Consider the following 57671-nt stretch of genomic DNA (forward strand, 5'->3'; position numbering starts at 1 on the left):
GGTTTGGCCGTTTTTGGAACCAGGAAATGGGCTATTGTTACGATGTAATTGACGGGCCAGATGCCGATGGACTAGATGGCAGCTTGCGTCCCAACCAGCTCTTTGCCATTTCGCTGCCCCACAGTCCGCTAACGCCAGAGCAGCAGCGTTCTGCTTTGGATGCGTGTGGTCGCCACTTGGTGACAGCACACGGCTTACGCAGCCTCTCATCTGATGACGAAGCGTATATTGGGCATTATGGCGGGGACCGCTACAAGCGAGATGGCGCTTATCATCAAGGTACGGTGTGGGGATGGCTGATTGGTGCATTTGTAAGTGCCCATCTGCGCGTGTACAGCGATAAAAAAGATGCCCGATCTTATCTGGCATTTTTGTTAAACCACCAGATCAAGGCACATACCGTGGGCAGTTTAAGCGAAATTTTTGACGGGGATGCGCCTTATACGCCTCGCGGCTGTTCAGCCCAGGCTTGGAGCGTGGCCGAAGTTTTACGCACCTGGCAAGAAACCAGCTAGTTTCAGCACAGTCCGGTAATTCTGCTAAATCATTGTAATGATATTGTTTCTAAAAGCGTCTGACCGGATGGAGGTTCGATTATGAAATTAGCAATGGTTGGATTAGGCAAAATGGGCGGTAACATGGCTCGCCGTTTAATTGTAGGTGGTCATGAAGTCGTTGGGTTTAATCTGCATTCAGATGTTACTGACCAACTCGCAGCAGAATTCGGGCTGATTCCGGCTTACTCATTGGCAGAGGTTGTAGAAAATTTAGAGGCTCCCCGCGTGGTGTGGGTCATGGTGCCGGCAGGTAAACCCACTGAAAGTGTCATCACCGAACTAAGCAAATTACTCAGCGAAGGCGATCTGGTCGTGGATGGCGGCAACAGCAACTACAAAGAGACGCTCCGTCGTGGAACGATGCTTGCCAAAAAAGGCATCCGCCTTGTAGATGTGGGAACCAGCGGCGGCGTGTGGGGCTTAAAGGAAGGGTACAGCATGATGGTTGGTGGGTCAGAAACGGCCGTTGCCACCCTCACCCCAATCCTCAAAACTCTGGCTCCCAGCGCAGACAAAGGCTGGGGACATGTTGGCCCCAGTGGGGCTGGTCATTTTGTGAAGATGGTGCACAACGGCATTGAATATGGCCTGATGCAAGCGTATGCCGAAGGGTTTGAAATTATGAAGGCCAAAGAAGATTTTGGCCTCGATTTGCACCAAATCTCGGAAATATGGCGTTCTGGCAGCGTCGTACGCTCTTGGCTACTGGATTTAACGGCAAATGCATTGTCAGAAGATGCCAATTTGAGCAATATTGAAGGGTATGTACCCGATAGCGGCGAAGGGCGCTGGACGGTGCAGGAAGCGATTGATTTGGACATTCCCGCGCCCATCATTACGCATTCGCTGTTTGCCCGCTTTGTCAGCCGCCAGGATGAAAGTTTTGGGGCCAAGCTGCTGGCAGCCATGCGAAATCAGTTCGGCGGGCACGCTGTCGTCAAAGTAGATAATTAAAATTAGCCACAGAGCACACAGAGGGAAAAGAGAAAATACCCCTCATAGACCTCTGTGGCAAAATAAAACAGGCAGACGCAATGTTTGAAAATAAACCAAAATTTGGCCCAGAGCAGTTTCCCGCAGGCACAAACATTATTCGGCAGGGGGATGCGCCGGACAAGTTTTACATCATCACGCGGGGGCGCGTGGCGGTGCTGTTGCAACCGCCGGATGGCCTGGATGCGGTGCTGGATTATTTGGGGCCGGGTGATTTTTTTGGGGAAGTGGGGCTGCTGCGGCAAAGTCGGCGGATGGCCACGGTGCGGGCAGAAACGGCCGTTGACGTTATGACGATGGATTATGCAACCTTCAAAACGTGGATTGATGGTTCTTCACTTATTGCCCAGGAAATCAAGGCGTTGGCGGCTGAACGTACCCGCGATACTGGCCCTTTGGAACCAGCCCCGGCACCAAACATCCCCCCAATGCCAGATGATTTTGTAAAAACGGCCGTTGAATCTGCTGAACAGTATGAAGCAGAGGCGGTGATTGTGCGGCAGGGGGAGCAGCCAGATCGCTTTTACATCATCACCGAAGGGTTCGTGTCTGTGACTCATGAAGATGAAACTGGCAAGCAGCATCAAGTAGCTTACCTGACGGCTGGGGATTACTTTGGTGAAATTGGCCTGTTGGAAGGAAGTCAACGAATTGCGACGGTAACGGCCGTTACCCATGTAAAAGTTGTCTCCTTCGACCGCGACACTTTCCGCCGCTGGATGCGCCAATCTCCCAGCAGCCAGGATGACATTGCTCAAACGGCCGCTCGCCGCCGCAAGAATACGGGTCGGTTGTCATTGCCTGGGCAGGAAGAAACATGAAAGCCTGTCGTAGTTGCGAGCTAATTGCTCGACGAGATAGCAACAATGCGCCGTTATGGGATAATATTTTTAGAACAGAATATTGGGATGTCGTCCATCACCTTGACACAGAACTGGTAGGCTGGCTAGTGTTGGTTACACGGCGACACATCCCATCTGTAGCTGAATTGAGTGCAGCAGAAGCATCTGAATTAGGCCAGCTATTGCGAACTGTTTCCCTGGCTCTGAAGCAAGTTACTGGTTGTCTGAAAACATACGTGCTTCAATTTGCTGAACATCCTCGGCATCCGCATGTGCATTTTCACATTACGCCCCGCATGAAAGCTCAGCCAGACAACCGGCGAGGGCCGCAAATTATGGCATACGCTGGCGTTAATGAGGACAATCGGGTTGATGAAGCAACAATGAACGAAATCGGAGCGCAAGTGCGGCAATTTTTGTTATCTATAAATGACAAGAACTAAACGCGAAATCATGAGTGCAGACATTACAGAACTGAAGCGGCAAGCCGCCGAAAAAGCGGTTGAGTTCGTCCAGTCAGGAATGGTGGTGGGTTTAGGAACGGGTAGTACGGCCGTCCACGCCGTGCGTGCCGTCGGGCGGCTGCTAAAAAGTGGCGAACTGCAAAACATCGTCGCCATCCCCACCTCTGAGGCCACGGCCTGTGAAGCTGAGTCGCTGCAAATTCCGCTGGTTACGTTTGACGAGCATCCGAAAGTTGACATAACGATTGACGGAGCCGATGAAATCGCGCCGAATTTAGACGTGATTAAGGGGTTGGGTGGAGCATTGCTACGCGAAAAGATTGTAGCGGCAGCGTCCAGACGGTTTGTCATCGTGGCTGACCACACCAAGCGCGTACCCCAATTGGGCAGCAAAGCCCCTGTGCCGGTGGAAGTGATTTCCTTTGCCGAGCAGCCAGTATCTGACTATTTGGAATCGTTGGGGGCACGGGTGGTCAAGCGAATGGATGAAGATGGGGAACGGCCGTTCCGCACCGACGAAAACAACATCATCCTCGACTGCTATCTTTCCCCCATTGTCAATCCACAACAAATAGCTGCCGCTATCCGCCAACAGCCCGGCGTGGTGGAACATGGGCTCTTTCTCAACATGGCTACCGATGCCGTCCTGGCCACGCCCGATGGCATTGAACATCTAACTCATGAGTAACCAATCCACAACGCCTCTGTAATAAATCTGTAAGCAGTTTTCGCTAAGGTAAAACCGTCTAAGTGGGTAAGTGACAAAGTTTTCATTTCTCACTTTTCAATAAATTCTTTCCGTTTCAGGAGAAATTATGCTTAGAAAACTTTCTTTTGGTGCTTTGGTTGGCTTACTTTTAACGGCGGCGGTAACGGCCGTTCATTATTTGGCAGCCCAACTTGTCGGCACGGCCTTCATTCCCTTCGACTTTTTCAACTGGATGACTCGCGTGCTGCCCGGCGATCTCATCACCTTTGGCATTGATATGATGATTGACACGATGCTGGCGTTGGGTTTGAGCGTGGTTGATTTGGCTAAAACGGCCGAACGCGTCTCTGCTGTGCTGCAATTTGTGGGCATGACGGTGGTGTTAGGCGCAATCATTTTTGCAATTTGGCATTTGCTCAAGCTGCGCCGTCCCCGCTTGGCGGGTCTGATTGTGGGTGCAATTGTGGGGCTGCCGCTGCTTACTATTAGCCAATCTGTGGCACAGCTAGATGTACCGCCATTGATAAATGGGCTGTGGCTATTTGGCAGCTTTTTGGTTTGGGGTTGGCTGTTGGGTGTGGCTTACGGCCGTCTCTTCCCCGCCGAATCCGCAGCAGAACCCGAACCTGAAGCAGTTCCCGTCAATGATGTGCAGGTGATTGACCGACGTCGCTTTTTGATTCAGCTTGGGGCGAGTACGGCCGTACTCACCGTCGCTGGCACAGGCATTGGTGCCACGCTAGCCCGCGCCGAACGCGCCCGTCTTTCCGCAGGCGGTGCTAGGATCGGCTCTGGCGACATCATCTTCCCCAATGCCAACGACCCCATTATCCCCGCTCCCGGCACTCGGCTGGAATACACGCCCGTCTCCGAACATTACCAAGTTTTCCTGCAAACCGAACCCACTATTATCGAAGAAGAAGATTGGCAACTACCTATCACCGGGCTAGTAGATAATCCGCGTATCTTTACGCTGCAACAGTTCCGCGACGAGTTTGAATCGTTTGATCAGTTCGTGACGCTCACCTGCATTTCTGGGCGGGTGGGGACGGGTCTCATCAGCACCACCAAATGGACGGGCGTTAGTGTCCAAGACGTGCTAGAAGCAGTTGGTGTGCAGCCAGAAGCCAAATATCTCTATATCACCTCCGGCGACGGCTTTTACGAGACGGTTGATTTGGAGCTGATTCGCAACGACCGCCGCATCATGTTTTGCTACGCCTGGGACGACAAGCTGCTGCCCAAAGATCACGGCTTCCCGCTCCGCATCTGGATTCCTGACCGATACGGCATGAAGCAGCCCAAATGGATTGTAGGCATTGAAGTGACAGACGAGTACCAACCTGGCTACTGGGTAGAGCGCAATTGGAGCAAAGAAGCCATCGTCAGAACCACTTCTGTTATTGATACGGTGGCCGTAGACAGCGTAGGCGCGGTTGGTGGCCAGCAGGTTATCCCGGTAGGCGGCATTGCCTACTCCGGGGCACGCGGCATTGGCGGCGTGGAGGTGCGCGTCAACGGCGGCGATTGGCAACCCGCCCAGCTACGCGCCCCGCTTTCAGAAACCACCTGGGTCATTTGGCGGTACGATTGGCCGTTCACCGAAGGCAATCACCTGTTTGAGGTGCGCTGCACCGAGGCAGACGGCACGCCCCAAATTGAAGAAAGCAACCCGAATCGCCCCGATGGCTCAACTGGCATTCACAGCTTTGAAGCTTCTGTGTAACTGAAAAAGGATGGTTCTTTGGGATTTCCTGCGGTAGGGGCGTACCCCCGTGTGCGCCCAGAGTGGGCAGACACGGGGGTCTGCCCCTACACATGGTGTCGATCCTCCGAAATTCTGAAGACCCAAAAGGATTTAACATAATCATGACTAGAGAAGGCAAGATAATTATAGGCGTAGTGGGGGCTGCCATGCTGTTTTTTGTGGGCTGGTATCTAGCCGGGCCGCTATTTATCACCAACAGCGTGGATGAAGCATTTCCCTTTGAAATTCCAGACGCCACGACCTTAGCCAATATGGACTCGGCAGAGATGGCAGACCTGGAAGATGAGTTTATGGCCACCGTACCCAACGAAGCCACCATTGAGCAACTGTCTGATGAAGATAGGGCGTTAGTGGAAGCACAGGTGATGGAAGCGGCTGCTACGGTCATGGCCGACAAGGAAATGGACGACGCCATGCCTGCTGCTGAGTGGGTAATCGCTGCCTCCGGTACATTTTTGGGGGCTGATAGTTTTCATGAGGGTGAGGGAACGGCCGTTATCTTCCAACAAGGCGAGCAACGTGTGCTGCGCTTTGAGGATTTCCGCGTCACCAACGGCCCGGATTTACACGTCATTCTCAGCAAAAATGCCGATCCTATCGGCAGTGGCATTGGTGAAGATTACCTCGATCTGGGTCAACTGAAAGGCAACGTAGGCAACCAAAATTACGAACTGTCCGCCGATTTAGACTTGAGCGAATACCAGAGCGTGGTCATTTACTGCATGCCGTTCCACGTCCTGTTTTCGGCAGCCAGCCTGAACGGCTAACGCCACAACAAAACGACATCATCCTGTATAATTAAATGGCTTCTGGCAATTGCCGGAAGCCATTTTCTATTAACCGGAGATATTATGGGCGTAAGCTCAACACCATGAATGAAAACCGTATTGCGTATTCCGTATTCCGTCATTTTCTACGCAATACGCAATACGCTCTATTTTCGTGCCTAAAGCGAAACCCTATTCTGTTTGCCACCCTTTTGGTCATGCTGGGTGCTGGCTGGCTCTATTGGCCCACCCTGCGGCTGCCGCTCATCTACGACACGCTGCTGCACATTCGCATTGCGGGCGGGCTAGATTTTGCTTCCGTTTGGCTACCCACCGAAGCGTTTGGCTTTTACCGCCCAATGACCTTTTTCCCGATGCTACTCATTGAGGCATTGTTTGGCGACTATCCGGCATGGCTGCTGCATGGCAACAATGTGGTGCAACATGCGCTCAATGCGGGCTTGCTGGCCTGGTTAAGCTGGCGGCTGTGGCCCGATTGGCGACGCGCCTTTGCCGCTGGTGCAATTTTTGCCACCTTTCCTTTTGCGTACCAGGCGGTGACGGTATACGGCCACAATGTGCATCCGGCAATGACGGGATTGGTGCTGTTGGGGTTGCATTGTTATCTGGCGGCTCTTAAAACAAAAGGAACACAGAGGTACACGGAGGAGCCACAGAGAAGCACGGAGAAAAATAAATGGTGGGTACTCACGGCCGTTTTATTTGGTTTGATGGTGCTGACGCACGAAACGGCCGTCCTCTTCGGCGGATTTGCGGCTCTGGTACACATTTGTACCCAGCCAGAATTGCTCACCCAACCGCGCCAACTATTGCGCCAACTGCCGCAGCAGCCATGGCGTTGGTTTTTGCTGGCGGGGCTGGCCTATTTGGTTATCTACCAATTTTTGCCGATTAGCCGTGCGCCCCAGGCGGCAGAAGTGGGGCAGAATTTGTGGCTGAACGGTCTGTATTTGCTGCAAGCGGCCGTTTTTCCCATCGCCTGGTTTGCCCATTTGCTCCCGAACGTGAGTGGCGAACTAATCACGTTGGCTGGCACGGGGCTGGTTTTGACAGCGGCTGGCTGTCTAGCGTGGCGCAAACCCACCTGGCGCGCCCCGCTGCTGCTGGCCGGAGGTTGGTGGGCGGCCACCAGTTTGCTCCTGGCCGTCACCCTGCCCACCGACTATTTGCTGCGTGGGCCGCGCCTGCTTTATTTGGGCAGCGCGGGGGTGGCGCTGCTGTGGGCAAACTTGTTAGCGGGCGTGTGGTCTACCCTCACCCCAGCCCTCTCCCTCAAGGGAGAGGGAGCCAGTCCCCTCCCCCTCGCAGGGGGAGGGCTAGGGAGGGGGTTGTTGTGGACGGCCGTTCTCGCCTTCATCCTCCTCACCAGCACCCAGTTTGTCCGCACCAAGCTCACCCAATATGAGCAACTCACCCAACCAGTAGCCGTCATGCAAAAAAACATTGCCCCAGACAGCGAAATTGTTCTCATCAATTTGCCGCAGTGGCTAGACATGCCGCCCAAAACCTACGCTATCGGCGTAGAGTTCGTCACCATGTTGGGTGATTATTTGTTTGCAGAAGAGTTGGTTAGCTTCAATCTGTCCAGCCAACATCTGGTGTGGGCTGTAAACTTGCCAGAGCTGCAAAACAGCCAGGCTTATGCCTACGGTGTTCACGCACAGCATGAATGGTTAACCGGATTCAACAACCAAGCTCGCCATTATTTTATTACCAACTACTTACCTAATGGCCCCCAAACTGCATACACAGGCTATGTCCTGCCACAGCAGGCACAACCACCCATTTCCCCGCCTAATCCAATCGCCCACCTTGGAATGTACCAACTGACTGCCGTTGAAGCTGCTTATTGCGCTAACCATGTGACAATTTCGCTACGCTGGCTGGCAGATGGTGAAGCGATTCCAGAGACGACCTCTGTGTTTGTGCAGGTTTTGGGAGCAGACGGCCGTCTCCTCGCCCAATCAGACGGCCCGCCGTTGGGTATTCGTCCCAGCCTGCTGGCAGCCACACTAGATTGGGCCATATTTGATTTGCGCGAAATTCCGCTAGAGGAAGGGCAAACGCCCCATACCTTGCTGGTAGGCGTCTATGATTTTGCCACTGGCGAACGCAGCCCCGCCACCGACAACTTCGGCCAGCCCTTGCCTGATAATGCTTGGCGTGAACCCATCAATTACTGTTCCAAAACAGAGTAGATAGTTGCACTACATGGTACAATTTTAGAAACTCACTTTTGGCCAACGGAGACAACTATTTTGGAGCAAATTCAAGCCCGTTTAAGCAATTGGTTGAAGGGTGGCGAAGGGTCAGAAAGCGACGGCAAATTTGGTACCTTCCCCGGCGTGTTTACGCCTACTGTTTTAACCATCCTCGGTGCAATTATGTATTTGCGTCTCGGGCAGGTAGTGGGGAATACGGGTCTGCTGGGAGCCATTCTCATCATTTTGCTGGCGCATGTTATTACCGTTTCTACCGGATTGGCTGTCTCATCGGTAGTAACCAACACGCGGGTTGGGGCTGGGGGCGCGTTTGCCATCATTTCGCAATCGTTGGGGCTGGAAGTGGGGGGCAGCGTGGGCATCCCCTTGTTTATTGCCCAGGGTATTTCGGTGGCTCTCTACGTGCTGGCCTTTGCCGAGGCATGGTTGGCCATATTTTCAAACCATTCCATGTTCCTCGTTTCTGTTATCACCTTTGCCATTGTATTTGGCATAGCGTACGTGAGTGCCCAGTTTGCAGCGCGGATTCAGTACCTCATTTTGGGCATTGTGAGCTTTTCGCTATTTTCGGTGCTGCTGGCGAGTTTTCCTGTTGCGGGGCGGGCGGGGTTGACGGAAACGGCCGTTCTCTGGGGCCCATTTACAGAGTGGAGTTTCTGGGAAGCCTTTGCCATCTTCTTCCCAGCCGTCACGGGGATCATGGTGGGCATTAGCCTTAGTGGATCGCTCAAAGACCCCCGCCGCAGCATTCCCCTGGGCACGATGAGCGCCATCGGCCTGACGCTGGTAGTGTACCTGCTGCTAGCCTACTGGCTGGCACACGCCGCCCCCGCCGACGAACTTAGACGGAACAGCACCGTGATGGTTGACCAAGCATTTTGGGGCTGGGCGATTCTAGCTGGCATGCTGGGGGCAACATTTTCTTCTGCACTTGGCTCATTGGTGGCTGCTCCCCGCGTTATGCAAGCTTTGGCACTGCACAGCATCTTACCTCTCAGCGAGATTTTGGCGCAGGAAACAGACCAAGGCGAACCGAGACCCGCCCTGTACGCTACCAGCGCGATTGGATTGATTACGCTGTTGATCGCCCTGGCTAGCGGTGGGCTAAACGCGGTTGCTAGCATCATTACCATGTTCTTTTTAATTACCTATGGTATGCTCAACTTGGTCGTTTTGATTGAACAGATGTTGAGTACCGTGAGCTTTCGGCCTACGTTTCGCGTACCGCGCATTGTGCCGTTTACTGGTCTCGTCGGCTGTGTTTTTGTGATGCTTCTCATCAACCCGGTGTTTAGCCTGGTGGCTATGGTGGTGGTTGTGCTGGTGTATGGCTACCTGCTGCGGCGGAATTTAGAATATTTGCCTAGCGACGTGCGAAGCGGCATGTTTTTATCGCTAGCAGAGTGGGCAACAACGCGGGTTAGCCGCCTGCCTCCGGCCGTTAAGCGAACTTGGAAACCGTCGGTATTGGCGCCCATAGAGCAAACACAGGAGCTAACGGGCAGCTACCGCTTTTTGCGGGCGTTGGCCGCACCACAGGGGGCTATTCATGCGCTTGGCATCTACCCTGAAGGAGATGATTCAGGGCTGAGAGGGCTAGCAGACCTGACGGATTCGTTTGCCGACGAGGGCATTTTTGCCCGCACCACGCTGCTGGAAGAGTCTGATCTGGTGAACGGGGTTCGCTCAGCGACGCAGATTTTACGCAATACCTTTTTTCGGCCTAATTTGCTGTTTTTGAATTTGCGCGAAGAATCTAATTTGGATATTTTGCAGCAGTTGGTGGACAAAACGGCCGCTTACAACATGGGTATCGTTTTGCTAGCACGCCATCCGGTGCGGGCTTTGGGGCGACAGCATTTGGTTAACGTCTGGATTTCGCACCGGGGCGATGATTGGCAGATTGATTTGCGCTGGAGCAACTCCGATTTAGCCCTGCTGCTAGCGTACCAGCTAACCAAAAATTGGTCTGGTAAAATAAATTTGTGCATGGCAGTAGCCTCAGAAGATGAACTGTCTGTTGCAAATGAATTTTTACACGAGCTAATCGATCTGGCCAGATTGCCCAAGAACAGTGGTGTAACTGTGGTGCAAGCCCCGTTTGCTGATGCCCTGCACCAAGTTCCTCGTGCGGATCTGGCAATTTTTGGGCTACCTAATCCGGCACAGCTTACGTTTTGCCAGGAAATTGTGGCAGCGGTAGATGGTTCTTGCCTGTTTGTACGCGACTCTGGTGAGGAAAGTGCTTTGGCTTGATTTCGTAGAGCGTAGTGCGTAGAAAGCATTCTGTTTTTTACGCATTACGCACTACGCTCTATTTTTAGAAGGAGCTAAGAATGAGTGAAAAGATTGATATTAACGTGGCCGATGCCGAGACATTGGCGATGATTTCTGGCATTGGGCCAGCGTTAGCGCAACGAATCATTGAATACCGAGAAACAGTCCATCCCTTTGAAGAGGTGATTGAGCTAGCGGCCGTTCCGGGCATTTCAGAAAAGATGGTGCGTAGCTTTGAGGATTTGGTAACGGTACAACCGGATTTGCAGGAAACAGCCGTTCCCCCAACCCTAGATGCACCCGAAGAACACCTACTGCTGGACGCGCCCGAAGCGATGGAAATGCTCGATGCACCGCCCCAGCCAGACGGTTTGCTGGCGGCTGAAGTTCCAGTCCCGGCCGAGCCAGAAAACGTACCCTCGGCTGTTGAAGAGGATAGCGTTGATGAATCGGAAGCTGTAGATGAGGCCGAGGACGCTGCGGAACCCGTCATCGTTGAAGAAGTTGTTGAGGCTAAAGAGTTTGCCGAGGTGGAAGAGCCAGACGAAACGGAACCATTGCTAGAGGCGAGAGACATTATTGAGGATGCCAGTGAGCCAAGTGTCATCGTAGAAGAAGTTGTGGAAGGAACGGAAGATGAACTGGAAACGGCCGTTGCGCCGCCCCCAACCCCCGAAATTGAAAACTTACCCTTAGCAGACCCAGACGGCGAAGCGATACCCGAACCGGACTTGATGCGCGCCATGCCGCCTACACAAAACGATAATTGGGAAGCCAGCGCACAGCGGCGCGGCTGCATCACTACCTTGCTTGGGGCAACCTTTGGCGCAATTTTAGGAGCCGTACTCACGCTGGCTGTCTTGGCTGCGCTCAACCAGGGCAGCCTTAACTATGCCGCCACCGACTCCCAAATTCAGCAACGGCTAGATACCGAAATCATCTCTCGTACCAACGAGCTAAACCAACTTTCTACCCGCGTGAGCATTGTGACCACCCGGGAAGCCGCCAGTAACCAAACGCTGCAAGATGAGTTTACCGCAGCCAACGACGCGCTCACCGAAGAGATTGCCGACAACGAAGAAATCATCAGCTATTTGGCCACGCGCTCTGGCGATTTGGAGCTTCGTTTGCAAGAGGTGGCGGGGGCAGCTGACACGTTTACCAGCTTTTTAGATGGTTTACGCTCACTGCTGGGTGATTTGGAAGGTGGCAATGCCACACCAACGCCCGCACCTTCTGGAGAAACGCCCACGCCAACCCCCACCCCGTTTGGTACCAACACACCAACTGCGGAGGCACCAGCGACAACGGCCGTTTCTCCAACCGGAGACCCCACCCGAACACCACAGCCCACCGCAACCCAATTTTCATTCCCAACCAACACGCCCGCGCCGCAACCATGAGCGACTCAATGCGTACCAATTATTTATGAATTGTTTGCCGCGAATGACGCAAATTTCCGCGAATTTATAACTGTTTCGCGCTAATTCGTGAAATTCGCGGCTGAGGGTCCGTTCACAAATAACTTTTGATAAGGAAACGAACCCCAAGGCTTAACCGTTTACCAAAATCAAAAATTATAAACGGTTAAGCCCGAAGAAAGCTTGTTCTGCGCCATTCCAAAGGTTCACGCTATGACGACAAACGAGGAGTTAAAAATGACAACCGATCAACCACGCAGCTTTGGCAGCCGCCTCTGGTGGGTAATCCGCACCGTGCTGCTGATTTTTATTTTTCTGGCCGTGCTGGGTGGCCTGGGCTTTGCTGGCTACCTGGGCGTGCGAGATATTCAACGCGCCGATAACAACTTGCTCACGCGGATTGAACTTAATGAGCGAAACGTAAACGAACTGCGCGATACGGTAAACGTAGAAGTTGCCGAGGGCAATTTAGAACAGCAACTGCAAATTGATCGGCTTCAAGCTGAAATTGAAACGCTCACAAGCCAACTGGAAGCATTGCAAACCCTCCAGGCAGAAGATGCGGCCGTTCAAACTGACCAAATTGACGCGTTAGAAGCAAACCTGGCAACGGCCGTTGCCCAAAACAGCAATCTAGTTAGCGAACTGGAAATGGTGCAGTCTGCCCTGGTAGCGTTGCAAAGCGACCTAAACAGCGCTGGCGTTCGCATTGACGACCTGGGAGGCGACCTGGACACCGTGCGCCTGAGCCTGACCGATCTGGATGACAGCCTGACCATCCTGACCACCGACATGACAGCCGCCCGCGACAGCGAAGCCGCTGCGTTGCAACAAAGTCTGATTCAGCTACAGCTATGGGGGCTGCTCACCAACGCGCGGCTTGCATTAGCAGATGGTGATGTGGCTGCGGCAGAAACGGCCGTTGCCCAAGCCATCCCCCTCGCCAACAGCCTTACCGCCGAGCCAGACAGCTTTGCGGCTCAAGCTCTGCTGCGGCTGGAAACTCGCCTTACCCTGGCTGCCGACGGCTTTGCCACTGACCTGCTAACGGTGGCTGAGGATTTGGATGCCGCCAGCCGCGAGCTAACCTTGTTCATTGTTGGCCCCACGCCAGAACCTGCGCTAGAAGAAGTAACGGCTACGCCAGCATCAACCTCAACGGAGACGGCGGTAGATACCACCCCAACCCCAACGGGCACAGCAGAAGAAACAGCCACACCGGACTCAACACCCACCCCAACTGAAACACCAACCCCGTCCCCCGCGCCCACGGCAACTCCCTAAAATAAAACAGGGGCTGGTTTTGCAAAACCAGCCCCTGCTCTTTCTAGCGAAAGTTAGCGTTTGGCGGGCTTAGCCACCCTCTCACTTACTTACGGCCGTGTCATACCAGAAACATCAGCCCCCATTTCTACCAGCGAGTCATACAAAACTTGAATGACATACTGGCCATTGTGAGCAAATGCCCCTGGGTCTTTTTGTGCATACTGGTAATTGTAAGCCGCCCGCAGCAAGCTAGGCGTCCAGGTATTGTAGCTATTGGGGTAAATGGCTTCGCCGCCATCTACTTCCCCATTACCATCCGTGTCAATAAAGAAGTAGGGGTAGGCATGAGAATCGTAGATGATGGGAGATGCACCCACGCTAACAGCATATTCCTGAATAGCTGGATAAAGCAGTTCCACCATCGTCGCAATTTCGCCAGCAATCCCTTCGGTCACGTCGCCGTCACCGTCGTAGTCCACCTCGCTTACGCGAATATCCCACATGTCTGCGGCCGTTTCTACATTTTCATGACATTCCGTACATTCAGCCACTTTCACTTCCAACCTGTGGGTGCTGTGGCATTCTGTACAGTCATCAAATGCGCCAACATGCTCGTTCTTGCCCAGGTACTCATTACCAGCAAACTCGTACGCGCCTTGCACTTCAGTGCCAAAGAGCGTTGCGCCAGCCGCAAAGTAATGGATGTTCTGGAAGCGCAAGCTATCTGAGATTTCATCATCACCCAGATCGCCAATCGAACTGTTCATAGAAACTGTTGACGAACGACCCTGATGACAGTTGATACAGGTATTGGCCGATTCACCTTCACCAAAGGAAACCGCCGCTCCACTGGGGAAAGTCACCGAGTCAAAGACATACACATCGTACGTTTCCAGATCGTTGTGGCAGGTGGCGCAGTTCAGGCCATTGGCCGTTGGTTGGGTAATGGATACCCCTTCCGTGGCAAACAGCGGCAGCCCTGCGGCCGTATGACATTTGCTACATCTGCCAGGTACAGCACCATCTTCATCCCAATGCCGGAACGCTTCTTCAGAACCAGCAAAGTGACCGTGGTCAATGCGCCGTAACGTTGTCATATCCACTGGCGTAGAGATGGCATCATTCAAGTCAGCAATTGAATCGTAGAGTAGCTGGATCATGTACTTGCCGCCATGCGCGTACCGACCGGGGTCCTTCAACGAGGCCTGGTAGTTGTAGGCAGCTTTGGCCAAACGTGGCGTCCAAGCATTGTACCGATTCGGGAATGCCGCTTCGCCCTCCGTTACTTCGCCATTGCCATCACCATCAATGAAGAAGTAGGGGTAGCTATGGTCATCGTAAACGATGGGCGTGCCGCTTACTTCTGCGGCATATGCCTGCATAGAAGTGAACAGAATCGCGCGCAAATCTTCAATTTCAAAGAAGATGCCTTCGCTCATGTCGCCATCGCCGTCGTAATCTACCAATGAACCGGGCATACGAATGTTCACCAGCTCATCTACACTAGCGGCGTCCGTATGGCAAACGGTACATTCGTCGAATTGAACTTCCAACGTATGCGGATCGTGGCAGCTTACGCAGGTGTCGTACCCTTCCACGTGGTCAAACTTGGAATCATACGACTGGCCTTCGTATTCGTAGCCACCCATCGCCCAGGTGCCAAACTGCGTGGCCGCAGCCGCGTAGTAATGGATATTGGTAAAGCCCAAATCTTCGCTCACGGTATCCGGGTCTGCCACCGGGTCTAGTCCGGCTTCAACAATGGAATTGTTCACGGAGACGGTGGAAGCGCGCCCTTGATGGCACTGCATACAGCGTGCTTCTGGCCCCAAACCTGTGATTTCTGCCCCTGACGGGAAAACGATGCTGGCCAGGTCAGCGGTTACGCTGTTGTGGCAGGCTTCACATTCAACAGTGGTGCCGAGTGGTGCGGCGGCATCTACCGTGCCAAAATCAGAGCCGTCTGCCCCTAGAAAATCCAAGATGCCTGGTGTGCTGTGACATTTGGCGCAGCGAGCAGGAATCTCAGCCGGATCGTCTTCATCCCAGTGAACAAAGGCTTCTGCGCTAGCGTCAGCGTGGCCAGAGGCGGCCCACTGTGCTTCGAAGGGAATGGTGGATACGGCCGTTTCCGGCTCTACCATCACTTCCACAACACGCGTTACCTCCATTTCCACCGGAACTTCAACCGTTTCGGTTACGGTTTCGCCTGGGAGTTCAACAATCCTTGTTACTTCTACCGTTTCTGGTTCTTGGCTACAAGCAACAATAGCCAGCCCTAAAAACAGCAAAAGCCCGAGTAAAACGTAAACGCTTTTATACTTCGGGTTAAACATATAAACCTCCTTTGCAACGAAATTATCAGAAAGTTACTACAGAAAGAAGTCCCCTCTGCGTACTTTCTAAAAGTTCAAAGACGATGTTGATCTGCTTGCCAACATCGCCCCATGACTACAAAAACATAGCCGCCAGAAAAGCAAAAACTGACAAACTATGGGGATGGCGTACTTAAAGGTACAAACACCTCACGGGTAACTCGCGGAATCGTTTCGATGGCCGTTTGCTCAAACGTAAACGCCCAAATCACGCCAATCAGCAGCAAGCTCCCAACAACGATGCTCACCGCAAAGAAAATTCGCTGGCGGCGGCGGCGCACTGGCAAGGCCAAACCCGGCCAGGGGTCGCCGCCTTGCTCTAGCCGTTCCAATTCCAGCGCATGTTCTTCTTCCATCTGGCTGTGAGGCAACTTTCCCGTGAATATGCTGGGATTGAAATGCTTAATATGCACGTTGTACATATGCCAAACCAGGATGCTAAGAACTGCCAGCAGGGCTTCGCCGCCGTGGGCAGCTTTGGCAGCAGGAATAAATTGCCCCGGCAAGAAAACCGTGGAAGCGATGGGGTTCCATAGCACAAACCCGGTAATAATCATAATGGCCGTACCCCATACCACGGCCCAATATTCAATCTTTTCGCCAAAGTTAAATTTGGTCATTTTGGGTGGATGCTCTGCCAAACCCAGGTTGTGCTTAACTGTTTGAATCAGATCAAACAAATCCTGCTTTCTGAGCATGATCCGCATACGTTCATGCTTAACAAAAAGACGATAAGCCGAGGTAAAGAGATGGTAAATGGAACCAACCACCAACAAAATGGCCGACCAACGGTGAATAATCCGGGTTAACTCTATGCCACCCATGGCGTTGATCATCCACTCTGCCCAACTTTCCAGGGCATATTTTTGGGGCAAGCCAGTAATGGCCAAAATGGTAAAGCTCACCATTAAAATAAAGTGTTCAATTCGCGCCATGGTGCGGAAACGAGGGTACATTTTTTCTGCGTTCTTGGCGGTATCTTGTGGTTTGTTACTCATGCTTGCCCCTTTACGCGCAGGCGCACACGTCGGTAAATATCGGTAGCTACCAGAAAGGCAAAGAAACCAATCGTGGCCGGAATAACAATTTTGTAGAAGAGATCAACCAGATAAACGAGCGGGTTATTTTGCAGGGATGGCCTGAAATGACTCGTCCAGCTATCTGGGAAGTTTTCTGTGGCGTCGGGATGGCACTGTTGGCAGGTTTCTAGCAGATTGGCTTTGATGCCTGCTTCAGGGTCATCAGCGGCTTTGATGTTGTGTACGCCGTGGCAGTCGTAGCAAACGGCCTTGTTGGTTTCTGCTTCTGGGTCTTGGTGCTCAAACAGGGTGACGGTGGTGCCGTGGAAATCGGCTACATAGGTGTCAAACACGTCGGTAGAAATTTCGTATTCGGCCATGAGTTCCACATCGGCGTGGCATTCGGCACACAGTTGGGGAGAGCGTATGCGGAATAGTGCAGTAGTGGGATCGGAAATGTTGTGGACGCCGTGGCATTCGATACAGGTAGGTACGTCTGGGTTGCTGCCGTTGACAAGTGCCCCTCCATGTACGCTTTGGGCATATTCGGCAAAGATGGTGCTGTGGCACTGTTCACAGGTGTGGGAGATGCGCTCACGGGGCTCATCGGGGATTGGAGTGTCGTGGGCGCCGTGACAATCTGTGCAAACGGCCGCTTCCACTTCACCTTCTGCAATGGCCGCCCCATGCACATCGTCCAGCGTCTGATCGTAATTGGTTTCGTGGCAACGGCCGCACAGTGGGTATTGTTGCAGGTTGTATTCTCGTAGGCTAACGGCCGTTACTGGCTCATGCGGGAAGCGCGCATCTTCATGGCAATCGGTACAGGCCAGCGGCTGCCAGTTATTCCCCTCGCCGTGTACAGAATCGTGCAGCACGTCGGCATCAATCGTCAGGTTGAGCGTATCGCCGTTGGGGAAGGTGTAGGTAAGCCCCTCCTGGCTGTGGCAGGCCAGACAGTAGCTGTTGTCTACTTTTTGGGCAAACAAACCGGCCTGGATAATTTCTGTAAGCTGACTGGCTTCTACAAGGGGAACAGCTTGCTCAACGTGGCAGTCGGTACAGGCTTCAGTACCCGCGCCTGCCTGCCATTCATCCACTGTCAACACATCATGCGAGCCGTGGCAGTCGGTACAGGCCACTGGATTTTCAGCTTCAGGGCCAGGATGGCTGGTGATGTGGGGCTGCACATGACAGCTTTCACAGTTGGCTGACTGTACTAGTTCGTACTCGCGCAGCGTGTCGGCGTTTACTGGCGCGTGGGGCTGCTGGTAGTTGTTGATGGGCTGGTGACAGCTAGAACAAGCCAACGGGTCAGAAGCAGCATCACCGTGGGCGGAATTGGCTAATTCGGCTAAGTCTACCCGCGCAGGCAGGGCCTCGCCTGACGGAAAAACAACCTCGCTCTCAGTATCTTGGTGACAGAGGCGGCAGGCGGTGTCATCGGCAATTTGGGGATGCGGCAGGGCGGCAACCTGTTCCACGCTTGTAATGGGTGGATGTGATTGAATAACGGCCGTCACATCTTGCTGGCCTGAATTAGCAGCCTGTGCTGGCAGCAAACTCATTGCCAGCACAGAGGCTACAACAGCACAGACAAGCCCCCAAATGAGGCGTCGCTTATTTGTCACGCTAAACATCATTTAGGGTGCTTCCGTATCAGTTGGTTCTTCTACGGCCGTTTCCACCTCAGGTGGTGGCGGCGTGTGATATCCAGTAGCCAATGAGATCAACTCATCATCCGTCACATTTGTGGCAAAACCGTCAGGATTGTGGCAGCTACGGCAGGCAAAATTGAGCGAAATCTGTGAAAGAGCCACCGTGCCATCTTCCGTAAATTGCTCAACCTGGTTTGGATCAATCGCCATCATGTGCGTACGCAAATCGCCAGTGAACATGTCTGGATCGCCAACGGCACTTCTTGTAATGCGTGGCATGTGGCAATCAATGCAATCAACCCGAATGTTATTATGCCCAGCTTCATATTGTGCTTCCTCAAAGTGGCAATTTTCGCAGGTTGTACGCACGGTTTGCAACCCGGCTTCGCGCAGTTGCACCACCCCCGCATGCGGATCGTGGCAAACCACACAATCTAAGGTTATGTGCTTGCTTTGGAACAGCTCTTCATACTGCTCGTGGTGGCGAATAAAGCCACCTGAGGCGTTAACTTCTTCTATAGCTCCCCGTGAATGACAAGCTCCGCAGGATTCTCCGTCGCGATCAATATCGGCGCGCACCACGATGGGATTTTCTGCATGTTGGCTGCCCGCGCCATGGCACTCCTCACATTGAATGCCGCCAGCAGCCCAAGTGCCAACAAGCCCGGGCAAGCCATCCTGGTTGCCTATGGGGCTGTAGCCAGTGGTGTGGCAAGTGCCGCAGGTATATTGCAGGTTTTCTTCACCCGCGTGGTAGCCTACCCAATCGTCGCCTAAATCTAGCTCTTCATTGTAAAAATTGTATTGGGTGGTGGCATTTTCATCTTCACCAGTAATGATGTAGCCTTCGTTATCAATGAAACGGGCTTTCCAGTTGTAGCCGCCAATGACGTAGCTAATATCGTTCCAGGTGTAGCCAGCAGGCGGTTCGCTTAACTCTGTGAAGGGGTATTCGGGCGGTTGGCCATCTACGACGGCATTTAGCTTATACGGATGGCCGCTCAACATGAAAACATCGTAGATTTCCTGGTGACATTCGGCACAGGCTTGGCTGCCAATAAAGGAAGGAGGCGTATAGCTAAGGCCATCCAACCCAGCCGGGCCAGGTAGGCCTTGCTCACCTTGTGCGCCAGCCGGGCCAGGTGAGCCTTGCGAGCCAACGGGACCAACCGGCCCCTGTTCCCCTGGTTCACCCGCACAGGCAGCCACAAATGTGACAACGGCCGTAATGAGAATAATCATCAAGAACCATTGTTTTCGTAGCATAGTGCCTCCTCATGTTTCCACAGTTTAGTCAACATAAAACACAGGCTGTTCTCATCTTCAGCTAATGTGGTTTGTACATTGTACTGGGCTACTCCTAAAAGCCGTAATGACAAATGTCACTCACCGAGGATGACAGACGTTGCAAAAAAGAGATACCTCTGGACATGATAAGCGTTACTTATCTAACAAGAGGTGCATAAACAGAAAAAGGTTTCGAGCACCAGCAAAACGGGCAGCAATGTGACTATGAAATTTTGTAAACACCGCTACCAGAAATGATCTACAAAGCCTTTCTTCTTCCACCCTCTACTTTTCGATAAATTACCCAAAACAAGGTATAATTTAGGCTGGTTTAGTACCTAAAAAAATAACTGTTTTGCCACCTTCAGCGCGGTGGCTTTTTGCTTATTTACCGACCATATTGGTCGTATCTTTTCGCTAGAAACCCTCTGTGGAGGTTCCATTTTGGACAACAACATCGGAACAATTAACTTTATTGATATTAACCAGGAGATGCGTACATCCTTTTTGGATTACGCTATGAGTGTGATTGTGTCGCGGGCCTTGCCCGATGCGCGTGATGGCCTCAAGCCGGTTCACCGGCGCATTTTGTACGCTATGTGGGATATGGGCATTCGAGCCACATCACCCCACCGCAAGAGTGCCCGTATTGTAGGTGAAGTACTGGGTAAATACCACCCACATAGCGATACGGCCGTATACGACGCCATGGTGCGTATGGCCCAATATTTCTCCATGCGTTACGAACTGGTGGATGGCCAGGGCAACTTTGGCAGCGTAGATGGCGACAGCGCCGCTGCCATGCGCTACACAGAAGCCCGCCTGGCCCGCATTGCCCACGAACTCCTGGAAGATATTGACAAAAACACCATTGATTTTGCACCCAACTTTGATGACAGTCTGGTAGAGCCAGAGCTGCTGCCCGCTCGCCTGCCTAACTTGCTGCTAAATGGTGCCACGGGCATCGCTGTAGGCATGGCCACAAACATTCCCCCGCACAATCTCACAGAACTGTGCAATGCAATTGGCTACCTCATCGAGCGGTATGACGACATTGACAACGTGACCCTTGATGAACTGATGGAGTTTGTGAAAGGCCCAGATTTCCCCACAAGCGGTCTCATCATCGGCAATGAGGGCATACGCAACGCCTACGCCACCGGGCGCGGGCGCGTCATTATGCGCGCCAAAGCCGAAATTGAACCCCTGCCCCGCAACCCAGATCGGCAGCGCATCAACATCACCGAGATTCCGTTCCAGGTGAACAAAGCCATGCTCATTGAACGCATAGCCGAGTTGGTAAACAAAGGCGTCATCACCGACATTAGTGATTTGCGGGATGAGTCTGACAAGCGCGGCATCTCCATTATTGTGGAACTGAAGCGAAACACCCAACCGCTGAAAGTGCTCAACCAACTGTATAAGCACACGGCCTTGCAAACGCCCTTTGCTATGCAATTGCTAGCGTTGGTAGACAAACAGCCTAGGCTGCTCTCGCTCAAACGCGCCTTACAAATTCACATAGAACATCGCATTGAAGTCATTACCCGGCGCACCCAGTTTGAGCTAGACAAAGCCCAAAAGCGGCAGCACATTTTGGCGGGGCTGCTCATCGCGTTGGGTCATTTGGATGATGTTATTGAAACGATTCGCCGCTCACCCGATGCAGATACGGCTCGGACGCAGTTGATGGAGCGCTTTGGCCTCTCTGAACCGCAAGCAACGGCTATTTTGGATATGCAGCTGCGCCGCTTGGCTGCGCTGGAACGGCAAAAGATTGAGGACGAGCATCGTGAAATAACTGCCCATATTGAATATTTGGAAGGATTGCTGGCTGATAAAAAGAAGATTCTTGGTCTGATTCTGGAAGACATTACAGAGATCAAAGAAAAATATGGGGATGAGCGTGCCTCGCAAATTATGATGGGCATGGATGCCGACCTGAACATGGAAGATTTAATTCCAGATGAGGACGTGCTGATCTCTATTACGCAGCGCGGCTTTGTGAAGCGAACCCCGGTGGCAGCGTATCGTAAGCAGGCGCGGGGCGGCAAGGGGCTCATTGGCATGGGCCGCCGCGATGAGGATCAGCTAGAGCATCTGTTTGCGGCTGGGTCGCACAATACCATTTTGTTCTTTTCGGATCGGGGCAAGGTGTATGCAGATAAAGCGTACAACATCCCTGAGCTAGATCGCACGGCCAAAGGCACGTCGTTGATGAATATTTTGCCTTTGATGCCAGAAGAGAACATTACGGCCGCTCTTCCCGTTCATAGCTTTGAAGATGCAGAATACCTAACCATGATCACCCGCAAGGGGCGGATTAAGCGCGTGGAGGTGAATGTTTTTGAAAGCGTGCGCCCCAGCGGGCTTATTGCCATCAATCTGGATGACGATGACCGTCTGGGCTGGGTGAAGCTAACGGCAGGTGAACAAGATTTGCTTATTGTGAGTGAACAAGGCAAGGGCATTCGCTTTAGCGAAGAAGATGTGCGGCCAATGGGTCGCAACGCCGCGGGCGTAAACGCGATTAGGCTGGATAGCTGGGATCGCGTAGCCGGGGCAGACGTGGTGCTGCCAGAGGATGATTTGCTGGTAATTACCGAAAAAGGGTATGGCAAACGCACCCCGCTGGCCGAGTATCGGCAGCAAAATCGGTATGGCCAGGGCGTGCGGGCGATGGTTCTGACACCGGAACGCACGGGCAAGATTGTGAGTGCGCGGGTGGTGATGCCAGGCGACGAGGTGACGTGCATTTCGGCCAACGGCATCATTTTGCGTACCTCTACCGATGTGATTTCGCAGCAGGGTCGCTCGACGCAAGGCGTGCGGGTCATGGAACTGCGCGAAGGAGACACAGTGGCCTCTGTCGCCGTCGTCCGTGAAGGACGCTTGTCGCAGGTAAATGGCGATGATGAAACGGAGGAGATGGTTGGAGAGGAAGCAACGGCCGTACCAAATATCCCCGTAATTAATGGTTCTGGCTAACGCCTCGCCCTGTTGTTGATTTTGTAAAAGAGCATCGAATTTTCGGTGCTCTTTTTTTGGCTGTATGAGATTTCGTTTCCCGCCTATTTCCTATATTATTCTTCTGGTTGTCTATTTATACTTCAAGGGTAGGCACGATGGCTGGCGCATGTGGCTAGTTGTCCTCAATTCAAAATAACAAGTCCCGACAATGAACTATTTTCTCCACACGATTACGGACTCATGGCAAAACGGCCGTTCTGCATCACATTAACGCCCACTTGCCCAACAGGTAAAACCATGTCAACAGACAAACTTACGAAGCTTCTAGCACCGGTCATGAAGCTAGAGAACTTGGGAATCCCCGCTGGTTTAATTCAAGATATTATTTTCCGCTTGCTGTTTAACGAAAGCGACGTGAGCATTGCCCGATTTTCTGAAGTTATGGGCATTCACCCCAGCCTAATAGATGAGCTGCTGGCTCGCATGAAACAGGAGCATTTAGTAGAAGTAAAACGAGCAGGCGGGCTGGGCAGCCTCAGCTTTATTTACGGACTCACCGAGGCCGGCGCCAAACGCGCCCGCGACGCTTTTGAACGAAGCCAATATGTGGGGCGCGCCCCCGTTTCTTTAGAAAAATACAACACAGCCATCCTGGCACAATCCAAACGGGAACAACGCATTACGCCCACACAAATGAAGCAAGCCCTGAGCTTTTTAATTTTGCCAGAAAATTTTGACCGGCGGTTGGGGCCAGCCGTTAACGCTGGCACGTCTCTCTTTTTGTATGGGCCACCAGGGAACGGTAAAACCACTATAGCCCAGGCCATCGCCAAGCTCATCGGGCACGATTCTCCTATTTGGCTACCAGACGCCATTACCGTCGGCGGACAAATCATCCGCGTATTTGATCCGTTGGTACACAATCCCATTGAGCCAGAAGATATAGCCATGCACATGGCATTTTTGGGAAACGGCCGTTCTGAAAAAGTAAAGTTTGATCGGCGCTGGCGGCTATTTGAGCGGCCAGCGGTAATGGTGGGTGGCGAATTGACGATGGATTCACTAGACCTGCGCTATGAACCCATTGCCAAAGTGTATGAAGCTCCTCTGCAGCTGAAGGCCAACGGCGGCATGTTCCTCATTGATGACTTTGGTCGCCAACAAATTAGCCCCCAAGAGCTGCTCAACCGCTGGATTGTGCCGCTAGAGAGCGGCATTGATTTTCTGCGGCTGCAATCTGGCCAAAGTTTAGAGGTTCCCTTCCGGCAGCTCATTGTCTTTTCTACCAACCTGGACCCGATGCAGTTGGTAGATGGCGCATTCCTGCGGCGCATTCAAATGAAGGTAGAAGTAGGTGGCCCCAGCGAGAAACTTTTCTACCAAATCTTTGTGGAAGCCTGTAAATCGTACAACATTCCCTTCGACAAAAAGGCATTTGTCCACCTGCTGCAAAAATGGTACCGTGCTCCCAACCGCGTCATGCAGGCTGTGCATCCCCGCGACATCGTAAAAACGGTTATCTCCATTTGCAATTACGACAACACCACCCCGCGCCTAACGCCAGAGCTAGTAGATGAAGCGTGCGAGAGTTACTTTGTAGACGGCAATATGGCCGCGACGCTAGCTGATCAGTAAATCGGTAAGCAGTATTCAGTAGCCGCGGATTCTTTCCGCGCAAAAAACGAAGAAGCCTCCCACAGGCATTGGGAGGCTTCTTTACTTCAGAAATGTCATTCCCGTGCAGGCGGGAACCCACCGCTTAAAAAGTGTGGATACCCGCTTTCGCGGGTATGACAACCATGTTTGTTTGTACTTAATTAGGCGGCGTAGTAAACAACGCCCAGCGCTTTGGGGCCAACATGCGCCCCCACCACCGGGCTTAGCTCGACAATGTGCATCTCTTCAGGATTCAGGATTCCGCTGAGTTGATCGTGCAGCTTTTGGGCATCGGCTGCGGCGGCAGCATGAATAACGGCCGCTTTCACCCCAGATTTGCCGCCCATTTCCTCTTTAGCCACATTTAGCAGGTGAGCAATTGCTTTTTTCTTGGTACGTACAGAGGCTAGCGGCTCAATCTTGCCTTCTACCAAATGCAAGATGGGCTTGATGGAAAGCATAGAACCGATGAGACGTTGGGCCCCACCAATACGGCCGCCTCGATGCAAAAATTCCAGCGTATCTACTACAAAAAGCACCCGCATCGTTTTCACGATGGCGCGGGCAGCTTCGGCAGCTTCCTTGTAATCTGCCCCGTTTTCAATAGCGCGGGCAGCAGCCAATGCCATGTAGCCTAATCCCATCGCCGCAGATTCCGAATCTACAATCTCGATGGGATACTCTTCCATCATGCCTGCTGCTGCTTGGGCCGAAGCCTGCGTTCCGCTGAGTGACTTGGAGATAAGAATGGCCACGATGGAGTCGGCCGTTTCTGCCACTTTGCTGAAAAATTCATGGAACTCACCTGCTGAAGGTTGAGAGGTGGTGGGCATCTCTTTGGCCGTGGCCAGGCGACTGTAAAAAGCATCTGGCTTAATGTCTACGTCATCACGCAAGCTGCTTCCTTCCCAGTTTAAAATCTGGGGAATAACGTGGATATTGTATTGGGCTACCAGAGCCGGGGGAATGTACGACGTGCTGTCTACAACCACAGCAACTTTTGCTTTGCTCATAAGTGGGTCTCCTCTTTTTTGCTCTTCCAAATTTCTTTCGTTTTACCACATTGTGCAGGATTGGGAAACGGCCGTTTCCACAACGCACTAACTTATAGTAACCCCCTATGCTCCAATCCGTTTTGCCATACTCGTAAAACAGTCAATTTTAGGGCGTTTACAAAAAAATTGATACAATATCTTCTCCAATCCAGCATTATCTGGCATGGTAGGTCCAATTAGGAAGCGTGAATCAAATGAATCGAGAATATCATCGTTGGTACAGTCCAGCATTAGAGCAGGACATGGAACTGCTGGTCTTTGGCCACAGCGGCGCACGCGTACTGGTATTCCCTACCTCAAAAGGGCGTTTTTATGAGTGGGAAGACCGGGGCATGATGAACCTGCTCGGCCACCATATCCACGAAGGCTGGCTACAGCTTTACTGTGTAGATAGCGTGGATGCTGAAAGCTGGTATGCCCATTGGAAACATCCTGGGGCGCGCGCTTGGCGGCAGGTGCAGTACGAAAATTATCTGGTCAATGAAGTACTCTCCCTTTCATGGCTCAAAAACCAGAACCCATTTTTGATTACAGTTGGAGCCAGCTTTGGCGCGTATCATGCCGTTAATCTGGCACTGCGCCGGCCCGATCTGGTAAGCCGCACCATTGGGCTAAGTGGCATCTACGACATCAGCCGCTGGGCAGACGGGCATGGCGGGGGGCATATTTACGCCAACAACCCCAGCGCCTACATTCCCAACGAGAATGACCACCAGCGGCTGGAGTTGCTGCGAAAGCTAGACATTATTCTAGCGGTAGGGCGAGACGACGGGCTGCGCGACAACAACGAATACCTCTCTACTGCCCTGTGGCAAAAAGGCATTGGCAATGCGCTGCGAATTTGGGATGGCTGGAGCCACGATTGGCCATATTGGGAAAAGATGCTGCTAACATACATTGGTGGACACGATTAGAAAAGTGGTTGGCGGTTAGTGGCTAGTTACAGGTGGATACTAACCAGTCACTAGCCCACTACAAACTAATATAAGGAGAGGGACGCATGACAAAAAAGATTGGTTTGATGGTTGGCATGGAGTGGTCTTGGCCACCGGCATTTATTGAGGAAGTAAACGGCCGTAACCAAGGCGTCACTGCAGAATTTGTAACGGTTGGCGGCACACAAATGAACGAACCACACGAATACGCCGTCATCGTAGACCGCATTTCACATGAGGTACCTTATTACCGTTCTTATTTGAAAAATGCCATGCTGCAGGGCACCCACGTTATCAACAATCCCTTCATGTGGACGGCCGACGACAAATTTTTTGGCGCATCCTTAATTACAAAACTAGGATTAGCCAGCCCCAAAACGGCTGCTCTCCCCAACAAAGAATACATTCCCGGCATTGACCACAGTAAAAGTTTACGCAATTTGGCCTTCCCCATGCCCTGGCAAGATTTGGTAGAGTACGTGGGTGGCTTCCCCTGTGTGCTAAAAGATGCACATGGCGGCGGCTGGAAAGAAGTATACATTTGTCATGACATGGAAGAGCTTTACCGCAGCTACGATCAATCTGGTTTGCTAACTATGGTGTTACAAGAATTCATCGAGTGGGAAGATTACATCCGCTGCATGGTGTTGGGCCAAGAGAATGTGTTAGTGATGCGGTACGATCCCAACACGCGCCAATACAGTCACCCAGACGGCCTCTCCCAAGAAATGTACGACCGCATCGTAGCGGATTGCCAAACATTGTGCCGCGCCTTTGGCTACGATATGAACACTTGCGAATTTGCCATCCGCGACGGCATTCCATACGCCATTGACTTTATGAATCCCGCCCCAGACATGGATGTTAATTCGCTGGGCTATGAATTCCATCGCTGGTGTGTGGAAGGGATGGCGGACATGTGTATTCGTTTGGCAAAGGAAGAGGGAACGCAAGTGGGGGAGATGCGTTGGAGCGGACTTTTTTAGATTTTTTTCACCGCGGAGGACACAGAGAGCGCAGAGAGTAATAAAAACTCCGCGCTCTCTGCGGTTAGCTTTTTGCAGCGAGACGAGGAGAAGATGGCGTTGAAGGAAGCAATACGGACCTATCATGATTTATTGACCGATGAGCTGGCGGCAGAGTCGCAGGGGCAGCTAACGGAGCAGATGCAGCAGCGGGGGCTCTTTTTTGGCGAACGGCCGTTATGCACCGTGCTGCGTCCTCGTTTTTTAACCCCGCAACAATATCTGTTTTTACGAAAATCCATACGGCCGTTGCTCCGCGCCTTCGAGAAAATATCTGAGCTAGCCGTTAAAGATGCAGAATTTTGCAAGCAGTTTGGCTTGGTAGGGTGGGAAGAAGAGCTTCTCAAACACGAACCACGATTTCGTGGACACACCCCCCTTACCCGGCTAGATGCCTTTTACGTGACCGATACCGGCGAACTGAAATTTACGGAGTACAATGCAGAAGTCCCCGCTGCTTCTGCCTACAACGATGTGCTGAACGAGGTGTTTTACGGCCTGTCGGTGATGGGGGAATTTTTGCGGAGGTATGCGGTACGGCCGTTGCCCACCCGCCACAGCGTGCTCCACGTTTTGCTCGATGCGTACCGGCAATCTGGCGGCACCGAGCGCCCCCAAATTGGCATTCTGGATTGGCACGATGTGCCTACGCGCAGCGAATTTGAGCTGTTCACCCAATATTTCAAAACACAGGGCTATGAAGCCAAGATTGTGGACCCGCGTGAAATGGCATATGAAAACGGCCGTCTGCACCACGAAGGGTTTGAGATAGACGTTATCTACAAGCGGGTGCTGATTACCGAACTCATTGAGCGCGGTGGGCTGGATCAGCCTGTGGTACGCGCCGTGCGCGACGGCAACGTGACCATGGTGAACCCATTCCGCTGCAAGCTGCTGTATAAAAAAATGAGCCTGTCTGTGTTGAGCGACGAGCGGAATGTGCATCTGTTTAACAAAAAAGAAACGGCCGCTATCCACAACCATATCCCCTGGACACGCACCGTTGAGGAGCGCAAAACTACTTACGGTGGCCTGCCCATTGACCTGATTCCATTCATGCACAAATACAAAGACCAATTAGTGCTAAAACCGAATGATGATTATGGTGGACACGGCATCGTGCTGGGCTGGCAAACCAACGCCAGCGGCTGGGAGCAAGCCGTAGAGCAGGCCCTGGCAGAACCTTACATCGTGCAGGAGCGGGTGGTGATTCCGGAAGAGCCATATCCCAGCATGATTGACGGCCGTTTGCAAATCTATGATCGCTTGCTGGACACTGCCCCCTTCATCTTTCATGGCGATTACGTAGATGGCTGCCTCACCCGCCTCTCCACTGACCCACTGCTCAACGTCTCTGCTGGCGGTGGCTCCACCGTACCCACCTTTGTTGTCGAAAAAAGATAGGGCAATCAAAAACTGTGCCGATTCTTCCACCAGCCATTCCTGTGCAGGCAGGAATCCACATCCACACAAAACCTGGAAACCCGTCTTCGCGGGTATGACAACTATATTTAACTCAAGTTGCTACCTTAAAAATATGGCTGACACTCTCAGCCAGAACAAATAATGCGATTTTCAGCTCAAAGCCTGCGGCTGTGACTGCATGAATGCTCCTCGGCATCCTGCGTGCAATGGATGACCCTGTCGTCTCCACAATCTTGCGATGCAGTTTTATCCAATAAGTGCGCCACGGTGGATACGGCCGTTTGCTGTTTTTCTTGCGTACAGGACATAGTTTCACCTGTCTTGTCTCATTGATTAAGTCTTCCATGGTGTAATCATTGTAGATTTTGTCTGCATAGATTTCTGAACCCGTCGGTAGGTCAAACTGAAAGGAGCGCAGGTGAGTCACATCGCTTTCAGAACCCGGTGTTAGGAAGAACTCAACTGGTTGACCCTGACTGGTGACCATCAAATGTAGTTTGAGTCCATAGAAGTAGCGGCGTTTGCTCGCAATCTTGCCGCGATACTTCTCTTCTCGATAGAGACGACAGCGGCGAATGCGCCAATTGTCACACACCACAATAGGAAAGGTATCGATCACGTAAATCGAATCGCTACTGACCCCTTTCCAGTGGGCGCCCAACATCTCGATAAAGGTCACGATGTAATGGCTCACTCGATGCAGACGACGTGAATACCGACTTTTGCTCAACATGGTTGGTATGTAGCCGCCTTGATGCAAGAAGGCACGGGCAAGTTCATAATTGCCGCTAAAAAACAGAGCAGCCACGATTGCTGTGGTGATGACCTCGGAATCGTTCATGCGGCATTGACTGTTTTCATGATGACCTAAACCAAGCAAAAGGTCGTTAACCAGCGTGTAAATCGCTACAATTTGTTCGTCCATGATTGTCCTCGTAAAAATGGTTTGGTGGTTCAAACCCACTTTACTTGGCTTTCATGGACTTCACCATTTTTGACTGTTAAGGTAGCAACTTAGGTTATATTTAATTAAAAATCCACGTACTCTGTGGCCAAAACGATGATTGAAACGCCCGTCACGCTTGAACTCGACCAGAAGCAAATCCCCTACACTCTCTTCACCCACAACGGCCCCGTCCGCTCGCTTGAGCAAGCCGCTAAAGAACGCAACCAGCAGCCGGAGCAGGTGGTGCGTAGCTTGCTCTTTCGTTTGGCGCAAGACGACTTCCTGATGGTTTTGGTCGCTGGGCCACAGCAAATTGATTGGAAGCAGTTACGTCGTACATTAGGTTTATCCCGCCTAACAATGGCCAAACCAGATGATTTGCGCCGCATTACTGGCTACGAAATCGGCGCGGTGGCTCCCTTTGGGTTACCTAAGCCTGTTCGCATCCTTGTTGATCAATCTGTGCTTAACCAAACGGAGATTTCATTGGGGTCTGGGGTAAGAGGAACGGCCGTCCTCATGAGGACGGCCGATTTGCTTAAAGCTCTGGGGGATGGTGCGGAAGTTGTTTCTTTATAAGAGAGATGGGAACATTACTCGGTTGCCATCATGATGCCACTACATGGGTCGCCGCAATCATTGACCGCGGTAAAAATATCGTCAATTGTCGGTTCAACCGTTTTGATGATACGGCCGTCTGCCAACGTCAGCGTCACGTCCAGGCTGTGGGTTTGGAAGATTTCTACCACGTCGCCACTGTTCAGGATGGCAACGGCCGTTTCCCAATCTACCACCTCTGCATCGTCCGCGCCGCTTTGGTGCATGGAGGCGGGTACAAATAGCAGAACTCCGTCTGGCATGTGCAAAGCAAGTTGGTTATCTGCAAGCGTATAGCTGGTTGCCTGTGCCAGCGCAGCTAAAAAGTCACTTTCCTGCTGCGATACCGCTTCGTCCAGACAAGCCATTAGCGTGCTGCCCATCAGGCCAAATTCCAGACTGCCATCCATGCCAACAGTTGCATCGGCAAAGTAGCTGTTGCAGCCAGCCGAACCATTGATCTGCTCATTTTCAAAGTTAAGCGTGAGTTGGGTGTTAGGCAGTACGGCCGTCTGGTTATCGGTCGAGCCAAAGGATACCAACACCCAACTGCTGCCAATCAGCTCATTGACTTCTGGCTGCGGTTCAGGCGTGCGAGTGACGGCCGTTTTGCTCACAATCTCTACCAAAGCAACTTCAATAGACGAGCCATCTGCTGGCGGATTCTCGATTTCAGTTTCGGTAACGCGCAGCTCATATTCAAAGCCAGGCTCATACTCAAACCCGACGATCTGGTCGTAGAATAACGTCCATTCACCATCCAAACTGTCCTTAACTTGCATACATTTTTGTGGGGCAACGCCAACGCAATCTACCAATTCCGGGCCAACAAAAAGCGTTTTTGCCTCTTCGTTAGCATCCAACTCATCAGAAGATTCGTCTGCCGGGGCTGTCATAAAGATTAGCGTGCCGTTTTCGTAGATCAGGGTTAGCTGGTCGTCGGCTACCGAGTAGCTGCTAACAGATTCTAAGGCGGCCAAATAGGCAGCTTCCTGCTCCATGCCTTCGATACAGGCCATTCTGGTTGCGCCAATGACGCCAAATGAGAGCATATTGTCCGCCTGCGTAAATTCGGCAAAGTAGCTGTTGCAGCCAGCCGAACCACCAATGCGCCCATCTTCAAAATTGAGGGTAATAGATGTGTTGGGGAGTACGGCCGTTTCTTCTCCTTCTGGCCCAAATTTCTCCAAAACCCAGCTACCCTCCAAATTGGGTACCGAGTCAATCTCTGGCTCCAGATTGCCGCCCGAACCAGCCGGACTGCAAGCAACCATTGTGATGATGATGAGTAAACTCAAAGCGAAAACTTTTGCAAACTTGGTGTGAAACTTCATTTCTAATTTCTCCTCGAAACATAAATTTAGGTTTGGTAACGGCTTGTGAATCATTTCTCAAACTGTCCGTCATATAAACGTCAAGCCCATTGCAAAAGTTCCCTCTTGTTGTGTAAAAGCGGGAAAGTTTTTGAAAATAAGAAGATCCATTTCTCCCGCTTTTACTTGAGCAAATCACAACAAAGAAGGTTCGCTTATTTTAAAAATCTTCTTGTGATTTGCTTAGCAGGCAACAAAAAAGACACCCGGGTGGGTGCCTTTTCTTAACTTCAAAAGTATGCTGTCTAAAACTTTAGACGGCCGTTACGTTAGCAGCAGCGGGGCCTTTGGGGCCAGCTTCAATGCTAAACTCGACACGTTGACCTTCGTACAAAGTTCTACGGCCGGAACCATTGATTGCTGAATAATGAACAAATACATCATCGCCATCATCTACAGCAATAAAGCCAAAGCCTTTTGAATCGTTGAACCATTTGACGGTTCCGGTTGTTAAATCTGACATCGAAAAAGATTCTCCTTGTGGTTCTATGTAAACGGCCGTTTTGTAACCACATCTATTTTTTCTAAATTTGGCCGCCTACCTGCGATTTTGCCAAGAAAAAAAGCGCTTCCCGACTTTTTGAGTCCGGGCAACGCTTTTGAATCCAGGACAACCTCGCGAAATCTACCCTGCAAGCGTACACGATTCCACAAATTACGTCAATGATCAAAATGGCGAGAATAATCGTACCGATATTGCTAAAAGATTTTGCCAGATTTATACTACCCCTGTGCATTTATCATGCAAGCGTGCGGCATAAACCTAAGAAATAAAGCGTATGTCACAAATTGTGCAGGTTTTTTGCTGCGAAACACGCAAGATAACAATAAATAAGCAATTTTAGGCCGCCCACGTGCAGACTAATATATGCTAGCTTCCCCTATTTTAGTTTATGTGCAACAATATCATTATGAATATTATTTCTGAACAACAGATAGAAAATCGAGCATATTGGATCAACGAAATAAGTCGCTTGAGTGGTGATTTTGGCGTTGATGCTGAAAGGGTAGAAGCAGAACTTTCTCAAGAAATAAGCGAGAATGGAATTGCTGCCTTGCTTGGGCATTTACGATTATGTGGCGCAATTCCAGAGGGTTATCGTCACGATAGCTCTGAAGAAAAACTATATTCAAAGTATACAGATGTTGTTATTCATGAAGCATTTAAGGCAATGGGATTTACAAGCCTTGTCTTAAAAGAACGTGCAGATGTTGCAGATGTAGAATGTGTCACTGAAAAATACAGTTTTGTCGCTGATGCAAAAGCATTTCGACTTAGCCGTACAGCAAAGAACCAGAAGGATTTCAAGGTTCAGGCAATGGACAATTGGAAACATGGTAAACCATTTGCCACTGTAGTCTGTCCAGCTTATCAGTTACCTTCTCGAACAAGCCAGATTTATCAACAAGCTGCGACTAGATCCGTTTTAGTTTCTACATATACACACCTGACAGTTGGAATAAGATATGCTGAGCTTGCAGGCCAAGAAAGAGCGATCGATCTGCTTCATAAGGTATTTAAAACTGTTGAAACCCTAAATCCTTCAAAAAATGCTATTGCCTACTGGCAAGCGATCAATACGGCAATTTTGGATTTTGATAAGATACTTTCTGAGTTATGGCGTGAAGAGAAAATAGCATTAACTGAATCCATTGGCATTTCTAAACAAGAAGCTCTGCAATTTCTAGCGCGTGAACGGGAGCGTATCATGCGGTTGTCTCGTGATGAAGCAATCAAAGAAGTCTTGAAGTCACGCAAAATAGATAATCGCGTTAAAGCAATAAATAAAGTTGCGGACAATGGGATTCTCAACTCGAGGTAAGGAATGGAAAAAGTATATTTGAACAAAATAACGTTGGGTGACTGTAGGGAATACATTCCATCGTTAGCAGAAAATAGCATCGATCTGTTTCTCTCAGACATTCCATATGGTATTAACTTGGATGATTGGGATGTATTACACGAAAATACTAATTCCGCTTTATTAGGTCAGTCACCTGCACAAAAAGGAAAAACAGCTTTCAAGAGACGCGGGAAACCAATCAATGGTTGGTCACAAGCAGATCGAAATATTGGTAAGGAATATCAAGAGTGGTGTCAATCTTGGGCTGAACTATTGATGCCAAAAATGAAGAAGGGTTCCTCTTTATTCATTTTTGGTGCCAGGCGAACAATACACCGGGCTATTAATGCTTTTGAGGACAGCGGGTTTTTATTAAAAGATGTACTTGCTTGGAAAAAACCATCTGCTCATCATCGAGCACAGAGAATAAGTATAGTTTTTGAAAGACGCGGTTTAAAGCAACAAGCCGAGCAATGGCAAGGTTGGCGTTTAGGGAATTTAGCTCCCATCTTTGAACCTATAGCGTGGTTCGTTAAACCCTATAAGATTGGCGGTACAATTGCCGATAACGTATTAGAACATTCAGTGGGAGCCATGAATTTTGGAGATTGTCAAATTCAAGGAACTAATCCAACCAACATGCTTGAATTTGGATTTAGCAAAAACGAAAGGCGTATTCATGAGGCGCAAAAACCAGTTAAATTGATCGAGTTTCTGATCAAATTGACAACGATCAAAGGTCAGACGATTCTTGACCCTTTTATGGGAAGTGGAACAACCGCTGTTGCAGCAAAACGCTTGGAACGGAATTTCATTGGATTTGAGATTAATACAGAATTTCATGAAATTGCGTCACAAAGATTAATTTCAGGAACCAACTCCACTTATTTAAAACCAAAGCAAAACTTTCAACCTAGGCTACTGGAAAACCCAAGTGATCCATACGGAAGCTAACAACGCTTGGAGCGGACAGGCGAGATTGGGGCTTTTTCAATGTTTTGTTAAGCCCGAAAATAGTCTCCTAACCCGCCTGCTGCCCAAGCAAGCGTTACCTAGGTACAGCCAACCCAAATGAATTAACGGTGTAATTTGGAAAGATGGCGGGGAGAAGCGGGTTATTGAGTCGCTTTTGGATGATTTCCCCCAGGACGTCCCGGTAGTCGGTGGTGATGGCGAGGTCGCCGGGGCCGACAAGCTGCTCATCGTGCAGGCCGGGCCAGCGGGCGAAGACCTGCCCGCCGCTGATGCCGCCGCCCATCACCATCATCATGTTGCCGTGGCCGTGGTCTGTGCCCAGGCCGCCATTTTCTTGCAGCCGCCGCCCAAATTCAGACATGACAACCACCGTGACGCTGCCCATCTGTGCCTGTAAATCTTCGTAGAAGGCAATCAGGCCATCGGAAAGCTCTTGCAAGATGCCGGCCATTGTGCCCACAGTGCCGCCCTGGGCGACGTGTGTGTCCCAGCCGCCTACGTCTATACAGGCAACCTCCACGCCCACGTCTGCCTTGATGAGCTGGGCTACCATTCGCATCGCTTGGCCGAACTCATTTTCCTGGTAAGGACGGCCGTTCCCCACGTACCCTTCCGTATCAATCTTGCCCAACACCTCGATGGAGGCAAAGGTTTGCTGCGCCGCCGCTGTGAGCATATCTTCATTTTGGTTGTAAAGCGTTTGCAGCAAGGTAGTCATCTGCCCAATTTGCTCTGGCCTGCCGCCCAAATGGTACTCCGCAATGGATTGCAGCGCGGTGGACGAGACGGCGCCGGTGAGTGAGGCGGGCAGCATATCGCCAATGCCCACAGCGCGCAGCGCGGAGCTGTTGCCACTGTCTAACGTGGCCAGATGGCGCGCCAACCAGCCGGTGTAGTCCCCATTTTCCGTTGCGCCGCGCTCCATCAAATCCATTGCCTCAAAGTGGGAGCGAGATTCATCTGGCGAGCCGGTGGCATGGATGAAGGTCATGTCGCCCGCTGCATAAATGTCGTGCAGGGAGCCAAGCGCAGGGTGCAGGCCAAAAAAGCCGTCGAGGTCAACGGTACGGCCGTCTGACGCACCGTTATCATCTGGCCGGGGAATGCCAATGAGGGGACGGTGGCTGTAATAGTCGTCGTCGCCGTGCGGCACGACCATGTTCAGGCCATCGGCTCCGCCACGCAAAAAGACGCAGACGAGCGTGTCGCCCGCTGGCCCCACGTGGGGGTCGGCCAGGCTAATGCGCGGCATCCAGGTTGGCAGCGCCACCAGCTTGTTGCCAAACATCAACGCGGCGGCCGACTGTACGCCTCGGCTCAAAAAGGTGCGGCGGCTGACTTGTTCATATTCCTGGCAATGGTTGGTTTGGGTTGTCATTTTGGTTCTCCATTTTGTAAGGGCGACCCGGCAGGTCGCCCCTACGAATGTTTACGTCCATTGAAATTCGGGGCTGGCGAGCATGAGGGCGACACAATCGCGCAGTCGCTGGCGCACTTCCCGGTTGTTGCTGGGCTGGCTACCCACGTAGTCGGTGAACAGGGCCAGTTCATCTTCTCGTAGGGAACGGCCGTATACCAATCCCCCGAACAGTTGCAGGATGTCAACGGCCGTTTCTGCCCCGCCTGCCGCCACAATATCTTCCAGCGGCACGGTGGCTCCCGGAATCTGGTTGTGCAGTAGCGCCAGGGCAAAGTTCCAGCGGGGTAGCAGATTGGCAGTCCACGCTGATGAAATGTCCGGGTAGCCATCTGGCGGCGGCCACTGGAATAGCGGTTGCCCCATCATTTGCATCCAGTTGGCGATGGCGCGGCCTCGCCCCAAGTTAAAATCTACGTGCAGCGTGCGTAACACCGAGACCATGTAAGTATGCGGCCGTTTCAGTTTGGCAGGGGCAGTGGCAAATTGCTCACTCAGGAAGAGCGTCCGCAGCATTGGCTTGATCTCGCCGCCGCTTTGCAGGAAGACATCTGCTATCTGGCTAACCAGTTCTGCGGGCGGATCGTCGGCTACAAAGCGGCGTACCAGCTTGGTGGCTAAAAAGTTGGCGGTAGATGGGTGCAACGCCAGCAAATCGAGCAGCTCTTCCACATCAGCTTCACCTCGTCCGGCTGGAAAGGTTGTGCCCAGCACCTGCTTTTCGCCAAAGTCGTGGATTTCTTCATCAAAAATGAACTGCCCGCGCAAACGGCCGCGTCGCGCCACCGTCCATCCCGTGAGCATCCGCGCCACTTCCTGCACATCTTGTTGAGTGTAGCCGCCGGTTACGCCCAGCGTGTGCAGTTCCAGCAGTTCGCGGGCGTAATTTTCGTTGGGATGGCTCTTTTCATTGCTGATGTTGTCCAGGTAGATCATCATGGCGGGGCTTTTGGCAGAGGCACCTAGCAAATCGCGGAAGTTGCCCAGGGCATACGGCCGTATCACATCCCGGTCGTCTACAATTTTGGCCAGGGGCATCAGCCGCTCTTTGCGTAGGTAAATGTTGAAATGGTCTGACCAGAATTCCACCATTGCCTCATAAAGCTGCCGCTTGGAGTAGATGGCCCGCATAAACGTACCACCGATGAGCTCCAGGACGGCGTCTTGCGGCTCTTGCCCCACCAATACGCTCGCATCCATCTGGTAAAGTGTCTGGTGCCGGGCAATGAGGCTACCAGCTAAATCCTCAATATCGTCCGGGTTGAGTTGCTCTTCCAAATACGCAGCAAACCCAATCTGGTTGACGCGCTCAACCTCACCGGGTCTGGGGCCGTAGCCCGCCCGGTTGAGCAGCCGTCGGGCAGGCTCAACAGCCAGCGTGGGCAAAGCGGGGGCAGCTTGGGTGAGGGGGATGGTGCCGGGAATAGCTGCGGGTGGCACCAGCGTCTCCGGCAGCTCATTTTGCACCAGCTCTCGCCCCACCACACTGCACCCAGCGCTTCCGGCAGCAACGGCCGTTAGCCCACCGAGTCGTAAAAAGTCGCGTCTGGTTAATCTCATGTCAGATTCCTTCGGAACGGTGATCGGTAATTTGTTATCAGTAATCGGTAATCCGATTACCGTTCACCGATTACTGATTACTGGCTACCACCACCTGCTCACTTACCGACGGCCGTGGTAACCAACCAAGCAGTCCGAAAACGGCCGCACCCAGTACCGTAATGCCCACGACGGGCGCAAACAAAAACCAGCCGACGATGGGGAAGAGGCAAGCCAGTTCATACATCACCGCGCCGCGCAGTAAATTGAGCACTTCAGAGCTGGGGTTGGCTAGCAGCTTGACACGCTTGGCCAGCAGGCGAGACATGCCCGCCGCGCCTAGCGTGCCCAGCCCCATGCCCACAAAGGCGGCTAAAAATGCGCTCCCCTGCCCGATACCAGGGATATTGGCGGTAATGGCGATCCAGAGAAGGAAAGCGGCCGTTACCGGCACCCCCAGCACAAAACTTTTACCCGGCGTTTTTTCCAGGCGCGTTTCAATGCGCTGGGTGATTTGAGGCATCAGCAGGTTCAGCGCCAGCAGCAGCGCGGGCAAACAGATCAAAATACCAAGCAGGGTATAAACAACGATATAGACGTCAACCATGAGAATGTCTCCTTAGGTATGGTGGCTAGTCGCTGGTTGTTAGTTCATAGACCTTTGAACTCGCCACTCTCCATTACTGCTTATAGATACCGGACAGATTCTCGAAAGTTGCAATGCGTTTGTAAATTGTTTGTAAATTGGGAAATTGCTTTGCAGGGGCAGATCCCCGTGTCTGCTCATTTAGAACATACGCAAAGGTGGGGGCACACGGGGGTGTCCCCCTACATATTGGTGGTTCGTTTCAAAAAAAATTAGGGGAGGAGAGCTTGGCTTTGCGAGGATAATTCTTGCCCAAATGTTTCTTGGATGATTTGTTGACAGGCTTGAAGCTGTTTTTTTGCTTCGTCACGCTGCCCCGCTTGCAAATGCAGTTGAATGAGCCAGCGGTGCCAGCCTTCATGATGCGGTTCAATGGAAAGCAGTTGCTGGGCGAAGTAGATAGCTCTCTCCAATTCGCCACATGCTTCGTATTTTTTTATGAGCTGCAATAATGTTTCTATCGCCAGCAAACGGTGCTCCTCGCGCTTTAGCGCAGCCCACTCCACAAACCTTTTGGCATCTTGCACTTGCACGGTTTCCAAAAAATCACCTTTGTAGAGTTCGATAGCGGTTTCTGGTTGTTGGGCGATGGTTTGCTGGAAAACGGCCGTATCCAACCAAACTTTATACGAAGGATTTAGCCGAACCGTTTGCCGCGTAATCAACACCGTGTCTTCACAGACACGGCGCAGTCGGGAAAGCAAAACGCGCAAATTGCTGTTGGCCTGATTACGTGAGTTTGCGTTAAACAGCAGGGAAGCCAACGCATCACGCAAATGGGGGTGTGGATGGCACACCAAATAGGCAAGCAAGGCCTCAACCTTGTTAGACGATGTGTCGGCAATGGGCTGCCCATCTATAAAAAAAGATGGCGAACCAAATAAAAAAATCTTCAATCCTGCCGAAGATTCAACCATCTTGTCGGGCTCTATAAACATTTCTTGCTCTAATGACTGCATAGTTCTCTTGGATGCGAAGCAGAATTACTGTTGATATCGTAGGGGTATGCTAATGGGGCAAAGTTAACGTTTAGCTTACGCGGAAAATTAGAGGAGTTCCCATCAAAATGGGCTACCGTAACGAATGGAAGTTTGGCATCGAATTGACGCGAATTCGTGATAATTTGATGCTAAATTCAGAACTGTAGCTAGGGAAATTAGGCAAAAAGAAACGGCCGTTTCCCACAAACGGCCGCTTCTTTTACCAAGGAGTGAATGGAAGAATTTAGGAAAATTTAGTGTGCCGGAACGAGTTCGTCGTCAAACTGAGCTTCTTCGGTAGAGCCTTTCATGGCAGCGGTAGATGCCTCACCACCCGAAACCGTCAGTTGAACCTCGTCAAAGTAGCCTGCGCCAACAAAGCTCTGATGTTTGATAGCCCGATAGCCGTCGCTGGCTTCCAGGTCAAACTCATGCTGCTGCAAACGTGAGTAGCCAGCCATGCCTTCTTGCTTGTAGGCCAGCGCCAGCTCAAACATGCTGGTGTTCAGCGCGTGGAACCCGGCCAGCGTAACAAACTGGAACTTGTAGCCCATCTTACCCAGTTCCAGGTGGAACTGGGCAATCGTGGCTTCATCCAGGTTGCGCCGCCAATTGAAGGACGGTGAACAGTTGTAGGCCAACATCTTGCCAGGGTATTGCTCATGGATGGCATCGGCAAACTCTTTGGCTTCGCCCAGGTCTGGCGTGGAGGTTTCGCACCAAATCACGTCGGCGTATGGGGCGTAAGAAAGGCCGCGCGCGATGGCGCTTTCCAAGCCACCCTTCACGTTGTAGAACCCTTCACCCGTGCGTTGGCCAGTGATGAATGGCTGGTCGCGCGGATCAATATCGCTGGTGATCAGTTGAGCCGAATCGGCGTCGGTGCGGGCAATGAGGACGGTGGGCACGCCCATCACGTCGGCAGCGAGGCGCGCAGAAACCAGTTTTTGGATGAATTCACGGGTGGGTACGAGCACCTTGCCGCCCATGTGCCCACATTTCTTGGCAGAGGAAAGCTGATCTTCAAAATGAACGCCCGCCACGCCCGCTTCAATCATCATTTTCATGAGCTCAAAGGCATTGAGTGAGCCACCAAAGCCAGATTCAGCGTCGGCCACGATGGGGGCAAACCAGTAGACGCCGTTTTGGCTGTTCATGTGGTAAATCTGGTCGGCGCGCATGAGCGCGTTATTGATGCGTTTGGCCAATTTGGGTGCACTGTCGGCCGGGTAGAGGCTTTGGTCTGGGTAAGTGTGCCCCACGCCGTTGGCATCGGCCGCCACCTGCCAGCCGCTCAGGTAAATGGCTTTGAGGCCAGCCTGCACCATTTGCACGGCCTGGTTGCCGCTGAGTGCGCCTAACGCATTGACATAATCTTCTTTATGCATCAGCCGCCAGAGACGTTCAGCACCCATTCGGGCCAGGGTGTGTTCAATTTGGATGGTTCCCCGCAAGCGGCAAACATCATGGCTGGTGTACGGCCGTACAATACCCTGCCACCGCTTATCAAATTTCCAACTGGTTTCCATTTGCGATACGTCGTACTGTTTTAACATGCTCACTCCTCCGAGTTTTGATTAAGAAACTGATTGCTAAAAATGTGCGGCGATATTTTGACTTGTGCCGCCAAAAAACGAATTCTTTTTAGCCACAGAGACCACAAAGTTTTTTGAGAGGTTGAATCTTTTCTCTGCTTTCTCTTTTTCCTCTGTGGCTCTTTAATTTAGACGTTCGTAAGCGGGCAGGGTTAAAAATTCAGTGAACTCCTGCCCAATGATGATTTCCTGGAACAGTTTGCTGGCATCCTGGTATTTACCCTGGTTGAATCGCTCGCTGCCAACGGCCGTTTCTATTTGCTGCATCACGGCGGGCATCAGTTCGTGCAGAAGATCTGGGGTGATGGAACGGCCGTCTGCCAGTTTCGTCCCCGGATTGTGCAACCATTGCCACACCTGAGCGCGTGAGATTTCGGCGGTGGCGGCATCTTCCATCAGGTTATAGATGGGTACACAGCCGCTGCCGTCTAGCCAAGAAGCCATGTATTGAATGCCCACGTCCATGTTGACGCGCAGCCCCGCTTCGGTGATGCTGCCCTGCGGCACGGTGAGCAAATCTACGGCCGTAATTTCCACATCTTCCCGCAGCCAATCAATTTGGTTGGGGCCAGGCATCACCTTGTCGAACTCTTCTTTGGCAATGGCTACCAAGGCCGGATGTGCAACCCAGGTGCCGTCATGCCCGTCTTCTGCTTCGCGCTTTTTGTCGGCGCGCACCTTGCCTAGCGCGGTTTCGTTCGCTTCAGGATTGTTCTTGATGGGAATTTGAGCTGCCATGCCGCCCATGGCGTGAATGCCGCGCCGGTGACACGTTTTGATGAGCAGCAACGAGTAGGAACGCATCATGTGCGTCGTCATCGTCACTTCGGCGCGGTCCGGCAAAACAAAGTTGGGATGTTTGCGGAATTTGCGGATGGCGCTGAAGATGTAATCCCAACGGCCACAGTTCAAACCAGCGGAATGATCCCGCAATTCGTACAAAATCTCGTCCATCTCAAAAGCAACTAATATGTTTTCGATGAGGACGGTGGCGCGAATGCTGCCCTGGGGCACGCTCAGCATATCCTGGGCCATCACAAACACATCGTTCCACAGGCGGGCTTCCAAATGGCTTTCTAATTTAGGCAGGTAAAAGTAGGGGCCGCTGCCTTTATCCAGCAATTTTTGGGCGTTGTGGAAAAAGAAGAGACCAAAATCAAAGAGGGAGGCAGAGACGGAACGGCCGTTCACAACCATATGCTTCTCGTCCAGATGCCAACCACGGGGGCGCACCAGCAAAGTGGCAATCGTTTCATTCAGTTGATAGAACTTACCGTTGGGGTTGGTAAAGGTAATCGTGCCGTCAATGGCGTCGCTCAGGTTAATTTGCCCCTGAACGGTGTCAAACCAGGTCGGGGAATGGGAATCTTCAAAGTCGGCCATGTACATATTGGCACCAGAGTTCAGCGCGTTGATGACCATTTTGCGATCCACGGGGCCGGTGATTTCCACACGACGATCCATCAGGTCGGCGGGGATGGGAGCCACTTTCCACTCTGATTGGCGAATTACGGCCGTTTCCGGCAAAAAGTCCGGCATCTCTCCCGCGTCCAAACGTGCCTGCCGCACGTCCCGCTGCTTCAGCAAAGCGTGACGCCGTTCGCCAAAAGCAGCATCAAGCGCAGCAACAAATCTAAGGGCATCGGGGGTTAGAATGCGATCAAATCCGGGGTGGATGCTACCAGTCAGCTCAAATTCGTGGGTCATGTGGGAGGCTCCTTAGTAATGAAAAATATAGTCTGGTGAACTACCCTGAAAATCAATAGGCAGAGCAAATTCAGACAGAAAAACTCTAGTTTTCTTTTGTTGTTTTAATGTTCTCCGTGCTTCTTCTTGTGATGAAAATAATCGAATATAAGAATTCATGTTTTTGGTATGATAATTTCTTAATTCACGAGCAAAATACTCTGCATTAGGAAAATTTTTAGTACAATCACAAAGGTAGGGCGCAAGCATTTCCGACAAAAATGAGCGGTATAGAATGACATAGGCTATTAATTCCTTGTGTAAACCCTCATCCTCACAATATTCAATTATTTTTAATACCAAGCCTATTTTGGGTTCCTTTGATCTCTTAATTGGGATTAACAAGATAAGACATAATTCGAACAGTTCATTGCGATTAAAATGCCTAAAAAGAATTTGTGTCAAAAGTTGAAAATTCATTGCAATGTCTCTCCCAGCATTCGCAATAAAACCATACCCGACCCGGCTTGTTAATTTACTCTGTCAGCGAAAATTCGCTGTTTGTGAAGAAAAGTATAATCAAAAAACGCACTGCGTCAAGAGCAAATTAGCGATTTCCCGATTTCTAGCGAAAATTCGCTAAAAATAGTATGATTAAATCATGCTCACCCTACCAACACCCCCAACAAATGGCTCAAGAAACAACCGCGCACAAAAGCGAGTCCCCATGACAAATAATCTCATCAACATCATTTTTGGCATGAAGGTGCGCCAGGCCCGGCTGGAAACAGGGCTTACCCTTTCCGAATTTGCCAGCCAATGCGAACTTTCCCCCTCTTACGTCACCGAAATCGAGAAAGGGCGCAAATACCCCCGCGCAGACAAAATCATGCGGATGGCGGAAGTGCTGCAAAAGCCATACGATGAGTTGGTCTCCATCGCCTTATCGCCATCCATGACCTACCTGAGCACCACGCTCAAGTCGGCCACCTTTCAGCGCTTTCCCTTTGATGAGTTTGGTTTAGAAATGGGGGATTTGGTGACCCTGCTTACCCGTGAACCCGAAAAGGCGAGCGCGTTGCTCCATGCTGTGCTGGAAATCAGCCGTCGCTATGGCTTGCGGGAAGAAGATTTTCTACGAGCCGCCCTGCGCTCTTACCAGGAAATCCACGAAAATTACTTTCAGGATTTGGAAGATGCCGCCCAAGCCTTCATCAAAGAACACGGCACCCAGCTTGGGCTCACGGATGAGCCACCCGTGAGCCAGGAAGCGTTAAAAACCATCCTAGAAGAAACCTATGGGTATGAGCTAGACCTACAAGCCATGGATACGCAGCCTGCCTTGAAAAAATATCGTTCAGTCTTTTTTGAAGGCAAAAAGCCCCGGCTGTTCATCAATAGCACCCTAAATTTGCACCAGATCACATTCATTTTGGCGCGGGAGGTAGGGTACCAATATTTGGGGCTGAAAGAACGCTCGTTTGTCTCCACGCCAGACCAAATTGATTCGTTCCAGCAAATTTTGAATGATTTTAAAGCTGCTTACTTTGGCGGCGTGCTGCTCATGCCACGCCAACACATGCTGTCCGATTTGCAACATCTGTTTGAGCAGCCGACTTGGTCTCCCCACCTGATGCTGGCGATGCTGGATAAATACAACGTCACGCCAGAGATGCTTTTTTACCGATTCAGCGAACTGATTCCCCAATTTTTTGGCGTGAAGCTGCACTTTTTGCGCTTCCACCACCGGGAAGACAGCACCACTTACCAGCTCATCAAGCAGCTCAACATGAACCAGCTCATCGTGCCCAGCGGCATTGGTTTGCTAGAGCATTATTGCCGCCGCTGGCTGTCTGTGCGGCTGCTGCGCGAGATGGCAAATGCCCCCCACGTGCCAACCGCATCTGACCAGCCCCACATTGGCGTACAAATGTCTGAATTTGTGGAGACGCAAGATCGCTTTTTGTGTTTGGGCTTCTCTCGCGAGCTAAGTCTGACGCCAGGAATACAGAGCAGCGTCATCGTCGGCTTCCGCGTGGAACCGGACATGAAAAACACGATTCGCTTCTCGCAGGATCCGACCATTCCGCAGGTGATCATCAACGAAACGTGCGAACGGTGCCCGCTCACGGCCGACCAGTGCCGCGACCGCGCCGTGGAACCAACCATCCTGTGGGATGAGCAAAAGCAGCGAGAGCGCAAGCTGGCCCTCATGGAAATCCAAAACCAACTTTAGCTCACTAGAAGTTACGCAAAACTAACGCCGACAAATAACGATATCCAACCAAATGTCAACGCCTCTAGCCTGCAAAATACCGTCTGCTGCCAATTAGCCCTTACCAGTAAAATTCCTCTTTACGGTGTTTTTTTTGAGGCAATTCGCAGATTTTTATCTAGAAAATCTGTTGTTAAAATGCTTTCCCAGTTCTGGTTTGTCCAGATTAGTTGCAGAATAAGTCGAATGGAATTATCTAAATAGAGCTTTTACTGTCATTTAAATGATCGGTGGTCATGTGAGATTATCTCACATCGGATATGGCGGTGAGTTGTGTTAAAATGCTTTAAATTTTCCGACCAGGACATTATCTCTCCGCCCTTGCTATCATTATTCTTAACTTCTGGCAAAGATGGTGAGGACTTTAGAGAATAACACCAACATGAATAAGAACGACTCCGATCAAGAAAAACCACGCCTCGGCTGTTTAGCTAGGATGGCAATACTCACTGTACTTGTTATTGGATTTATAGCAATTCAATATACTGTTGACCGAGGCAATCTCAACAAAGGACGGCAAGCACTTAGCCAAGCAGACTGCAAAGAGGCTATTGGCTATTTCGACCGTATCATAAATAAGTGGCGCTTGACGGACATTGGCAACTTTGCCTCAATTGCAGAATCAAACAGGGAAGTTTGTCTCTTCTTCAGCGAAGCAGTGGAACACCAGGAAGCTAATGCTTTCAATCTGGCAGTAGGTGCCTATTCAGGTTTCCTCTTGAGACATGGCAACAGTTACGACGAATTGGCCGTGGCAGCAAGGCAGAAAAATGCCGAGATCTTCGACCAGGACTCATTGTCTTCGGTTGCCGATAATTGGACATGTCAGATGATTGACTTGCTCCTTACACAAAGTCTAATTCCTGAACACGAACAAAATCTACCACGCTTCTACCACGCCTGTGGAGAGTTCTATTATTCTGTAAATGAGAAGCGACTTGCTTTGGAGATGTATGATTCGCTATTCTCTGAGTACCCTGACCATCCCCTAGCAACTGAGTTGGAGTCGCAATTGCTCAAAGACCCCTCTACGTGCGACGAGGCGTTAACTATACGGAGAGTTTTTACCGAAATTGCTAGTAGAGAAGGATTTATGTCTTCGCTCCTATACGATTGTGGTTTAGCTTATGCTGCCGCTGAAAATTACGACGAATCCTTTGAATTGCTCAATGCGTTTCTATCTGATTATCCGCAGCATAAGCTTATTGAAGAGGTTGAGGCTGCCTTGTTTGCTAACCCTAGGGCTTGTAGAAGAGTCGTGACTCTTCAGAGCAGTGTATCTTCCGATTCATCCGAATTTATGCCATTGCTATACTATGATTGTGGACAGGTGTATGATGTCGAAGAAAACTACGCTAAATCGTTCGAAATGTACATGGGAATCCTTGTTAATTACCCAGAGCATATGCTCGCCGAAGGGCTAGAAATTGCGCTTAGCAATAATCCTGTTGCATGTCAAATGCACAAAGCGGTGTCAAATGCAATCCGTTCTGAAAGGTCTGATTTCTTGCCAACATTCTATCACAATTGTGGACATCTCCTTGAAGATGCCTCCGACTGGCAAAATGCTATTGACGTTTATGAGGTTTTCCTGGCGGAGTTTCCACAGCATAGTCTTGTGTCAAGTGTAGAGAGTGGCCTCGCGAGAGCAATTGTCGGAAACGCAAGAGCGGTTGGCGCGGGTACGATACCAACCCCAGAGCGAGTCGGCAGCACTGACAGCAACATTGTCGAACTAGTTATCCAAAATGATTCACCCGAGAGATTGCGTATTGTCTTTAGCGGTCCTGAACCGAGATTCGAGGAAATCAGTGCTTGCACATCTTGTAGGGTTTACTTTGCTTCTCCTCAACAGTGCCCTGAACTAGGACCTGTCAGCCGCTTCTCCATTGATGCCGGTGATGCTGGCCTCTATGATGTTGTCGTAGAATCGATAAGTGACAGTGGTGTAACACCCTGGAGGGGTCTCTGGAACCTACAGGCGGGCGGAGAATACCACCATTGTTTTGTCATTGTGCGTTCGCTCCGATAAGAATGAGGGTTGCCGACTTACCTCGCAAACCAGAATAGCCGTTGCCCCGTTGCAGTAGGCGTCTACCGTACCGCTTATTTTGCAATTTTTTACGGCCGTTTCCCAACCTAAAATGATCATGTGGCTCGGTCAGAAACCGGCCACAGCAAGCCACCGCTAAAGAAAAAGGCCACTTCTTGCGAGGTGGCCTTTTTTGAAGAACCTTCGTTTCGCTTAACTCACGTAGGCTTCGATGGGAAGGCAGGCGCAAACGAGGTTGCGGTCGCCGTAGACGTTGTCTATGCGGGCGACGGCGGGCCAGAATTTGCTGCTGCGTACCCACTCGGTGGGGAAGGCGGCCGTTTCCCTTGAATACGGCCGTTCCCAAACCTCACCTGCAATTGCCGACGCCGTGTGCGGGGCGTGGGCTAAAACGCTGTCGTCGTGGGCCACTTTGCCATCCTCAATTTCCGCAATCTCTTGCCGAATCTGAATCATGGCGTCGCAGAAGCGGTCTACCTCCACCAGCGACTCGCTTTCCGTTGGCTCAATCATCAGCGTGCCGGGGACGGGGAAGGACATGGTGGGGGCGTGGAAGCCGAAATCCATCAGCCGCTTGGCCACGTCATCTACCGTCACAAACTCCTTGAGCGGCCGTAGATCAATAATGCACTCGTGGGCGACACGGCCGTTTTCACCCTTGTACAGCACCGGATAATGGGGGTCCAGCCGGTGGGCGATGTAGTTGGCGTTCAAAATTGCTACTTCGGTGGCTCTTTGCAAGCCAGCTTCGCCCATCATGGCGATGTAGGCGTAGGGGATGGGCAAGATGCCAGCGCTGCCCCAGGGCGCGGCCGAAACCGGGCCAATGGCCTGTTCACCACCAACGCCAGCCACCACCGGATGCCCGGGCAGGAACGGAGCCAGATGCGCCGCCACGCCAATCGGGCCCATGCCGGGGCCACCGCCGCCGTGCGGAATGGTGAACGTTTTGTGCAAGTTCAGGTGGCACACATCTGCCCCGATTTTGCCGGGGCTGGTGTAGCCCACCTGGGCATTCATGTTGGCCCCGTCCATGTACACCTGCCCACCGTTGTCGTGGATGATTTGGCACATCTCTTCGATGGCCGCTTCAAAAACGCCGTGGGTGGAGGGGTAGGTAATCATGACGGCCGAAAGCGTTTCGCTGTACTGCTCTGCTTTGGCACGCAAATCAGCCACGTCAATGTTGCCGTGGTCGTCGCACTTCACCACGACGACCTTCATGCCAGCCATGACCGCGCTGGCGGGGTTGGTGCCGTGGGCAGAGCTGGGAATGAGGCAAATGTTGCGCTGGTCGTCGCCGCGTGACAAATGGTAGGCGCGAATGACGAGCATCCCCGTGTATTCACCACTGGCGCCGGAGTTTGGCTGGAGGGAAACAGCCGTAAACCCAGTAATTTCTGCCAACCAACGTTCTAACCGCCGGAACAGTACCGCGTACCCTTCAGCTTGGTCCGTGGGCACGAAGGGATGCAGCGCCCCAAATTTGGGCCACATTATGGGCAGCATTTCGGCCGTGGCGTTGAGCTTCATGGTGCAGGAACCCAGCGGAATCATCGAGTGCGTCAGCGAGAGGTCGCGGGCTTCCAGCCGGTTGATGTAGCGCATCATCTCCGTTTCTGAGTGGTAGCTGTTGAAGACGGGGTGGGTGAGGAAGTCGCTGGCACGGGCGTGGGCTTCTGGGTAGGCCAGATTGATGGCATCGGCCATTTCTGGCACGCTAAATTGCCCTTTGTCTGCGCCAAAAATCTCAAATAGCGTATCCAGCTCGTCTGTTTCTACAATTTCGTCCAGGGAGATGCCGATACGGCCGTCCTCAAAGTAACGCAAATTGATTTCCCGGCTCAGGGCCGCTGCCCGAATCTGCTCCTGCGATTTGGGGCCGCCAGAAACGGTGATTGTGTCGAAGACGGGCTGGTCGTTGGTTGTGTAGCCTAATTGGGAGAGAGTTTTGTGCAGAACGGCCGTTAACAACTGAATCCGCCTAGCAATCCGCCGCAACCCGTCAGGGCCGTGATACACCGCATACATCGAGGCCATAATGGCCAGCAAAACCTGCGCCGTGCAAATGTTGCTGGTTGCTTTCTCACGGCGGATGTGCTGTTCGCGTGTTTGCATTGCCAGCCGCATGGCCGGGTTGCCCTGAACATCCACAGAAACACCTACCAAGCGTCCCGGCAACTGCCGCTTAAACTTTTCACGAGTGGCCATGTATGCCGCGTGTGGCCCCCCGTAGCCCAACGGCACGCCAAAACGCTGACTATTGCCAACCACCACATCCGCGCCAAACTCACCAGGGGAACGCAGCAGCGCCAACGCTAACAAATCAGCCGCCACAACGACTAACGCATCATTTTCATGGGCCATTGTCACAAACGCTTCGTAATCTAAAACGCTGCCATCCGTCGCTGGATATTGCAGCAGTGCGCCAAAACAGTCATCAAAATCGTAGCTGGCGTGATCGCCCACCACCACATTGATATCCAACGGTTCAGCCCGCATTTCCACAATGGCAATGGTTTGTGGATGGCACAGTTCGGAGACAAAAAATGTGTTGGCCGTGGAGCGACGCGGCCGTTGGCGTAATGTGAGGGTCATTGCTTCAGCAGCGGCCGTTCCTTCATCTAGCATAGAAGCGTTGGCAATCTCCATCCCCGTTAGATCCATGATCATTGTTTGGAAGTTAAGCAATGCTTCCAGCCGCCCCTGGGCAATTTCTGCCTGGTAGGGCGTGTACTGCGTATACCAACCGGGGTTCTCAAAAATGTTCCGCAGCACCACAGGCGGGGTTAGCGTATCGCTGTACCCCATGCCAATGAAGCTGCGGTAAAGCTTGTTTTGGGCAGCAAGGGCACGCAGTTCGGCTAAAATTTCAGATTCGCTGCGTGGGGGATCCATTTGCAGCTTATCCCCTAGCCGAATGTTGTCTGGGATGGTTTCGCTCATCAATTCAGCCAGTGACTGCACGCCTAGGGTGTGCAGCATGTGAGCAATATCTTCATCACGGGGGCCAATATGCCGATCTACAAAGTGGTCTGTGGGCGTTAGCAGGTCGCGGTTACTCATTTGGATGTCGCCATTGACCTTGCCATTTTGGGACAGTGGCAAGGTAGCAACAGTTGTGGGAGTTGTCATGGGGTTTCTCCAGGAATTTATTCGCGTTCGCTTAGGTATTTTTCGTAAGCGTCCGCATCCATCAGGTCATCTACTTCCGCAGGGTGGCTCATCTTCACCTTAATCATCCATGCCTCCCCGTATGGGTCGGAGTTAATGAGCTCAGGCGTGTCAATGAGGTCTTCGTTCACTTCAATTACGTCACCGGAAATAGCCATCAGCAAATCGGCTGCTGCTTTTACGGATTCTACAACGCCAAATGTTTCACCCACACCAAAGAAGTCTCCTTCATTTGGCAGTTCAAGGTATACAATGTCAGATAAAGCATCTTGGGCGTGGTCTGTAATGCCGACGATAGCAACGTCGTCTTCTATGCGAATCCATTCATCATCTTGAGTGTATTTCAAATCTGCTGGAATATTGCTCATTTTTCTCTCCTTGGTTTGAGCCACAGAGATTTCTGAGAATAACTTCTTAATTCTCTGTGGCAATTTTTATCATCTTTAGCCAACAAAAAAGGACGCATAGCAATCATAAAAATTGCTAGCGTCCTCTGTCATAGACCTGAGAGATTCGCAGCAGACGCGAAGGTTTGCCACTTGCCCCTTCGGTGTGGGCGTAAATTTCGCTGCCGCTCAATTAACGCTCACTTTCCAGATTAACCCAACCGCCCGGTCCTTTTACCTGAGAGTTTCACAGCAACCGTTTTTGTTTGCCGCTTGCCCCTTCGGTGACGCAAAAATAATACTTACGTTCTCTCCCGAACGGCCGTTTGCCCTATTTAATTGTTCACCATATTGTGCTAACAACATTGTAAAGTTTGCTTCCACAATACGCAACAACAAATTTAGACCCAGCCGCGCAGCCGTACCGCGTTGGCCACACGGTTTACGGCAACCAGGTAGGCGGCGACGCGCGTATCCACGTTTTTGCTTTGAGACATATGGTTTACAGCCTGGAACGCGGTGGTGATTTTCTTGTCTAGCCGCTGATGCACCATGGATTCATCCCAATAATATTGGTATCCGTTTTGCACCATCTCAAAGTAGGAAACAATGACGCCACCCGCATTACATAAAAAGTCGGGAATGATGTAAATGCCTTTGTCATTGAGGATGTTGTCTGCTTCTGGTGTCGTGGGGCCGTTGGCCAGCTCGGCCACAATTTTGGCTTTCACGCTATCGGCGTTTTTGAGTGTGAGCTGATTTTCAATTGCGCCAGGAATCAAAATATCTACTTCCAGTTCCAAAAGCTCTTCGTTACTGATGTTGTCTGTGCCGGGGCAGTCAATCACTTTGCCTGTTTTGCGCTGATGTTCCAGCACTACATCACAATCCAGACCGTTGGCATTGTAGATGCCGCCGTACTCATCGCTCACGGCCACAACTTTTAAGCCAAACTGCTTTTGCCCCAATATGTGCGCGTAGGAGCCAACATTGCCGTACCCTTGTACGGCCGTTGTTGCACCTTCCAGATTTAAACTTTTCAATTTGGCAGCTTCGCGGATGGTAAAAAGGCCACCCATTGCCGTGGCAGGGGTGCGCCCGGCTGAACCACCCAACTCTAGCGGCTTGCCGGTGATTACGCCTGGTTCGCGCCTTCCGGTGATGGTTTCATACTCGTCTAGCATCCAGGCCATAATGCGCGGGTTGGTGTTTACATCGGGGGCGGGCACGTCTTGGGTGATGCCCACGTAGCGGGCAATGTTACGCATGTAGCCACGACTAAGACGCTCCAGTTCATCTTGCGTCATCTTGCGGGGGTCACAAATGACACCCCCTTTGCCACCGCCAAGCGGAATGTCGGATACGGCCGTTTTCCAGGTCATCCAGGCCGCTAACGCACGAACGGTGTCAATGGTTTCATCGGGGTGGAAGCGAATGCCACCTTTGGCCGGGCCACGCGCATCGTTGTATTGCACACGGAACCCTTGAAAGGTTTGGGTCGTGTCATCATCCATTCGTACTGGAATGGTAAAGTGGAATTCGCGCATAGGCTCTCGCAAAAAAGCGTGCATGTGGGGGTCAAGCTGCAACACATCGGCTGCTTCATCTAACTGGGCTTGTGCAATTGCAAAAGGGTTCAGGTTTTCTTTCGTCATTATAAAATTTACTCCGTGGTAAAGTGGGTTTAGGATTGTTGCCAGCAAGGCAGGATTTTGCATAGACTATTTTGGAAACATTCAAGGGAGGGAAAGGTGCAAATGGTTTACTACCATTGGCTGACAAATCAAATTGTACAAGAATGAGTTACGAAGGTAAACACCGTTTTCTGTAATTAGGTTCAATCATGACTTTTTGCTCGAAGAAAGGTTATCTTTTTCTGAAACAGACAACGCTAGTTATCGTGGGATCCGCTTACCCGACTCTTCACAATTGAGGGGGGCTTTGGTACACTAACGCAGCTTTTTGAAAAGCCCATGTTTAATCAGCTTGCTCTCTCCTTCCTTCTTAGCGGCTTGGTTGCCGTTTTGGCTTACTGGCGCGGATCCCTGGCACCTTCTGGGGTGGCAGGCGCACTGCTGGTTGGCACCATTATTTGTGGCCTTGGGGGTTGGGTGTGGGGCATTTTATTGGCGCTCTTTTTTGTTAGCTCTAGCTTGCTCTCGCATTACAAAGAGCGCGAGAAACAGGCTGTGGCCGAAAAGTTTGACAAGGGGCACCAGCGTGATTTGGGACAAGTGTTGGCTAATGGTGGTGGCGGTGCGCTCGTTGCACTGATATATGGTATTTTCCCTTCCTCCTGGTGGTTTCTACTCTTTTTAGGGATTATGGGTACGGTCACAGCCGATACCTGGGCAACTGAGTTAGGCACACTCAGCAAGCGTCCTCCCCGCCTCATTACCACAGGGCGTATTGTGCCGGTCGGCAGTTCTGGCGGCATTTCTCTGTTTGGCACGGCCGTTTCCTTTATGGGGGGCTTGCTTATTGGGCTGACGGCCGGACTGTTAACGCAAATGAATCTTGTTGGCTTAACAATTACCGGCGGCATTGGTGGCTTAGCCGGGTCACTGTGCGATAGCTTTTTAGGCGCTACCGTGCAGCAAATTTATTATTGTGACGTTTGTGAAAAAGAGACAGAAAAAAAGGCTCATTGTGGTCAGCCTACCCGTCCTATCCGGGGTTGGGGATGGATGAACAATGATGTGGTAAACTTTTTATCTTCCTTCTTTGGGGGAGGCACGGCCGTACTGGTGTATTCTTTATTGGTAACGTAACCGACATTCATGGGACTGCTAACTCAACACACATTGCACATAGGAGTTACAATGAAAGCCCAAGCAAGTCCACCCGGGTTCACGCTTCGCCATAAGCTCAAGGCAAACAATCGAGCGATTACACGCATTGCCTGGTCGCCAGACGGTAAATTGTTGGCTTCTGCTTCTTATGATCAAACCGTCCGTATTTGGGATACCGAGCGCGGCGAACAAATCCGGGAGCTATATGGTTATAGTGGCTCTGTGTTCACAGTCGTCATTACCGCCGACGGCCAGTTAGCCATCTCTGCCTCTAAAAATGCGTTAAAAGTGTGGGAGATGTCGGGCAAAAATCGCTCTCGTACCTTGCGCGGCCATTCAGATTACATTTACGCAGTAGCGGCCACACCAGACGGCCATTTTGCCCTCTCTGGCGCGTATGATGAAACGATTCGCATTTGGAACCTGTCCAATGATTCAGAAGAAAAAATACTCACTGGCCACAAAGGGCGTATCGGCTGCCTGGCCGTTACGCCAGACAGCCAAACTGTTTTATCTGGCGCGGCCGATAGCCGTATTAGGCTGTGGGATTTGGCAAGCGGGCAAACCAAGCGAACCCTTGATGGCCATCGTGGCGAAATATTGGACCTGGCCGTGTCTCCGAACGGACAGCAATTTGCCTCTGCCTCCTACGATGGCGATGTGCGAATATGGCAGCTAAATGGCGAGCCAATTACCCACCTGTCCGTCCACGACAAACCGGTAACGGCCGTGTCCTTCTCTGCCGATGGGCGACTGCTCGCATCCAAATCTGCCGACGGCACTGTTCATTTTTGGCGTACCGACAGATGGGAACCCATAGTCATTCTAGAAGAGCCGCACTCCAAGTTTGCTTTTTCTGGGCTTGCCTTTCACCCTAGCCAGTCTGTCATCGCCACCCTCGGCGAAAAGGATAAAATTATCCGCATTTGGGATTTGGATTTAGCGCAATGGCTCTAAAGAACCACTGTTAAACAACGATATCAGTTTCATATTCCAAAAATCGTGCTAAGATGATTGACAATGACTACTGTTTCGCCAACCAGTTAAACTGAACAACATTAACCACCATGTACCGGGAAATTGAGCGCGCACCAATTGAACAAAACAAAAAGACGATTGTCCACGCGACGTTAGATACAAGGCTCAATGTCCTAAATTATTCGCCCAAATTGCGCCAATGGGTTCATCTGACAACAGATGATCTAGCTGATATACATCTCATTGATTTATTCCCCCAACTTGAACCCCACCAGCAAGATATTATTCAGCAGCTACAGTCGCCAGAGGGTATTTTCAGTTACCCAAATGCTTACTTTTTCCAAAGCACCAACCCAGATGACACTTTTGATTTGCAAATTGAGCCGTTCCCTGAACGCCCAAACCGATTGCTGCTAACCATCGTTCCCGTCTCTAAAACGGCCGACATGGCAAACCGGGATAAAAACGTGGCAACATTGGCGCGCCACAACCGAGAACTGCTGCTGCTGAACCGGGCCAGCCAAATATTAACCGCTACGCTAGATATTAATGAGGTGCTGGATCGCCTCCTGCAAGTGACGGTGCAAGTTATCCGTGCTACTGGCAGTTCTGTTTGGCTATGGGAAGATGCAAATCAAGAAAAGTTGATTTGCCGGGCTGCTTTTCATCCTGGCACTGAACAAAAATTGCTAGGACAAGCTGTGCATTCAGGGAACGGTATTGTGGGCTGGGTGGCTGAGAAAAATGAAGGCACAATTGTATCTGATGCGTCGTCCGACGGCCGTTTCTACCCCAGCATAGACAGCAGCAGTGGCTTTGTTACCAACTCCATTCTGGCCGTACCTATTCACTTGCGTAACCGGGTGTTGGGTGTACTAGAAGTTGTGAACAAAAAAAGCGGCCGTTTTAAGTCGCAAGACCTTACCTATGCCCAGATGTTAGCCGCTTCAGCCGCCATCGCCATTGACAATGCCCAACTCATCCAAACGCTAAGAACCAAAATGGAAGATTTGAAGGTGCAGAATGCAGAATTGGCAGCATTTGACCACACAGTCGCCCACGATCTGCAAAATCCGCTAGCCTTGGTGGTAGGGTTTGCCGATCTGCTGAAAACTGCGGAAAACAACATTACCCTAGAAGAGCAAACACGGGCCCTGGAACTGCTGGTGCAAAACGCGCATCGCATGAGCAACATCATCCAGGAGCTGCTGGTTCTTTCTAGCGTACGTCAGCGAGATGTAGACGTGTATCCACTAGATATGATGGAAATTGTGCTAAATGCTCTAGACCGTCTGCGTTTTACCATACAGAAATCCAATGTTCGCCTCATTTTGCCTGAATCTTGGCCTGTGGCTAGTGGATATGCGCCGTGGATTGAAGAAGTGTGGGAAAATTACATTGGCAATGCACTCAAATATGGCGGCAACTCGCCCAAGGTTGAATTAGGTAGCGAGATTTTACCAGACGGCCGTATCAAATTTTGGGTGCGAGACAACGGCGAAGGCATTGATCCGGAAAAGCACCATTTATTGTTCACACCCTTTACCCAACTAAGCCAGGTGCGGGCTACCGGGCATGGGTTAGGGCTTTCCATTGTGCGTCGCATCATGGAAAAGCTGGGGGGCGAAGTGGCTGCACAAAGCGAACTGGGCAAAGGGAGCACTTTTAGCTTTATCTTGCCCGCTTATCATCCCCTATCTGCATAATCTTGCCAGCGCTGGCAGGCCCGACCATGCCACGCTATCATTCCCAATTCTGTAATCCGTAACCAGTCCCCAGTAATCGGTAAGCCATTATTCACCGATTACTGATCACTGAATACCATATACTGACCACTCATTTTCATTTTATGGAGGTACCATGTCTCAGGCAGAAAAACGGCCGATTACCGCCGATGATCTATACAAACTAGAACTCGTCTCTGACCCACAAATCTCTCCCGACGGTTCTCGTATCATCTTTGGCCTTACCCGCGTAGACCGTAAAACAGAAAAGAAATACAGTAACCTTTGGTTGGTTCCCAGCGATGGTAGCCGCCCAGCCCGCCAATTCACTTACGGCGATCAGACTGATACACACCCGCGCTGGTCGCCAGACGGCCGTTCCCTTGCCTTCCTCTCCAACCGCAAAGATGAAAAACAGTTCCAAATTTACGTCATTCCTATCAACGGAGGCGAAGCTCGCCCTGTAACCAAAATGGAAGGCAGCTTTGCCGGATTTGTCTGGTCGCCAGACGGCCGTTCCTTTGCCACCCAGTTCCGCAAAAAAGATGCGGCTGCTATCGAACGCGAAAAAGATGAGCATAAGAAAAAGCTAGGCATCGTTAGCCGCCATATCACCGGGCTCGATTATAAATTTGACGGCGGCGGCTACACGCCCCAAGAAAAGTGGCACATCTGGACCATTGATGCCGCCAGCGGCGAAGCCACACAGCTAACTGACGGCGACAAATTTAGTGAAACCCAACCCCAATGGACGCCAGACGGCCGTTCCCTCATCTTCATCTCCAACCGTGACCCACAGCCAGACCTCAACTGGGATCAGACTGAGCTTTACCGGATTCCAGCAACTGGCGGCAAAATGGAACTGATCTCCTCGCAAGAAGGACGCAAAAACAGCCACACCATTTCGCCAGATGGCAACTGGATAGCGTTCATGGGACGCAGGCAAAAAGGGCGTTGGTACCAAAACGACTGCCTTTACATTGTCCCTATCAACGGCGGCACCGCCCGCAACCTGTCTGGCGAGACGGATTTGCACCTGTCCACCGTCACCCTCACGGATGTGGGTAGCGGTACGTCGCAAACTTTGCCTACCTGGTCAGCAGACGGCCGTACCATCACCATTCAGGCCACCGAAAAAGGAAACCAGCCCGTCCTCGCCTTCAGCACTGACTCAGACAACCCCGGCTACCAGCGCATCATCAACAATGCCGGATTGGTCGGCAGCTTCAGCCTGGATGCCTCCCAGCAAACAATTGCTTACCTCTGGGGCGATTTAAGTGCCCCGGCCCGCATATGCACGCTAAATTTAGCCGATGGTGCCACGCAAACGCTCACCCAGTTCAACAACCAGCTTCTGGCCGAATTGGAAGTTGGCAATATTGAAGAGGTCTGGTTCAAAGCCAAAGACGGCACCGACCTGCACGGCTGGATTATGACCCCACCGAACTTCGACCCCAGCCAGAAATACCCCTCCATTTTAGAGATTCACGGTGGTCCCCAAACGCAATACGGCCGTGCTTACTTCCACGAACTTCACTTGCTGGCCGCACAAGGGTACGTCGTTTACTGGAGCAACCCACGCGGCAGCCAGGGCTATGGTGAAGATTTTGCCGGAGCGATTTACAATCGCTGGGGAACCGTTGATTTTGAGGACGTGATGGCCTGGGCCGATTATGTTGAAAAACTGCCCTATATTGACAGTGAGCGCATGGGGGTGACGGGCGGCAGCTATGGCGGCTACATGACCACAACCATTATTGGCCGGACAAATCGGTTTAAAGCGGCCGTTGCCCAGCGCGTCGTCAGCAATTTCATCAGCTTCTACGGCTCCAGCGACATGAACATCGGTACCGAATATCTGTTTGGTGCCGAAAAAGCCCCCTGGGAAGACCTGGAAAATTATTGGCGGCAATCCCCCATTTCCACCATCGGTAACGCCACCACACCCACCCTCGTCATTCACAGCGAAGCCGACTATC

The 57671-nt window shown here is 51.5% G+C and carries 43 protein-coding genes and 2 riboswitches (2 of these 45 cut by a window edge); of the genes, 25 read left to right on the forward strand and 18 right to left on the reverse strand.

The genetic code is table 11. From position 1 onward, the window contains the following. From ACOQPM_RS09505 to ACOQPM_RS09555, 11 genes are all read left to right on the forward strand, one after another. Nucleotides 1-515, forward strand: the 3' portion of a protein-coding gene (locus ACOQPM_RS09505; protein ID WP_420629016.1) for an amylo-alpha-1,6-glucosidase. 1486 nt of this gene lie to the left of the window's left edge; the window shows 515 of its 2001 coding nt (coding positions 1487-2001); the start codon falls outside the window, past its left edge; the stop codon is at nucleotides 513-515. Nucleotides 516-596: 81 nt separating this feature from the next. Then, nucleotides 597-1511: a phosphogluconate dehydrogenase (NAD(+)-dependent, decarboxylating) gene (gene gnd, locus ACOQPM_RS09510; protein WP_420629018.1), complete on the forward strand. Its 915-nt coding sequence runs from the start codon at nucleotides 597-599 to the stop codon at nucleotides 1509-1511. Between the two features lie 80 nt (nucleotides 1512-1591). Next, nucleotides 1592-2371: a cyclic nucleotide-binding domain-containing protein gene (locus ACOQPM_RS09515; RefSeq protein WP_420629019.1), complete on the forward strand. Its 780-nt coding sequence runs from the start codon at nucleotides 1592-1594 to the stop codon at nucleotides 2369-2371. After that, nucleotides 2368-2835 carry an HIT family protein gene (locus ACOQPM_RS09520; protein ID WP_420629021.1) on the forward strand — a complete coding sequence of 156 codons (468 nt, stop codon included), beginning with the start codon at nucleotides 2368-2370 and terminating at the stop codon, nucleotides 2833-2835. Before ACOQPM_RS09515 ends, ACOQPM_RS09520 begins: the two co-directional genes overlap by 4 nt. A gap of 10 nt (nucleotides 2836-2845) precedes the next feature. Next, nucleotides 2846-3544, forward strand: a complete 699-nt coding sequence (gene rpiA / locus ACOQPM_RS09525; protein ID WP_420629022.1) for a ribose-5-phosphate isomerase RpiA — start codon at nucleotides 2846-2848, stop codon at nucleotides 3542-3544. Nucleotides 3545-3671: 127 nt separating this feature from the next. Further along, nucleotides 3672-5291: a molybdopterin-dependent oxidoreductase gene (locus tag ACOQPM_RS09530; RefSeq protein ID WP_420629023.1), complete on the forward strand. Its 1620-nt coding sequence runs from the start codon at nucleotides 3672-3674 to the stop codon at nucleotides 5289-5291. Nucleotides 5292-5434: 143 nt separating this feature from the next. Beyond that, nucleotides 5435-6100: a DM13 domain-containing protein gene (locus tag ACOQPM_RS09535; RefSeq protein ID WP_420629024.1), complete on the forward strand. Its 666-nt coding sequence runs from the start codon at nucleotides 5435-5437 to the stop codon at nucleotides 6098-6100. A gap of 104 nt (nucleotides 6101-6204) precedes the next feature. Then, nucleotides 6205-8319: a hypothetical protein gene (locus ACOQPM_RS09540; RefSeq protein WP_420629025.1), complete on the forward strand. Its 2115-nt coding sequence runs from the start codon at nucleotides 6205-6207 to the stop codon at nucleotides 8317-8319. A gap of 60 nt (nucleotides 8320-8379) precedes the next feature. Continuing rightward, nucleotides 8380-10599 carry an amino acid permease gene (locus ACOQPM_RS09545; protein WP_420629026.1) on the forward strand — a complete coding sequence of 740 codons (2220 nt, stop codon included), beginning with the start codon at nucleotides 8380-8382 and terminating at the stop codon, nucleotides 10597-10599. Nucleotides 10600-10679: 80 nt separating this feature from the next. After that, the gene (locus ACOQPM_RS09550) at nucleotides 10680-12023 is read left to right on the forward strand and encodes a helix-hairpin-helix domain-containing protein (protein WP_420629027.1); all 1344 of its coding nucleotides are present in this window, start codon (nucleotides 10680-10682) and stop codon (nucleotides 12021-12023) included. Nucleotides 12024-12278: 255 nt separating this feature from the next. After that, complete coding sequence (locus ACOQPM_RS09555) at nucleotides 12279-13325, forward strand: hypothetical protein (RefSeq protein ID WP_420629028.1); 1047 nt, start codon at nucleotides 12279-12281, stop codon at nucleotides 13323-13325. An 89-nt stretch (nucleotides 13326-13414) separates the two neighbouring features. Here the strand turns inward: ACOQPM_RS09555 and ACOQPM_RS09560 are convergent, their stop codons facing one another. The 4 genes from ACOQPM_RS09560 to ACOQPM_RS09575 form a co-directional block, all read right to left on the reverse strand. Further along, the gene (locus ACOQPM_RS09560) at nucleotides 13415-15643 is read right to left on the reverse strand and encodes a cytochrome c3 family protein (RefSeq protein ID WP_420629029.1); all 2229 of its coding nucleotides are present in this window, start codon (nucleotides 15641-15643) and stop codon (nucleotides 13415-13417) included. A gap of 155 nt (nucleotides 15644-15798) precedes the next feature. Next, nucleotides 15799-16680 (reverse strand): formate dehydrogenase subunit gamma, encoded by an 882-nt coding sequence (locus ACOQPM_RS09565; RefSeq protein ID WP_420629030.1) that lies wholly within the window; start codon nucleotides 16678-16680, stop codon nucleotides 15799-15801. Continuing rightward, nucleotides 16677-18332 carry a cytochrome c3 family protein gene (locus ACOQPM_RS09570; RefSeq protein WP_420629031.1) on the reverse strand — a complete coding sequence of 552 codons (1656 nt, stop codon included), beginning with the start codon at nucleotides 18330-18332 and terminating at the stop codon, nucleotides 16677-16679. The genes ACOQPM_RS09565 and ACOQPM_RS09570 overlap by 4 nt, the downstream gene beginning before the upstream one ends. 12 nt (nucleotides 18333-18344) lie before the next feature. Next, nucleotides 18345-19625, reverse strand: coding sequence for a multiheme c-type cytochrome (locus ACOQPM_RS09575; RefSeq protein ID WP_420629032.1), 1281 nt, complete (start codon nucleotides 19623-19625; stop codon nucleotides 18345-18347). Nucleotides 19626-20087: 462 nt separating this feature from the next. Between ACOQPM_RS09575 and gyrA the strand changes: the two genes are divergently transcribed. Together gyrA and ACOQPM_RS09585 are read left to right on the forward strand one after the other, a co-directional pair. Continuing rightward, nucleotides 20088-22634: a DNA gyrase subunit A gene (gyrA, locus tag ACOQPM_RS09580; protein ID WP_420630524.1), complete on the forward strand. Its 2547-nt coding sequence runs from the start codon at nucleotides 20088-20090 to the stop codon at nucleotides 22632-22634. Nucleotides 22635-22913: 279 nt separating this feature from the next. Beyond that, nucleotides 22914-24251 (forward strand): AAA family ATPase, encoded by a 1338-nt coding sequence (locus tag ACOQPM_RS09585; RefSeq protein WP_420629033.1) that lies wholly within the window; start codon nucleotides 22914-22916, stop codon nucleotides 24249-24251. A 182-nt stretch (nucleotides 24252-24433) separates the two neighbouring features. Here the strand turns inward: ACOQPM_RS09585 and ACOQPM_RS09590 are convergent, their stop codons facing one another. Further along, a complete protein-coding gene (locus ACOQPM_RS09590; RefSeq protein WP_420629034.1) occupies nucleotides 24434-25285 on the reverse strand; it encodes a DegV family protein in 852 nt (283 codons plus the stop codon). 236 nt (nucleotides 25286-25521) lie between these two features. Here ACOQPM_RS09590 and ACOQPM_RS09595 point away from each other — a divergent pair, with 236 nt between their 5' ends. From ACOQPM_RS09595 to ACOQPM_RS09605, 3 genes are all read left to right on the forward strand, one after another. Continuing rightward, a complete protein-coding gene (locus ACOQPM_RS09595; RefSeq protein ID WP_420629035.1) occupies nucleotides 25522-26241 on the forward strand; it encodes an esterase family protein in 720 nt (239 codons plus the stop codon). Nucleotides 26242-26327: 86 nt separating this feature from the next. Further along, complete coding sequence (locus ACOQPM_RS09600; RefSeq protein ID WP_420629036.1) at nucleotides 26328-27248, forward strand: ATP-grasp domain-containing protein; 921 nt, start codon at nucleotides 26328-26330, stop codon at nucleotides 27246-27248. A 93-nt stretch (nucleotides 27249-27341) separates the two neighbouring features. Continuing rightward, nucleotides 27342-28691, forward strand: coding sequence for a hypothetical protein (locus tag ACOQPM_RS09605; RefSeq protein ID WP_420629037.1), 1350 nt, complete (start codon nucleotides 27342-27344; stop codon nucleotides 28689-28691). A gap of 112 nt (nucleotides 28692-28803) precedes the next feature. On the opposite strand, the gene ACOQPM_RS09610 is transcribed toward ACOQPM_RS09605, so the two are convergent. Beyond that, nucleotides 28804-29637: an IS982 family transposase gene (locus tag ACOQPM_RS09610; RefSeq protein ID WP_420627395.1), complete on the reverse strand. Its 834-nt coding sequence runs from the start codon at nucleotides 29635-29637 to the stop codon at nucleotides 28804-28806. Between the two features lie 135 nt (nucleotides 29638-29772). Here ACOQPM_RS09610 and ACOQPM_RS09615 point away from each other — a divergent pair, with 135 nt between their 5' ends. Then, nucleotides 29773-30237, forward strand: a complete 465-nt coding sequence (locus tag ACOQPM_RS09615) for an aminoacyl-tRNA deacylase (RefSeq protein ID WP_420629038.1) — start codon at nucleotides 29773-29775, stop codon at nucleotides 30235-30237. 14 nt (nucleotides 30238-30251) lie between these two features. Here the strand turns inward: ACOQPM_RS09615 and ACOQPM_RS09620 are convergent, their stop codons facing one another. Then, on the reverse strand, nucleotides 30252-31589 hold the full coding sequence (locus ACOQPM_RS09620) for an META domain-containing protein (RefSeq protein WP_420629039.1): 1338 nt from the start codon (nucleotides 31587-31589) through the stop codon (nucleotides 30252-30254). 292 nt (nucleotides 31590-31881) lie between these two features. Continuing rightward, nucleotides 31882-32091 (reverse strand): cold-shock protein, encoded by a 210-nt coding sequence (locus tag ACOQPM_RS09625; RefSeq protein WP_420629040.1) that lies wholly within the window; start codon nucleotides 32089-32091, stop codon nucleotides 31882-31884. 448 nt (nucleotides 32092-32539) lie between these two features. Between ACOQPM_RS09625 and ACOQPM_RS09630 the strand changes: the two genes are divergently transcribed. Both ACOQPM_RS09630 and ACOQPM_RS09635 read left to right on the forward strand, forming a co-directional pair. Continuing rightward, nucleotides 32540-33451: a HindIII family type II restriction endonuclease gene (locus ACOQPM_RS09630; RefSeq protein WP_420629041.1), complete on the forward strand. Its 912-nt coding sequence runs from the start codon at nucleotides 32540-32542 to the stop codon at nucleotides 33449-33451. Nucleotides 33452-33454: 3 nt separating this feature from the next. After that, nucleotides 33455-34426, forward strand: coding sequence for a DNA-methyltransferase (locus ACOQPM_RS09635; protein ID WP_420629042.1), 972 nt, complete (start codon nucleotides 33455-33457; stop codon nucleotides 34424-34426). Between the two features lie 94 nt (nucleotides 34427-34520). On the opposite strand, the gene ACOQPM_RS09640 is transcribed toward ACOQPM_RS09635, so the two are convergent. From ACOQPM_RS09640 to ACOQPM_RS09670, 7 genes are all read right to left on the reverse strand, one after another. Continuing rightward, nucleotides 34521-35825, reverse strand: coding sequence for a DUF1501 domain-containing protein (locus tag ACOQPM_RS09640; RefSeq protein WP_420629043.1), 1305 nt, complete (start codon nucleotides 35823-35825; stop codon nucleotides 34521-34523). Nucleotides 35826-35876: 51 nt separating this feature from the next. Beyond that, complete coding sequence (locus tag ACOQPM_RS09645) at nucleotides 35877-37424, reverse strand: DUF1800 domain-containing protein (protein WP_420629044.1); 1548 nt, start codon at nucleotides 37422-37424, stop codon at nucleotides 35877-35879. A gap of 70 nt (nucleotides 37425-37494) precedes the next feature. Beyond that, complete coding sequence (locus ACOQPM_RS09650; RefSeq protein WP_420629045.1) at nucleotides 37495-38010, reverse strand: hypothetical protein; 516 nt, start codon at nucleotides 38008-38010, stop codon at nucleotides 37495-37497. Nucleotides 38011-38261: 251 nt separating this feature from the next. After that, on the reverse strand, nucleotides 38262-38987 hold the full coding sequence (locus ACOQPM_RS09655) for an AfsR/SARP family transcriptional regulator (RefSeq protein ID WP_420629046.1): 726 nt from the start codon (nucleotides 38985-38987) through the stop codon (nucleotides 38262-38264). A 296-nt stretch (nucleotides 38988-39283) separates the two neighbouring features. Next, a complete protein-coding gene (aceA, locus tag ACOQPM_RS09660) occupies nucleotides 39284-40585 on the reverse strand; it encodes an isocitrate lyase (protein WP_420629047.1) in 1302 nt (433 codons plus the stop codon). A 162-nt stretch (nucleotides 40586-40747) separates the two neighbouring features. Further along, nucleotides 40748-42331, reverse strand: a complete 1584-nt coding sequence (gene aceB / locus ACOQPM_RS09665) for a malate synthase A (protein WP_420629048.1) — start codon at nucleotides 42329-42331, stop codon at nucleotides 40748-40750. A gap of 12 nt (nucleotides 42332-42343) precedes the next feature. Further along, nucleotides 42344-42790, reverse strand: a complete 447-nt coding sequence (locus ACOQPM_RS09670) for a hypothetical protein (RefSeq protein ID WP_420629049.1) — start codon at nucleotides 42788-42790, stop codon at nucleotides 42344-42346. 247 nt (nucleotides 42791-43037) lie between these two features. Here ACOQPM_RS09670 and ACOQPM_RS09675 point away from each other — a divergent pair, with 247 nt between their 5' ends. Together ACOQPM_RS09675 and ACOQPM_RS09680 are read left to right on the forward strand one after the other, a co-directional pair. Beyond that, complete coding sequence (locus ACOQPM_RS09675) at nucleotides 43038-44546, forward strand: helix-turn-helix domain-containing protein (protein ID WP_420629050.1); 1509 nt, start codon at nucleotides 43038-43040, stop codon at nucleotides 44544-44546. A gap of 421 nt (nucleotides 44547-44967) precedes the next feature. Continuing rightward, nucleotides 44968-46617 carry a tetratricopeptide repeat protein gene (locus ACOQPM_RS09680; RefSeq protein ID WP_420629051.1) on the forward strand — a complete coding sequence of 550 codons (1650 nt, stop codon included), beginning with the start codon at nucleotides 44968-44970 and terminating at the stop codon, nucleotides 46615-46617. Nucleotides 46618-46830: 213 nt separating this feature from the next. Here the strand turns inward: ACOQPM_RS09680 and gcvP are convergent, their stop codons facing one another. The 3 genes from gcvP to ACOQPM_RS09695 all read right to left on the reverse strand — a co-directional run bounded on the left by gcvP (nucleotide 46831) and on the right by ACOQPM_RS09695 (nucleotide 51853). Beyond that, nucleotides 46831-49704, reverse strand: coding sequence for an aminomethyl-transferring glycine dehydrogenase (gene gcvP / locus ACOQPM_RS09685; protein WP_420630525.1), 2874 nt, complete (start codon nucleotides 49702-49704; stop codon nucleotides 46831-46833). A gap of 86 nt (nucleotides 49705-49790) precedes the next feature. Then, the gene (gcvH, locus tag ACOQPM_RS09690) at nucleotides 49791-50180 is read right to left on the reverse strand and encodes a glycine cleavage system protein GcvH (protein WP_420629052.1); all 390 of its coding nucleotides are present in this window, start codon (nucleotides 50178-50180) and stop codon (nucleotides 49791-49793) included. Between the two features lie 124 nt (nucleotides 50181-50304). Beyond that, a riboswitch (glycine riboswitch) is annotated at nucleotides 50305-50410 on the reverse strand. Nucleotides 50411-50414: 4 nt separating this feature from the next. Continuing rightward, a riboswitch (glycine riboswitch) is annotated at nucleotides 50415-50525 on the reverse strand. A gap of 74 nt (nucleotides 50526-50599) precedes the next feature. After that, on the reverse strand, nucleotides 50600-51853 hold the full coding sequence (locus ACOQPM_RS09695) for a Glu/Leu/Phe/Val family dehydrogenase (protein ID WP_420629053.1): 1254 nt from the start codon (nucleotides 51851-51853) through the stop codon (nucleotides 50600-50602). Nucleotides 51854-52171: 318 nt separating this feature from the next. Between ACOQPM_RS09695 and ACOQPM_RS09700 the strand changes: the two genes are divergently transcribed. The 4 genes from ACOQPM_RS09700 to ACOQPM_RS09715 all read left to right on the forward strand — a co-directional run. After that, nucleotides 52172-52969, forward strand: a complete 798-nt coding sequence (locus ACOQPM_RS09700) for a DUF92 domain-containing protein (protein ID WP_420629054.1) — start codon at nucleotides 52172-52174, stop codon at nucleotides 52967-52969. Nucleotides 52970-53020: 51 nt separating this feature from the next. After that, nucleotides 53021-53947, forward strand: a complete 927-nt coding sequence (locus ACOQPM_RS09705; RefSeq protein WP_420629055.1) for a WD40 repeat domain-containing protein — start codon at nucleotides 53021-53023, stop codon at nucleotides 53945-53947. Nucleotides 53948-54057: 110 nt separating this feature from the next. Continuing rightward, entirely contained in the window at nucleotides 54058-55674 is a 1617-nt protein-coding gene (locus tag ACOQPM_RS09710; protein ID WP_420629056.1) for a sensor histidine kinase, read from the forward strand. Nucleotides 55675-55828: 154 nt separating this feature from the next. Continuing rightward, a protein-coding gene (locus ACOQPM_RS09715; RefSeq protein WP_420629057.1) for a S9 family peptidase crosses the window boundary here: on the forward strand, nucleotides 55829-57671 show its 5' portion. Its footprint extends 173 nt past the window's final position; only the first 1843 of its 2016 coding nucleotides appear in the window; the start codon lies at nucleotides 55829-55831; the stop codon falls past the right edge of the window.

Source organism: Candidatus Leptofilum sp., from assembly GCF_965223525.1.
GTDB lineage: Bacteria > Chloroflexota > Anaerolineae > Promineifilales > Promineifilaceae > Leptofilum.

Coding starts and splice junctions, on each gene's coding strand:
- gnd (WP_420629018.1), top strand. CDS start 597: ATGAAATTAGCAATGGTTGGATTAGGCAAAATGGGCGGTAACATGGCT.
- ACOQPM_RS09515 (WP_420629019.1), top strand. CDS start 1,592: ATGTTTGAAAATAAACCAAAATTTGGCCCAGAGCAGTTTCCCGCAGGC.
- ACOQPM_RS09520 (WP_420629021.1), top strand. CDS start 2,368: ATGAAAGCCTGTCGTAGTTGCGAGCTAATTGCTCGACGAGATAGCAAC.
- rpiA (WP_420629022.1), top strand. CDS start 2,846: ATGAGTGCAGACATTACAGAACTGAAGCGGCAAGCCGCCGAAAAAGCG.
- ACOQPM_RS09530 (WP_420629023.1), top strand. CDS start 3,672: ATGCTTAGAAAACTTTCTTTTGGTGCTTTGGTTGGCTTACTTTTAACG.
- ACOQPM_RS09535 (WP_420629024.1), top strand. CDS start 5,435: ATGACTAGAGAAGGCAAGATAATTATAGGCGTAGTGGGGGCTGCCATG.
- ACOQPM_RS09540 (WP_420629025.1), top strand. CDS start 6,205: ATGAATGAAAACCGTATTGCGTATTCCGTATTCCGTCATTTTCTACGC.
- ACOQPM_RS09550 (WP_420629027.1), top strand. CDS start 10,680: ATGAGTGAAAAGATTGATATTAACGTGGCCGATGCCGAGACATTGGCG.
- ACOQPM_RS09555 (WP_420629028.1), top strand. CDS start 12,279: ATGACAACCGATCAACCACGCAGCTTTGGCAGCCGCCTCTGGTGGGTA.
- ACOQPM_RS09560 (WP_420629029.1), bottom strand. CDS start 15,643: ATGTTTAACCCGAAGTATAAAAGCGTTTACGTTTTACTCGGGCTTTTG.
- ACOQPM_RS09565 (WP_420629030.1), bottom strand. CDS start 16,680: ATGAGTAACAAACCACAAGATACCGCCAAGAACGCAGAAAAAATGTAC.
- ACOQPM_RS09575 (WP_420629032.1), bottom strand. CDS start 19,625: ATGCTACGAAAACAATGGTTCTTGATGATTATTCTCATTACGGCCGTT.
- ACOQPM_RS09585 (WP_420629033.1), top strand. CDS start 22,914: ATGTCAACAGACAAACTTACGAAGCTTCTAGCACCGGTCATGAAGCTA.
- ACOQPM_RS09590 (WP_420629034.1), bottom strand. CDS start 25,285: ATGAGCAAAGCAAAAGTTGCTGTGGTTGTAGACAGCACGTCGTACATT.
- ACOQPM_RS09595 (WP_420629035.1), top strand. CDS start 25,522: ATGAATCGAGAATATCATCGTTGGTACAGTCCAGCATTAGAGCAGGAC.
- ACOQPM_RS09600 (WP_420629036.1), top strand. CDS start 26,328: ATGACAAAAAAGATTGGTTTGATGGTTGGCATGGAGTGGTCTTGGCCA.
- ACOQPM_RS09605 (WP_420629037.1), top strand. CDS start 27,342: ATGGCGTTGAAGGAAGCAATACGGACCTATCATGATTTATTGACCGAT.
- ACOQPM_RS09610 (WP_420627395.1), bottom strand. CDS start 29,637: ATGGACGAACAAATTGTAGCGATTTACACGCTGGTTAACGACCTTTTG.
- ACOQPM_RS09615 (WP_420629038.1), top strand. CDS start 29,773: ATGATTGAAACGCCCGTCACGCTTGAACTCGACCAGAAGCAAATCCCC.
- ACOQPM_RS09620 (WP_420629039.1), bottom strand. CDS start 31,589: ATGAAGTTTCACACCAAGTTTGCAAAAGTTTTCGCTTTGAGTTTACTC.
- ACOQPM_RS09625 (WP_420629040.1), bottom strand. CDS start 32,091: ATGTCAGATTTAACAACCGGAACCGTCAAATGGTTCAACGATTCAAAA.
- ACOQPM_RS09630 (WP_420629041.1), top strand. CDS start 32,540: ATGAATATTATTTCTGAACAACAGATAGAAAATCGAGCATATTGGATC.
- ACOQPM_RS09635 (WP_420629042.1), top strand. CDS start 33,455: ATGGAAAAAGTATATTTGAACAAAATAACGTTGGGTGACTGTAGGGAA.
- ACOQPM_RS09640 (WP_420629043.1), bottom strand. CDS start 35,825: ATGACAACCCAAACCAACCATTGCCAGGAATATGAACAAGTCAGCCGC.
- ACOQPM_RS09645 (WP_420629044.1), bottom strand. CDS start 37,424: ATGAGATTAACCAGACGCGACTTTTTACGACTCGGTGGGCTAACGGCC.
- ACOQPM_RS09650 (WP_420629045.1), bottom strand. CDS start 38,010: ATGGTTGACGTCTATATCGTTGTTTATACCCTGCTTGGTATTTTGATC.
- ACOQPM_RS09655 (WP_420629046.1), bottom strand. CDS start 38,987: ATGTTTATAGAGCCCGACAAGATGGTTGAATCTTCGGCAGGATTGAAG.
- aceA (WP_420629047.1), bottom strand. CDS start 40,585: ATGTTAAAACAGTACGACGTATCGCAAATGGAAACCAGTTGGAAATTT.
- aceB (WP_420629048.1), bottom strand. CDS start 42,331: ATGACCCACGAATTTGAGCTGACTGGTAGCATCCACCCCGGATTTGAT.
- ACOQPM_RS09670 (WP_420629049.1), bottom strand. CDS start 42,790: ATGAATTTTCAACTTTTGACACAAATTCTTTTTAGGCATTTTAATCGC.
- ACOQPM_RS09675 (WP_420629050.1), top strand. CDS start 43,038: ATGACAAATAATCTCATCAACATCATTTTTGGCATGAAGGTGCGCCAG.
- ACOQPM_RS09680 (WP_420629051.1), top strand. CDS start 44,968: ATGAATAAGAACGACTCCGATCAAGAAAAACCACGCCTCGGCTGTTTA.
- gcvP (WP_420630525.1), bottom strand. CDS start 49,704: ATGAGTAACCGCGACCTGCTAACGCCCACAGACCACTTTGTAGATCGG.
- gcvH (WP_420629052.1), bottom strand. CDS start 50,180: ATGAGCAATATTCCAGCAGATTTGAAATACACTCAAGATGATGAATGG.
- ACOQPM_RS09695 (WP_420629053.1), bottom strand. CDS start 51,853: ATGACGAAAGAAAACCTGAACCCTTTTGCAATTGCACAAGCCCAGTTA.
- ACOQPM_RS09700 (WP_420629054.1), top strand. CDS start 52,172: ATGTTTAATCAGCTTGCTCTCTCCTTCCTTCTTAGCGGCTTGGTTGCC.
- ACOQPM_RS09705 (WP_420629055.1), top strand. CDS start 53,021: ATGAAAGCCCAAGCAAGTCCACCCGGGTTCACGCTTCGCCATAAGCTC.
- ACOQPM_RS09710 (WP_420629056.1), top strand. CDS start 54,058: ATGTACCGGGAAATTGAGCGCGCACCAATTGAACAAAACAAAAAGACG.